Source organism: Streptomyces ruber (assembly GCF_014648075.1).
Classification (GTDB): Bacteria; Actinomycetota; Actinomycetes; order Streptomycetales; family Streptomycetaceae; genus Streptomyces; species Streptomyces ruber.
Map to the genome: position 1 here is coordinate 340,096 of NZ_BMQK01000003.1, position 54,958 is coordinate 395,053.

Sequence of the window (54,958 nt, forward strand, 5' to 3'; positions counted from 1 at the left end):
ACCGTCGTGGCTTCACCGGAACGACCACTCGACCACCGTTACCGGGACGAACACCCGGTGCGCACACTCGCCTATCTGCTGCGTGCCGACCGCCGGCGGCTGGCCGCGGCCGTCGTCGTGTTCACGGTCAAGCACAGCCCCGTGTGGCTGCTGCCGCTGATCACCGCGTCCATCATCGACACCGTCGTGCAGCACGCGCCGATCGGCCAGTTGTGGCTGAGCGCCGGGGTCATCATGTTCATCCTGGTCGTCAACTACCCGCTGCACCTGCTCTACGTCCGCCTGCTGTACGGCAGCGTCCGCCGCATGGGCACCACCCTGCGCTCCGCGCTGGTCACCCGCATGCAGCAGCTGTCCATCGGCTACCACGCGCGCGTGAGCGCGGGCGTCCTCCAGGCGAAGGTCGTCCGGGACGTGGAGACCGTCGAGACGATGGTCCAGCAGACCGCGGAGACGGGCCTCGGCGCGATCACCGTCCTCACCGGCGGCCTGATCATCATCGCGGTGCGCACCCCCGAGTTCGTGCCCGTCTTCCTCGTCGTCGTGCCCGCCGCCGCCTTCGTCGTGGCCCGGCTGCGGGCCCGGCTGCGCACCCACAACGAGCACTTCCGCCTCGAGGTCGAGACCCTGTCGTCCAAGGTCACCGAGATGACACGGCTCATACCGGTCACCCGCGCGCACGGCCTGGAGGGCAAGGCACTGCACCGCATGGACGGCACCCTCCGCCGGGTGCTGCAGTCCGCGCTGCGCCTGGACCTGCTCAACGGGCGCTTCGCCTCCCTGGCCTGGGTGGTCCTCAACATCGTCGGCGTCCTGGTCCTCACGGGCGCGGCGCTGATCTCGTACTACGGCGTCTGGGGCGTCTCCGCGGGTGACGTCGTCATGCTCAGCGCCTTCCTGACCACGCTCACCAACTCGACCACGACCCTGGTGGGCCTCGCCCCGGTCATCACCAAGGGCCTGGAGTCCGTCCGTTCGGTGGGCGAGGTGCTCCAGGCGCCCGAGCTGGAGGACAACGAGGGGAAGACGAAGCTGGACGCCGTCCGCGGCGCCGTCGCCTTCCAGCGGGTCGGCTACGCGTACGACGACACGGAGCGCCCCGCCGTACGCGACTTCACGCTCTCCGTGGCACCGGGGGAGACCATCGCCTTCGTGGGGGCCTCGGGCGCGGGCAAGTCCACGGTGCTCAACCTGGTCATCGGCTTCATCCGCCCGACCTCCGGCCGGCTGCTGCTCGACGGCGCCGACATGAGCACCCTCGACCTGCGCACGTACCGGAAGTTCGTCTCGGTCGTGCCGCAGGAGTCGATCCTGTTCGACGGCACGATCCGGGAGAACGTGGCGTACGGGATGGACGACGCCGACGAGGACACGGTGCGCGCGGCCCTGCGCGACGCCAACGCCCTGGAGTTCGTCGACCGGCTGCCGCAGGGCCTCGACACCATGGTCGGCGAGCGCGGGGCGCGGCTGTCCGGCGGCCAGAAGCAGCGCCTCGCCATCGCCCGCGCGCTGATCCGGGACCCGAAGGTGCTCGTCCTGGACGAGGCGACCTCCGCGCTGGACACCCAGTCGGAGGCCCTGGTCCAGCAGGCGCTCGGCCGGCTGCTGCACGGGCGCACCACGTTCGTGGTCGCGCACCGGCTGTCGACCGTGCGGGGCGCGGACCGGATCGTCGTCATGGGCGACGGCCGCATCCAGGAGATCGGCACCCACGAGGAACTGCTCCGCCGGGGCGGCGCCTACACGGCACTCCACAGCGGCCAGGTCGCCTAGGCGGCGTACGGGGACGAGGGCGCGCCGCACGAAGGCGCCGCGTACGAGGGCGAAGTACCGCGGCGGACTGGTGCGGGCGACCCGCTCCTCCCGGCCGGCGCTCGGTGGCGTCGGGCAGGAGGTGCAGTCGCCCGCGAGGTCATCATGCCGGACGGCCGGCCGCCTCGGCGACGTTCCGCGCCCACAGGACGAGCGGCACCCGGAGCGGCAGCCGGGCGTACGCCACGGTCCGCGGCGCGGCGGGCCGGTCCCGCCAGTCGGCCGTCATCTTCACGTCGGCCGGGAACACCCCGACGAAGAACGCCGCCCCGGACCCGGCGGCCCGCCGGGTCCGGGGCGGCGCCGGCCCGGCGGCCGGCACCAGCTCCGCGACGCCGCTCGCGTACGTCCGGGTCCGCGGCGCCCCCGGCAGGGAGCGCGGGACGACCGTGTCGCACGGCCGTGGCCTGGTGAGGTGCGCGACGCCGGCCGTGGCCCAGCGGTCCGGTGAGCAACAGGGACGAGCGTTCCGGGCGGGGCATGGGTCCCCTCCGGTGGCGGCGGTGGCCCCCGCAGACCTCACTGGACGGTAAGTGCGGGGCGGACACCGACGGCCGGCGACCGCTCCGGGGTCTGCGCCGGTGCGTCGCGCTCCACAGGACCGGTTCCGTTTGTGCCGCCACCCTGCGGATACTCGCCAGACCCTCGCGGGAACCGCGCGAAACCGCGGACCGGAACCATCGATTCCCTGGAGGCATACCGGTGAGTGAGCAGACGCCGTCGCAGGCCGAGGGCGAGCGGGACGACTCCGCCGCCGCGGAAGCGGAACGCGGCGCCGGGGAGACCCGTGAGCACGCCGACACGCCCCGGAGCACGCCCTCCCAGGCGGAGGGCGACCGTGGCGACGAGAAGAACGAGCGGACTGCGGCCGACGGCCGCGAGTGAGCGAGGGAGGGCCGAGGAGAACCCGGGACGCGAGCCGTTCCGGTGCCCGGCCCCGACGAGAACGAGCGAGAACGAGAAGGAGCGAGCGCTGTGGCGGACCGGGAGCACGACCCGACGGAACAGGCCGGGCGCGACGCCTCGGGGGACCAGGGGTCCCGCGAGAGCACGGGCAAGGTGCCGGACCCCGCGGAGGGCGGGGACGAACGGCGGCCCCCCATCGGCAGGGGCGACATCGCTGCGGTGGCCGGCAGCGATGTGCAGCAGCAGGAGGTCGCGGAGGGACCGGTCGAGGGACTGCAGCCCGGGGAACGCGTGGAGCGCGGCCCCTGGCGGCCCCCGCTGGAGGTCGACCCGCCCTCCGCACCGGGGCTGCCGGGCGCGTCGGGCGACCCCGACGCCGTACGTGAGCAGAAGAAGCACGGCGGTCCGTGAGCCGGGTGTCCGGTACGGCACCCGCGGCCGGGGGAACGGCGCGTGAGGCCGTGTACGCGGTGAGTGAACGGGTACCCGCCCGGCGTTCCGGGGCCGCCACGCCGGCCGGCCCCGGCCGAGGCCGGCACCCGAACGCCGCACGAAGCCGAGCGACGGGGCCGACCTTCCGCAACCCGCTGAGCCCCGTCCGGTACGGACGGCACGGCGGCCCGCACACGACATGAGGAGGAACAAGTGAGCCACCAGACGGAGACCGGCGGCACGACCGGTACCGCGGACAAGGACTACAACCTCATCTGGTACGTCGAGGCCTGCCTGAACAACGCGCTGCGCCTGGAGAATTACATCCAGGACGCCGAACGCGAGAAGGACGACGAGGTCGCGGAGCTGTTCCGCAAGGCGCAGGCGGACAGCCGCAAGGGCGCCGAACTCGGCAAGGAACTGCTGCGCTCGCGGCTGGGCGGCGGCTGAGCACAGCGCTCGGGGCAGGGCCGCGCACGGCCCTCACCCTCCCCGTACCTCCACGGGCGGCGGGCCGACGCGTGACCGGACAGCACTCCGGGCGGCGTCGGCCCGCCGCCCGCCTCCCGTGGCGGTTCTCCGCCGGTTCCCCTACCGGCCGGCGCCCAGCCGGTCCTCCGCCGCCGCGAGTACCTCCGTCACGCGCAGCCCGAAGGCGGCGTCGCACGGGTGGGGGCGGCCGGTGCGGGCGGCGGCGAGGAGCGCGTCGGCGGCCCGTACGAGGGCGGGCACCGGACCCTCGTGGGGCATGGGCAGGACGGTCGTCCCCGCCTTGCCGCGCAGTTCGACGACGGCCCCGGTGGCCGCGGGCGGCGCGGTGAGGCTGAGGGTGAGGGTGCTCGACGCCCCGCCGGTGTGCTCCAGAACCAGGTGGACGGTGTCCAGGGGACCGCGTGCGGCGGCCGTCACCCGGGTCACGTCGCCGAGCACCGGCAGCAGCACGGACAGGGCGTGCGGGCCGACGTCCCACAAGGCGCCCTTCTCCTGTCGCCACGGCGACGCGGCGAACGGGCTGTCACCGCTGAACACCGCGCCGAGCCACTCGGCGCGCGCGGTGAACCAGCCGTCCACGGCCGCCTGTTCGGCGATCCACGCCTCCGGTGCGGGCTGGAACCGGGTGGTGAGGAAGACCACCGAGGCCACACCGGCCTCCGTGGCCGCACGCACCACCTCCCGGCCCTCCGTGACGTCCGCCGCGAGGGGCTTGTCGAGCAGCAGGTGGCAGCCCGCCCGCGCGGCGCGCACCGCGAGCGGTGCCTGGACGGAGGGCGGCAGGGCGACCGCCACCGCGTCCACGTCGGCGAGCAGTGCGCCGACGTCCTCGTACGCCCGCGTGCCGTGCCGTTCGGCCAGTGCCCGGGCCGCCTCCGGCCGCCGGCCCCACACGCCGGCGAACTCCAGTTCCGGATGCTCGCTCAACGCCGGGGCGTGGGCCGTCGCGGCCCACGGTCCCGTTCCGAGCAGTCCAGTGCGCATGCCGCAGCCCCTCTCCTAAGCCCTGCCGTACCGGTCCCCCGAGCGGCGGCCGGGGGACGGCCGCCCGTGCGCCGTGAGTCCTCCGCGCGGGCCCGCACGGCGCACAACCCCTCCCGTCCTGCCCTCGATCGGACCCGGCACACCTGCCCGGGGGCATCGACGAAACCTCAGCGGTATCTCGTCGGCACGGGGGTTTGCATCCGCCTTCACGGTGCATCCGGAGGGGGGACACACATTCGAACCACAGTGGAGGAACCGTGGGAATCATCGCTTGGATCCTGATCGGTCTGCTGGCCGGTGCCATCGCCAAGATGATCATGCCGGGCAAGGACCCGGGCGGCATCGTCATCACGATGCTGATCGGTATCGCTGGTGGCCTGCTCGGCGGCTGGCTGGGCAAGGTGATTTTCGGAGTTGACTCCATCGACGGCTTCTTCAGCCTGTCGACCTGGATCGCCGCCATCGTCGGATCGCTGATCCTGCTGGCGCTGTACCGGGTCTTCACGGGCAACAGCCGCTCGCACCGTCACGCCTGACCGGGTGACCGGGGGGCCGGAACACCTTGTGACCGCACGGCGGACCACCGTGCCGACATCAGGGAGCACGGCAGGGTTCGGCCCGGTGAGGGACATCCCTCACCGGGCCGAACCCTGCCGTGCTCCTCCCTCTTCCTCATCTCCCGCATGAGGGAGCGGTGCGACCGGGGCGCCGGGGAGCGGTTCGCTCCCCGGCGCCCCGTGGCCGATCACTTCGCGACGACCCGGAAGGTGTCCAGGGAGGCGTCGGCGGCGTCCGGGATGAGCACACCGGCGGCGAGCCCGCTGCGCAGGTAGTCGACGATCTCCGGGGTGATGACCTCCCCGGGGGCGATGACGGGCACTCCCGGCGGGTACGGGGTCACCATCTCCGCCGCCACCCGGCCCGCGGCCTTGTCCGCCGGTACCCGCTCCGCCGCCGCGAAGAAGGCGTCACGGGGGAGCATGGCCTGCTCCAGCTCCAGGGAGCCGGACTCCGGCAGCCGCGTCCGGGGGCGCTGCTCCAGGGACCCGGCCCGCTCGGTCAGGCTCCGCAGCGCGTCGCACAGCAGCTGCTCGGTGCGGTCGTCGTCGGCGTGGGTGAGGCTCGCGCTGATCCGGCAGGTGTCCGAGGCCCCCATGTCCACGTGCCACTCGGTGCGCAGCCACTCGGTGGCCTGCATCCCGCTGATGCCCAGGTCGCGCACGTCAATGGTGATCTTCAGCGGATCGAACTCCGCGGTGAGCCCCTCGCGCACGATGTCGTCGCCCATCGGCCGCAGCCCGGGCATGTCCGCGACCGCCGCACGCACCCGCCCGGCGCGCCGCAGCGCGCCCTCCAGCAGGTCGTGCCCCTGCTCGACCATCTGCCGGCGCCACCCGTCGAGCGTCGCGTACACCAGTGTGGAGGCGCTGGTGGTGCCCAGCAGGTCCTCCCGCTGCTTGAGCACGTCGGGCGAGATCCGGTCGCCCTTCAGATGGAACACCGAACTCTGCTCGATCGCCCCGCCCATCTTGTGCACGCTGGTGACGACCAGGTCGGCGTCGGCGTCCATGCCCCAGGCCGGCAGGCCGGGGTGGAAGGGCAGATGGGCGCCCCAGGCCTCGTCGACGATCAGCGGTACGTCGCGTTCGTGACACACGGCGGCGACCCCGCGGATGTCCGCGCAGGACCCCCAGTCCGTGGGCGTGATCAGCAGCATGCCCTTGGCGTCCGGGTGGGCCTCGAACGCCCGGCGCACGTCGTCGGGCTCCGGCGGATGGGCCAGGTGCCGCTCCGCGTCGAACTTCGGGTGCACCCAGACCGGCGCCACCCCGTTGACGACGAGCGCGGAGACCACCGCCTTGTGCGCGTTGCGCGAGACGAGCAGCTTCTCGCCCGGTCCGGCCACGGACACCATCGCCGTCTTCACGGACAGTGAGCTGCCGCACGTGGAGAAGAAGGCATGGTCGGCGCCGACCGCGTCCGCCATCAGCTCCTCGGCCTGCGAGACGATGCCCTGTGACTGACGGCGGTCGTCGAGGCCGTTGAGGGACAGCACGTCGGAACGGAACACCCCCTCGCCCAGGACCTCCACGACCCGGGGGTCGGCGCCCCTGCCCTGTTTGTGCCCCGGAGGGCCGTACGCCACGTCCCCGCGTCGCCTGAACTCCACCAGCGCTTCCAGAACCGGGACCCGCGAGTGATCCATGGTCCACCTCCTCGGCACGTCGAACACGGGCGGTCCGCGCCCGTCCGGTCACCGAGTACCCGGAACGCGCCGGGTGCGCCATCTCGGCACGCGCTGCGCCCCGGACGGCACACTCCGCGTGCGGGGCCGGGCGGGGCTCAGGCGGCCAGCGCGGTGGCCAGCTCCTCCGCCGCGCGGACGACTTCGGGGTCCGGGTCGCCGAGGAGGCACGGCAGGAGGTCGCGATGGGCCCGTACGGCGGCCCGGGCCTCCTGCTCCCACCCCACGTAGTCGTCGGTGTAGTGGAGCAGCTTGGGATAGGCGGCGGCCATGTCCTCCCACTGCCGCGCGGCGACGACGCAGGACAGCAACTGGATGATCTGCGGACGGCAGGTGACCTCGGGCCGCCGGGCCAGCTCCCACAGGAAGGGCACGGTGGCGGCCGTCGCCTGTTCCACCACGAAACCGTACTGGCAGATACGTTCCCGCAACCGCCGCAGGGCGTCCCGCGCCGTGGCGAGGTCGTCGGAGGCGATGGCGGTCAGCAGATCCGGGATGGCCGCCGCGGATCCGCTGGAGTCCTTGATCTCGTGCCAGGGCACGTCGTCCAAGGTCGTCAGAGGTGTGGCCATGTCTGCTCCTGCGGCGGTGTCAGGTCGTGCTCCGGTTACGGACGCGTCGCGTGGTACTGCGTGCAGGGACTTCTTCGGAGGTGGGGATGGTCTCCTCCCGTGTTCCCCGGGTGTTCTCTCCGGGCATCAGGCGCGTGGTGCGGCGGGCAGCAGCGCCCAGACGGTCTTGCCGGCGGGGGAGCCCTCCAGCCAGCCCCATCGCTCCGACAGGGCGCCGATCAGGTGCAGCCCGCGCCCGTTCTCCTCGAAGAGGTTGTCCTCGGGGCGCCGGACGACGGGCGGTGCGTCGGCCGGGTCGGCGACGGCGCACAGGACGTGTCCGGGCCCGAGGGCGAGGCCGAGCCAGACCTCGGCGGCGCCGGCGGGGGCGTGCGGCAGGGCGTGCGTGACGGCGTTGGCGGTCAGTTCCGTGACGACGGTGACGGTGTCGTCGCAGCGGTGGTCCAGCGACCATCGGCGCAGGGTGTCGCGGGTGAAGTCCCGCGCCCGGGCGAAGCACTGCGGACCGCCGCTGATGGGGAACGCGACGGAAGTGGCCGTGCGCCCTGGCGCGTTCGGCTGACGGTACGTTTTTTCAGCTCCGGCTCCGGCCGAGGCCATGCCTGCGGCGCCGGCTGTTGCTGCGGCCTCGGTTCCGGCCGGTGCGGTGCGATGCGCTCGGATCACGTGTGAGGACACGGCCGTCTCCCTGATGTGACGTCAGGTTGCGGCGCCGCTGACGCGGTTGACGCCACGGCTATTATTCACGCAGACAGCACCGGCGTGCAATTGCACGCGAAATTGCGCCTGATGGACAGATGGTGTGGCACGGGGACGACGGTGAACAAGGAGGACTCGGTGCCGGCAGTGCCCAACGGAATACGGGCGAGCTCCCTGGGGGCCCGCTGGACGAAGAGCCGGCGCAGCAACGCCGAGGGCAACTGTGTGGAGGTCGCCTCCCTGGCGGACGGAAGCATCGCCGTGCGCAACTCCCGTCACCCCGACGGCCCGGCCCTCGTCTACACGCCGACCGAGATGGCCGCGTTCCTGGCCGGTGCCAAGGACGGGGACTTCGACCACCTGGTGTGACGTCTGGCGCGCCGGGCCAAGAGGGCCGTTTCTGCGGTCCACTGCGGCGTATCCGGCCAAGTGCGATAATCTGGGTCTGATTTCTGCCCGCGAGCTGGGAGTCAGGGATGTCCGCAGAGCCGCACCGTCTCTCCCGCCTCGAACCGTATCTGCACCGTCCCGAGCCCGCTCCCACGCTGTTGAAGATGCTGGTGGGCGTGCAGTTGGCGGGGATGCGCGAGGATGCCGGCCACTCCCAGGACCAGGCGGCGCGGGCGCTCGGCTTCAGCCCGGCGAAACTGTCCCGCATCGAGGCGGGCAAGGGCCGCCGCCCCCCGGCGGAGGCGGACGTCCGGGCGCTGCTCACGCTCTACGGCGCCGACGAGCACGAGGCCTCGGTGCTGCTCAAGCTGCTCCGGCGGGCCGGTGAGCCGGGCTGGTGGCAGCGCTACGACAAGCGGCTGATGCCCGAGTGGTTCGACCGGCTGGTCGGGCTGCAGGAGGCGGCCGCGACCATCCGTACCTTCGAGATCCAGTACGTCCCGGGACTGCTGCAGACACCCGCCTACACCCGCGCCGTGGTCGAGCGCGGCCTGCCGGCCGCGTCGGCCGACGAGGTGCAGCGGCGGGTCGAACTGCGCAGACGCCGGGGCGAGTTGCTGCACCGCGCGGAGGCCCCGCAGTTCTGGGCGGTGCTGGACGAGTCGGTGCTGCTGCGGGTCCTGGGCAGCCGCGCGGTGATGCGGGAGCAGCTCGAGCACCTCGTCAGGATGGCGCAGCTGCCCCATGTGACCGTGCAGATCGTCCCGTTGGACGTGACGGACGCGTCGGCGCCGGCGATCCCCGTCACGTACCTCCGGTTCGGCGGTCTCGACCTGCCCGACATCGTCTACCTCGAGCACATAAGAAGCGCCAACTTCCTGGAGGACCGTGACGAGACGGAGGAGTACCGGCTCGCCCTCGACCGGCTGGCCGACGACGCCCTCGACCCGCGCGCCTCCCTGAGACTGCTGAAGGACACGCTGGAGCGGCGCTACCCGGCATGACACCGGCCGGCGGAGCGCTACCGGATGCGGCCCACCCCGCCGAACTCGATCCACTCGTGCGTGAGCTGACGGGGCGCCACCTCCGTGTCGGGCCGCCAGGTCGACACCTCCACCAGGCCCGGCTCCAGGACGTCCAGCCCGTCGAAGAGCTCCGCCACGTCCTTCTCCTGGCGGACACGGCCCCAGTGCCCCTGGGTCGTACGGTCCATGAAGCCGGTGACGAAGTCGCGGACCCGGGGGTCCTCGCTGACGAGCTGGCACATCACCATGAAGCTGCCCGGGACCAGGCGCTCGGCCACGCGCCGGGCCACGGCCCGCGGGCCGTCGGTGTCGCTGTCGGGGATGCAGTGCAGCACCGACACGAACAGCGCGGCCACCGGCTGCGAGAAGTCGATCAGGCGCGCGGTGTCCGGGTGGGAGAGAATGCCGTCGGTGTCGCGCAGGTCGGCCTGGATGACGGCGGTCTGCTCGTTCTGGTCGAGCAGCGCCCGGCCGTGCACCAGGACCATCGGGTCGTTGTCGACGTACACCACGCGTGCGGCCGGATCGACGCCCTGCGCCACCTGGTGCACGTTGTCCTGGGTGGGCAGCCCGGAACCGTGGTCGAGGAACTGGCGGACGCCGTACTCGGCGGCCAGCGTCCTGACCACCCGCCGCAGGAAGCGCCGGTTGTTCAGCGCCAGGGCGCGGGTGCTGGGCACGACCTTGTCCAGCTCCTCGACCGCCGCCCGGTCCGCGGCGTAGTTGTCCTTCCCGCCCAGGTAGTAGTCGTACATGCGGGCCGCCGTGGGCACGGTGGCGTCGATGGACGTGGACAACTGGCTTCCGGACTGCATCCGCCCCCCAAGTCTGTGTCGCGCCTGTGACGGGCGCACCGATGAAAACTCATCCTAGGGATTCGACTTTTACGGATGCCAGCCCTCGTTCGGGGGACGTGCCGACGGTCGTTCTCACGGTGGCCGGAAACCCCGGACCGGCTCGCGTTGTTCCCGGCCCGTCGACCGTGATCGTTCTTGTGCGCGTGTGCCGCCGACCGTGGACGGCCGACGTATTTTGTCGGTGTACAAAGCGCTGGTTGACGGGGCTTCGGGCAAGTCCCGGCGGGGGATGGCGGATGATGAGGGGGACGCGTCGCCCGACACCCCGTCCGGAGGTCCGGCCGGGCGAGTGGCGTGTCCGGGCGGGCGCCGATGGGGACGCCCGGGGGAGAGGGAGACCATGGACGAGGCGGGAATGGCGATCAAGGAACCGGGCACCGAGCCCGGTGGGCCGGAGCTGCGGCAGCTGCTGGCCGGGCTGACGGCGGTACGGGACGGTGACTTCGGGACCAGGCTGCCGGAAGAGGCGGGCGGACTGCTCGGCGAGATCGCCTCCGTGTTCAACGGCATGGTCGACCAGCTGTCCCTGTTCACCTCCGAGGTGACCCGGGTGGCGCGCGAGGTCGGCACCGAGGGCACCCTCGGCGGTCAGGCCAAGGTACCGGGTGTGTCCGGCAGTTGGGCGGATCTGACCGATTCCGTCAACGCCATGGCGGGCAACCTGACGACCCAGGTCCGGGACATCGCCCAGGTGGCCACGGCGGTCGCCAAGGGTGACCTGTCGCAGAAGATCGACGTGGACGCCCGGGGCGAGATCCTGGAGCTGAAGAACACCATCAACACGATGGTGGACCAGCTGTCGGCGTTCGCGGACGAGGTCACGCGGGTGGCCCGTGAGGTCGGCACGGACGGGCGCCTCGGCGGCCAGGCCGACGTCAAGGGCGTCCGGGGCACCTGGCGCGACCTCACGGACTCCGTGAACTTCATGGCGGGCAACCTCACCGCACAGGTCCGGTCCATCGCCCAGGTGGCCACGGCGGTCGCCAAGGGCGATCTCTCGCAGAAGATCACCGTGGACGCCCGGGGCGAGATCCTGGAGCTGAAGAACACCATCAACACGATGGTCGACCAGCTGTCGGCGTTCGCGGACGAGGTCACGCGGGTGGCCCGTGAGGTCGGCACGGACGGGCGCCTCGGCGGCCAGGCCGACGTCAAGGGCGTCTCGGGCACCTGGAAGGCGCTGACCGAGTCCGTCAACGTCATGGCCGACAACCTGACCGCCCAGGTCCGCGCCATAGCCGAGGTGACCACGGCCGTGGCCCAGGGCGACCTGTCGCAGAAGATCCGCGTGGACGCCCGGGGCGAGATCCTGGAGCTGAAGGAGACCATCAACACGATGGTCGACCAGCTCTCGTCCTTCGCCGACGAGGTCACCCGCGTCTCCCGCGAGGTCGGCACCGAGGGCAACCTCGGCGGCCAGGCCACCGTGCGCGGGGTGTCGGGCACCTGGAAGAACCTCACCGACAACGTCAACCTGATGGCGTCCAACCTGACCGGGCAGGTGCGCTCCATCGCCCAGGTCGCCACCGCCGTGGCCCGTGGCGACCTCTCCCAGAAGATCACTGTGGAGGCCAAGGGCGAGGTCGCTGCCCTGGCCGGGACGATCAACACGATGGTCGACACCCTGTCCGCCTTCGCCGACGAGGTCACCCGCGTGGCCCGTGAGGTGGGCACCGAGGGCAGGCTCGGCGGCCAGGCGCACGTGCCGCACGTCGCCGGCACCTGGAAGGACCTCACCGACAACGTCAACTCGATGGCGAACAACCTGACCGGCCAGGTCCGCAACATCGCCCTCGTCACCACCGCCGTCGCCAACGGCGACCTGTCGAAGAAGATCGACGTGGACGCCCGGGGCGAGATCCTGGAGCTCAAGACCACCATCAACACCATGGTCGACCAGCTGTCCTCGTTCGCCGCCGAGGTCACGCGCGTCGCCCGCGAGGTGGGCAGCGAGGGCCGGCTCGGCGGACAGGCCGAGGTCGAGGGCGTCTCCGGTACCTGGAAGCGGCTCACCGAGAACGTCAACGAACTGGCCGGCAACCTGACCCGCCAGGTCCGCGCGATCGCCGAGGTGACCAGCGCCGTCGCGGAGGGCGACCTCACCCGGTCGATCAACGTGGACGCCTCCGGCGAGGTCGCCGAGCTCAAGGACAACATCAACGCGATGGTGGAGTCCCTGCGCGAGACCACCCGGGCCAACCAGGAGCAGGACTGGCTGAAGTCCAACCTGGCCCGCATCTCCTCGCTGATGCAGGGCCACCGCGACCTCGACGTCGTCGCCGAACTCATCATGGACGAGCTGACCCCGCTGGTCTCCGCCCAGTTCGGCGGCTTCTACCTGGCGGAGGAGTCGGCGGACGGCGTCCACCTGCGGCTCATCGGCTCCTACGGCCGCCCCGCCCACGACCCGGGCCGGGACGGGCGCATCCCGCTCGGCCACACCCTCGTCGGCCAGGCCGCGCGCAGCCGCCGTACCATCACCGTCGACGAACTGCCCGAGGGGTACGTCACCATCTCCTCCGGGCTCGGCCAGGCGGCGCCGACCGCGCTCGTGGTCCTGCCGATCACCGTCGAGGGACACGTCCTCGGCGTGATCGAACTGGCCTCGGTCACCCGCTTCACCCAGATCCACCAGGACTTCCTGGGCCAGCTCACCGAGACCATCGGCGTCAACGTCAACACCATCCTCGCCAACGCCCGTACCGACGAGCTGCTCGGCGAGTCCCAGCGGCTCGCCGGAGAACTCCGGGTCCGTTCCGAGGAGTTGCAGGCCCGTCAGGAGGAGCTGCAGCGGTCCAACGCGGAACTGGAGGAGAAGGCCACCCTGCTGGCCACCCAGAACCGGGACATCGAGGCGAAGAACCTGGAGATCGAGCAGGCCCGGCAGGAGCTGGAGGACCGCGCCCAGCAGCTGTCCCTCGCCTCCAAGTACAAGTCCGAGTTCCTGGCCAACATGAGCCACGAGCTGCGCACCCCGCTCAACAGCCTGCTCATCCTCGCCCAGCTGCTCGCCCAGAACCCCTCGCGCAACCTCACGCCCAAGCAGGTGGAGTACGCGGGCATCATCCACTCCGCCGGCTCGGACCTGCTCCAGCTGATCAACGACATCCTCGACCTGTCCAAGGTCGAGGCGGGGAAGATGGACATCGCCCCCGAACGCGTCCCGATGCGCCGTCTGCTCGACTACGTCGAGGCGACGTTCCGCCCGATGACCACGCAGAAGAGCCTGTCCTTCACCGTCACCACCGCCGCGGGCGCGCCCGTCGACCTGGTCACCGACGACGCACGCCTGCGCCAGGTGCTGCGCAACCTGCTCTCCAACGCCGTGAAGTTCACCGAGCGCGGCGGCGTGGAGCTGCGCATCGAGCCCGCCGCCGACAGCGAGGTGCCGAGCCACGTGCTCCGTGGCGGGCCCGTGGTGGCGTTCCGGGTCAGGGACACCGGCATCGGCATCCCCGAGCAGCAGCTCGAGACGATCTTCGGTGCCTTCCAGCAGGCGGACGGCACCACCAGCCGCAAGTACGGCGGCACGGGCCTCGGGCTGTCCATCACCCGGGAGATCGCCCATCTGCTGGGCGGGGCGGTCGCCGTCGACAGCACCCCGGGCCAGGGCAGCACCTTCACTCTCTACCTGCCGGTGGCCCGCACCGACTTCCAGGAGGTCGCCACCGTCCCGCAGGCGGCGGCCGAGCCGCGCGGGGGCGGCGAGTCGCCCGTCCTGCCCGCGGGCGGACGGCCGGAACCCGCGCCCGCGGCCCCGGAGGCCCATCCGCGACGGCTCCTGGTCGTCGAGGAACGGGTGCGCGGACTGCTCTCCGTCGTCGCCGAGAGCGCCGTCGCCGACCTGGACCGCAGCCGGGCCATGCGGGACCCGCAGGACGCCGTGGAGATCATCACCGCCATGAGCGCCCAGGAGGCGGCCTCCGCGCTCGCCGCCCGCCCGTGCCACTGCGTCGTCCTCAGCCTGGACCTGCCCGACGGCGAGGGCATGCGGCTGCTGGAGGCCGTGGACGGCGACGCCGCGCTGGCCACCGTCCCGGTGCTCGTCCACAACAACCACCGGCTGCCCGCCGCCCAGGAGGACGCGCTGCGGGCCCGCGCCGAGAACCGGCCGCTGGAGATGCTGTCCAGCCTGGACGAGCTGCGCGAACGCATCGCCCTGCACCTGTCCGCCGAACAGCCCGGCGACGTGGTCCCGCTGGTGCGGATCGAGGAGAGCGTCAGCACGGCGCCCGAGCCCGACGGCGCCCTGGCCGGACGGACGGTGCTCGTCGTCGACGACGACGCCCGCAACCTGTTCGCGCTCAGCGGCATCCTCGAGATGCACGGCCTGCGCGTGCTGCACGCGGAGAACGGCCGCAAGAGCATCGAGGTCCTCACCGAGCACCCCGACATCGCCCTGGTGCTGATGGACGTGATGATGCCCGAGATGGACGGGTACGCGGCCACCGCCGAGATCAGAAGAATGCCGCGCTACCGGGACCTGCCGATCATCGCGGTCACGGCCAAGGCGATGCCCGGGGACCGGGAGAAGAGCCTGGCGTCGGGCTCCAGTGACTACGTCACCAAGCCGGTCGACGCCAACGACCTCATCGCCTGCGTACGGCGCTGGCTGGCGCCGTGACACCGGCGGAGCCGGCGACACCGGCGCCCGCAGGCCCTCCCCTCCCGTCCCGCGCACACCGTGCGTGTCAGAAGGAGCGTGCGCATCCGTGAGCATCCGCGACCTGCCCGGTGACGCCACCCGGGACGACGAGCCGTGGCGGCTTCCCGCCACGGCGGACGGACCACCGTCCGCGCCCTCCACGGCGCACGCCGCCGGGCCGTCCGAGGACCCTGCGCCCGCCGCGGCGTCCGGCGCGCGCGGCGGTGCCCCGGCGACCACCCCCGTCGGGCGGCTCGCCGCGACGGTCGAGCGGCTGCGCGCCGAGGTGCAGGCCGCGCACGCCGCGGCCGACGGGCGCGCGCTCATCGAGCTCGCCAAGGGCATGCTGGTGGAGCGCCTGAGCTGCGGACCGACCGAGGCCGCCCGGCAGCTCGCCGCGCTCGCCGACCAGGCGGGCGTCACCCCGCTGGAGCTGGCCGCCGACATCGTCAACCAGGTGGTCCGCGACCGCCTGACCGAAGCCGCGGTCGACTTCGCCACGGCCGTCGGCGCCGACGCCCGGGCCACCGCGCCGGAGGCCGCCTCCGCCGCCGTACGGCTGCGCACGGCGGAGAGCAGCGCGCTCGCCGCCGAGGACCCGCAGGCCGTCGCCGACTCCCTCCTGGAACACGCGCTGAGGCCCCTCGGGGCGAGCGGCGTCGCCGTCTGGGTGGCCGGCGCCGACGGCTCCCTGACGCTGGCGGGCAGCGCCGGCTTCCCGACCGGGGAGGCGGAGCGCTGGCGCTACGTCCCGCCGGGCGTCGCGACCGTCGCCCGCTGCGCCCTCACCGAGCGCGAACCGGAGTGGATCGAGTCGCTGGCCGCCCGCGGGCTGCCCTCCATCGGCCGCACCCACCACCCCGAGGGCGGCCGGGTCGCGGTGCCCGCCGGGGTCGGCGGGCGCATCCACGGCGTCCTGGAGATCTGCTGGCCGACCCCGCTGCCCGCCCAGCCGCCCGCAGTCGTCCGGCAGATCGACGCCCTCGCGGAGCTGTGCGCGCACACCCTGGAGATCCACTCCGACGCCGCCTCCGGCTCGTCCGGGAACTCCCCGACGCGGTCGGGCCTGGCCGAACTGGTCGACCTGGCCGACGGCCTGTACGACCCGGCGCTCGTCCTCGTGCCCCAGGTGGACGCCGACGGGCACCTCGCCGACTTCCGCATCCACCACGTCAACCACCGCTTCCGCGACCCCGCGGGCCGCCCCCGCAGCGCCGTCAACGGCGCGCTGCTGCTGGAGGCGTACCCCATGGCGGTCGACCAGAGCGACCTGTTCCAGCACGTGGAGCGGGTCTACGCGACGGGCGAGCCGTTCCGGGGCAGCCGGATGACGCTCACCGCCCTGGTGGACCAGGTGCCGCTGTCGTCCGTCGCCGAGGTCAGCATCATGCGGCACGGCGACAGCGTGCTGCTGATCTGGCGGATAGAGGACGAGGCCGCGCGGCTCGCGAACCTCCTCCAGCACGCCCAGCGCCTCGGCCGCATCGGCGGCTTCGAGGAGAACTTCGTCACCGCCGAGATCACCTGGAACAGCCAGCTCTTCGCCCTCTACGGCAGGGACGAGGCCGCCGGTCCCGTCCCCGTCGAGCAGTTGCGGGACCACACCCACCCGGACGACGCGGTCGTCATCGGCCGTTTCCTGCGGACCGTCCTGCACCACCGCAAACCGGCGTCGGCCGCGTTCCGGCTGCGCCGCCGCGACGGCGTGACCCGGCACATCCGGGTGGTGGCCGAGCCGGTCGTGGACATCGACGACACCCTGCTCGCCGTGCGCGGCGCGTACCAGGACGTGTCGGCGCAGCACTGGACCGAGGTCGCTCTCGCCGCCACCCGGGACCAGCTCGCCCAGACCGAGCAGGAGTCCGCGGAGCGCAACCGGCTGGCGCTCCAGCTCCAGCAGGCCATCATGCCGGTGACCGCGGCCCCGCCGGACGTGCCGGGGCTGCGCACCGCGGTGCGCTACCGGCCCGCCGAGACCGAGAACCTGGTGGGCGGGGACTGGTACGACGCGGTCGTGCTGCCCTCGAAGCAGGTGCTGCTGAGCGTCGGCGACGTCGCCGGGCACGGCATCGAGGCGGCCACCAGCATGGTCGTCCTGCGCAACGCGCTGCGGGGCCTCGCCGTCACCGGGGCGGGCCCGGCGCAGCTGCTGTCCTGGCTGAACAACGTGGCCCACCACCTGACCAACTCGGTGACCGCCACCGCGATATGCGCCCTGTACGACCCCTCCAGCCGGGTTCTGCGCTGGGCCCGCGCGGGCCATCTGCCGCCCGTCCTGGTGCGCGAGGGACAGGCGGCGACCCTGCCCATGCTGAAGGGACTGCTGCTCGGCGCCGTTCCCGACGTCTCCTACGAGGAGGCCGAGGTGCGGCTGGACATCGCCGACACCCTGCTGATGTACACGGACGGACTGGTGGAGCGCAGGGACCGCTCCATGGAGGAGTCCCTGCACCACCTGGTGATGACGGCGGCCACCTCGAGAACCAGCCTCGAACAGCGGCTCGACCACCTGCTCACGTACAGCAGGTCCGACACGGACGACGACACCTGCATCATCAGCATCGAGGTCATGTGAGCCGCCGGCCGACGCGCGTGTTCCGCCGCCCTGTCAGCGGCGGGGGGTGCGCAGCCTTCCCAGCAGCCGCTGCGCCTGCGCGCGGCGGCGGGGGTCGGCGGCGGCGCGCCGCACCTGGTCCATGGTGCGGCGGCCCTGCGGGCTGCCGGCGAACCTCTTGATCCGGTCGACGATTCCGGCCACGGCGTTCCTCCTGGGCTTCCGGGATGCGGGTCGGGTCACTGCTGTCGTTGCTCGACTACCCCGCGAAGTCCCGGCCCACCGGCTTTCCCGGTCATTTCGTGCGGCGGCGGAAGGCCAAGGGAAATCCGTGTGCGCCGGGCGGCTCCCGGAAGGTACGGTCCCCGGCATGCCTGATGGAGACGGTTACTTCGGAGAGGACGTCGCGGCCCGTTACGACGAGTCGTCGGCGGACATGTTCCGGCCGGAGGCGGTGGACCCCGCGGTCGACCTGCTGGCCGGGCTCGCCGGTGACGGCCGGGCGCTCGAGTTCGCCGTCGGCACCGGCAGGATCGCGCTGCCGCTGGCCGGGCGCGGGGTTCCCGTGCACGGCATCGACATGTCCCGCGCCATGGTCGCCAGGCTGCGGGCCAAGCCGGGCGGTGCCGCGATCGGCGTGACGATCGGCGACTTCGCGACCACGCGGGTGCCGGGCGAGTTCGCCGTCGCCTACCTCGTCTTCAACACGATCAACAACCTGACCACGCAGGACGCCCAGGTGGACTGCTTCCGCAACGCCGCCGCCCACCTGCGGCCCGGCGGCTGCTTCGTCGTCGAGGTGGGGGTGCCCGAGCTGCGGCGCCTGCCGCCCGGGCAGAGCGCCGTCCCGTTCACCATCAGCTCCACCGAGTGGGCGTTCGACACGTACGACGTCGTCACCCAGGCGATGAGCTCGAACTACGTGACGATCGTCGACGGGCGTGCCCGGCACTGGTCCATCCCGTTCCGGTACGTGTGGCCGGCGGAGCTGGACCTGATGGCGCGGCTGGCCGGGCTGCGGCTGCGCGACCGGTGGGAGACCTGGACGCGGGAGCCGTTCACCGCCGAGAGCCGCGGTCACGTCTCCGTCTGGGAGAAGCCCGCCGCCTCGGCATGACCGGGCATGACCGGGCATGACCCAGGCATGGAACGCGTCACGGCTGGTACGCGAGGGGGGAGCGTCGCCGACGAGGCGACCGGACCACGACACGCGACACGAGGAGGCCGACGATGACCACGCCCGAGGAGAGCGCGGGGAAGACGCCGAAGACCGACCAGGTGATCAAGAACCCGGAGCGGTCCACCACCGAGACGCCGCGCACGGTCGACGCGGGCCGGCGGGAGGGCGACGACCGTGACGAGGAGAAGCCGGACCCCTCGGCGTAGCGACCGACCCGGTGGACGGGCCGCGGGGAACCGGTTCCCCGCGGCCCGTCCCGTGCCGACCGCCGACGCCTCATGTCACCGGCATCTCATGCCATCGGCGTGACCGGGCGCGGGACGCGTTCCAGGACGCCGCCCGCGAAGACGTCGTACAGCGGCAGCGTCTCCAGGTGCACGTACCCGATGTGGCAGTCGCAGACGGCCAGCGGGCACGGGCGCGGGGCGAGGGCCGCGCGGTAGGAGCCGTCGTACAGGTTCCCCAGTTCGGCGGGGACGAAGTGGCAGCGCCGGACGGTTCCCTCGCCGTCGACGGAGACGACGGACTCCCCGGTCCGGCACGGCATCCCGGCGGAGCGGTGCGGATGGCGGCTGTAGGGGAAGAGCGGGTCGAGATCCGTCCACGGGGCGGCCTGCTCGTCGGTGTACGTGTGTCCCTCGGCGGCGTTGACCCACAGGTACACGTGCTCCGGCAGCTCCGCGCGCAGCCGCCGCGCGTGCTCCAGGTGCTCGGGCAGGCCCACCATGCCGACGCTGAACCGGACACCGAGCTCCGCCAACCGGCGGGTCCTGCCGAGGAAGCGGTCGTACGGGGTCTGCCCGGGGTGGTACGTGCACCACAGCGCCAGCGTGTCCAGGTCGGCCCCCTCCAGCCAGTCGGTGCGGCAGCTCAGGTTGGTCTGGATGGCCACCCGGTCGATGTGCGCCTCGTGCGAGAGGTCCACCAGCGCCCGCCGGTACCAGGAGCGCACCAGCCCCTCGCCCCAGGGGGTGAAGAGCACCGACAGCCGGTGGTCCGCCTCGTCGCGGGCCCAGGCCGTGAACCGGTCGAGGGCCGCGCGGTCGGCGCGCAGCTGTGCCGTGGAGTCGCGGCGCTTGGCGAAGGGGCAGTAGGGGCAGTCGTAGTCGCAGGAGGCGAGGGGCCCCCGGTACAGGATCGTCAGAGCCGTCGTCCGGTCCGTCGTCCGGTCCGTCATGCGGTCCGCCGTCCGGTGCGTCGTCGCGTCGGTCACGGCAGCCGTCACTTCGCCTCGTACGCGGCCATCGCGGCCCGTACGGCGGGGGAGAAGAAGTCGGGGCCGATGGCGTCGGAGTGGGCCAGTCCCTCGGCGGTCAGCCGCAGCCGCCCGGAGTCCCGGTCGTCCGGCTCCGCCAGCCAGCCGCGCCCGGCCAGGGTCGCGAGCTCCGCCGGGAAGTCGTCGTACGGCCCGGAGCCGAAGCGCCGCCGGTAGTCGGCCACCGGGAGTCCCTCCGCCTGGAGCAGGGACTGCAGCAGGTGCCGGCGCCTGGCCTCGTCCCCGTCGACCGCGCGGCCGTGCACGGCCCGGGAGAAGTCCTCGGTGACCGTGTACGCGTCGATGAGGGAGCGGACCTCGGACATGCCCACCGCGTAGTCGAACGAGTAGTGCAGCGTCGACGTGTACGAGCGGGCGCCGCAGCCCAGGCCGATCATGCCGTCGGTCTGGCAGGCGTAGTCGTCCGGGCCCTGCGGCGGGGCGTCCGCGCGGCGGAACATGCGCATCGAGACCTGCTCGTAGCCGTGCGCGAGCAGATGGTCGCGGCCCTCGCGGTACCGGCGCAGCCGCTGCTCGTCCCACTCGCGGTCGGCGGCCTCCGGAGCGGCCCCGGCGCGGCGGCGGCCCAGGCCCGTCAGCGGCCGGACGTACAGGGGGTAGAGGTAGATCTCCTCCGGCCGCCAGGCGAGGGCCGCGTCCAGCGACAGCCGCCAACTGGCCGCCGTCTGCCCGTCGATGCCGTAGATGAGGTCGATGTTGAGGACCGGGATGCCCGCCTCGCGGACGCGTGCGAGGGCCGCCTCCACGTCGGCGCGCCGCTGGGGCCGTACGGCGGCCCGCGCCTCCGCCTCGACGAAGCTCTGCACGCCGAGGCTGAGCCGCGTGGTGCCCCGCTCGGCCAGGACGGCGAGCCGGTCGGCCGTCGCCGTGGCGGGCGAGGCCTCCACGGAGAGCGGGATCGCCCGCAGGTCCGCGCCCATGTGCCGCTCGGCGATGTCGCACAGCCGCGCCAGCTCGCCGGCCTCCAGGAAGGTCGGCGTGCCGCCACCGAACGCGGCGTTCGCGAAGCGCACCGGCTCGCCGTCGCCGAGCGCCTCGCGGACGGCGACCGCCTGCCGTTCCAGGGCGTCCAGGTAGCGGCGGGTCAGGTCGCCGGGGGCGCCGATCCGCGTGAACAGGTTGCAGAAGCCGCAGCGCACCTCGCAGAACGGTATGTGCGCGTAGAGGGACAGGGCCTGTCTGCCCTCTCCGGTCCACAGGTCCGCGAGCCGGGGCGCGGGCTCCAGGGGCCGGTACGCCGTCTTGTGCGGGTAGGCGTAGACGTAGTGCTGGTACGGGCGGGGCGGCCGCGTCCCGGCGGACGGGTCGGTGAGGGCGGGGGCGGTCATGCGGACGGCTCCAGGAAGAAGTGGGCGTAGGGGACGGTCCACACGGCCTCGTGGCCGAGGCGGTGCCCCGTGTATCCGTCGTCTCCGTACGTGGTCCCGTGGTCGGAGCAGACGACGGCGAAGCAGCGGCGGCGCGAGCTCATCGCGGCGAACAGCCGCCCGACGTGCCGGTCGACGTACGTGAGCGCCGCCGCGTGGGTCTCGATGCTGTCGCCCGCCTCGCGGGTCGCGCCCGGCAGGTGGAACCAGTTGGGCTGGTGCAGCGCGGAGGCGTTGAGGAACAGGAACAGCCGCTGTCCGGCGGGCAGTCCGGCGACGACCCGCTCGGCGCACGCCACCTGCTCCTCGAAGGAGGTCGGGGACGCGACGGAGAACTCCGGGGCCCAGTGGCTCTCCTGGAACAGTCCCGGCAGCACGCTGCCGAGCGCACCCTGCTTGTTGAAGAAGCCGACGCCCCCGACGCACACCGTGCGGTAGCCGCGCCCGGCGAGCGCCGACACCAGGTCGGGCGTGTCGAAGACGAAGGTGCGGCCCGCGGTGGTCTCGCTGCCGGCGAACCGGCCCGCGAACAGCCGGGGGTGCGGTCCGGGCGCGGCGGGCGTCGGCAGGAAACCCGCGAAGATCGCCTGGTGGGAGGCGTAGGTGAAGTTCCCGGGGGCGTGCCGCTTCTCCCAGGTGCCGCCCGGCAGGTGCGCGGCCAGGTTCGGCAGCCGGCCGGCCGCGGCCAGCTCCGCCGCGACGTCGTACCGGAGGGTGTCGAGGGTGAGCAGGAGCAGGTCGTCGCGGCCCACCACCTCGTTCATGTCGGGGTCCGGCGGTTCAGGGGCGCGCATGGTCGTTCCTCGGTTCGGTGGGGTGCGGGGCCGGTGACGGGAGGGGCACGGCCGTCCGCGCGGCGGCTATCTGCGCCGCGTAGGTGTCCAGGCCCTCGGCGGGGCCGCCCGGGAGGCCGGTCAGGCGGGGCAGCAGGTCGCCGAAGGCGTTGACCTCGCCGACGGCGAACCGCCGCCAGCCGGTCGCCGGGAGCAGGTCCACGCCCACGCACAGCGTGCGCGGGAAGCAGGCCGCGGCCGCCTCGCAGACGGCCAGCGCCCGCGTCCAGCTCGCGCCCGCCAGCGCGACGACCGCCGCCAGGTCGCCCCGTGCCCCGCCCAGGTGGAGGTTGGTCAGCGGGGTGCGGCTGGTACGGACGACGGCGTGGGTGGCCCGGCCCGCCACGACCACGACCCGCAGGTCCGCGGTCCTGCCCCCGACGGACGCCTTGGGCAGCCAGCGCTCGACGTGCAGGCCGTCGGGCGCGAGCGCGTCCACGATGCCGGCGATCTCGCGCTCGTCGGTGTAACGGCGCACCCGCAGCGAGTTGTGCAGCCCGTCCGGTGTCACCTCCACCGATGTCGTCGCCCTGATCCGTCCGCCGGCTCCCGTCTCCACGGCCAGCACGCCGGACGCGGAGGAGCCGTGCGCCGGCTTCACGAAGACGCGCGGCATGCCGTGCTCCCGCATCGCCGCCCGTACGTCGTCCCAGCCGCGCACCGGCAGCGCCCCGCCGGAGGTGGGCGACGCCGGCACCGGCACCCCGGCCGCCGTCAGCCGGGCGTGGCAGAGCCGCTTGTCGAACAGCACGGCCAGCTCGTCCGGGTCGTCCAGCCGTATCCCGCCCCGCAACGAGCGGACGGCGTCCAGGAAGCGGGCGTACCAGCGGGCGGACCCCTCCACGCGCGTGGGCTCGACGGCCCCGCGCAGGTGCCGGTCCACCTCCACGTTCTCGCCCGGTGAGTCCAGCCGCACGATCTCGTCGTCCGCGAAGGTGTGACCGCCGTCGCGCAGGACGTCGCGCCACTCGACGAGGCGGGGCGTGCCGATCCCGGCGGCCCGCGCAGCCTCGGCGAACAGCGTCACCCGCCGGTTCTCCCCGTTGCCGACGACCGCCCAGCCGAGCGACCGGCCCGTCACTCACCCACCGCCACGTAACGCCAGACGTCGCCGTCCCCGTCGTCGTCGGACTCCGCGTCGTCGGGGTCGGTGTCGACCCGGACGCCCGCCGGTTCCAGCGTGTCCCGCAGCCGGGCGCGCATCTCCTCGCCGAGGAAGTTGTAGTGCATGTCCAGCGTCTTGAGGTGGGTGAGCGGCTGGCCGGTGAGCAGTGCGGCGGCGCCGTCGTCGGTCAGTACGCCCATCGAGACGTCGAGGACGTCGAGCCGGGCCACCACCGGCGCGGCGGCGAGGGCCGCGCAGATGTCGTCCTGCATCTCGCTGTTGCGCAGGGCGAGGTGCTTCAGGGCGGGCAGCCGGGTGCCCGCCAGGATCGGCTCCAGGTCGGTGACCTCGGCGTCACCGCCGTACTCCGAGGTGCCCAGCCACAGGTCGAGGTGCTCCAGCGCGGGCAGCTCGCTGGCCGCCACCCCGCGGACGGCCTCGGCGGGCATGCCGCCGGTCTCCACCCGCAGCGTGCGCAGCCGGTCGTGGCGCACCGCGTTGAGCCGCAGGTCGTGGCCGCCGCGCACACCGAGTTCGGCCAGGTCCCCGAAGGTCTCCAGCAGCGGGGTGACGTCGCCCTGCGCGATCCAGGAGATCTCGCTCTCCTCGACGGTGATGTCGCCGAGGAACAGTGCCCGCAGAGCGGGCAGTTGTCCGTGCGCCTTCACCAGCGCCTCGATCACGCCCTCCGGGCCTCCCTCGTACGCCTCGCCCCAGACGCCCACGATCAGCGCGCGCACCCGGGTGATGTCGACGGCGGCCCGGAACCGCTCGAAGGCCTTCTCCCAGCTCTCGCCGCTGCCGTAGATGTCCCCGGTCACGCGCCAGGCCACCGACTCCGGAGCGGGCAGACCGGCCGGGTCCACCGGGCCGTCCTCCTCGCCCGGGAAGTGGAAGGCGGGCAGGCCGTGGAGTTCCTGCAGGTGGTCACCGATCATGTGCGCCCGTTCCTCGTTCCGTGTCGGTGGAGAGTTCAGCTCGTCGTGCCCGGGGCGAACCTGCCGACCGGGTGAAGGAGTTCTACCAAGCCCCACTGACAAAGCGATCATCGGGCCCCGGGCATGGGCGATTGTCAGTGGCTGCCCCTACGGTCCTCGGCATGGCACACCGCGTGCCCCGACCGGAGGGAGACCCATGTACCGGCAAGGCGACGTCCTGATCGTTCCGCTGGCGGCGGACGCCGTTCCCGAGCACGTACGGGACGCGCCGTCACAGCCGCGCGACACCCGCGGCCGGCTCGTCCTCGCCCTCGGCGAGGTCACCGGGCACGCGCACGCCGTGGTGGGCCCGGGCCGGCTGGTCCGCGAGGCGGGCGCCACCGGACCGATGCTGCTGCACGTCCCGGAGGGCGCGCGGGTGGTGCACGAGGAACACGCGGCGATCTCCCTGCCGAAGGGCTGGTACCGCGTCGTGCGGCAGCGCGAGTACGTGCCGGGCTCGGTACGGATCGTCGCGGACTGACGCACCGTCGGGCCGGACGGGAACAGAACATGCACATCGAGGAGGAAAACGGCGTGACGGAGCAGTCGGACTGGCGGGCGGTGGCGGCGGCCACGGGACCGGGTGACCGGGCGGCGGCAGAGGCCGGTGTCGGGCTCGCCTACCGGTCGGCGGGGCTCGACGCACCCGCGCGGATCGTCTGGGCCCGCTCACCGCTGGAGGCGGTGCGGCTGCTGTCGGGGGAGCGGACGGAGGCCGGTGAGCCGCTCCCGCACAAGGGGGCGAGCGTCCGGGACGCGCTGCGCGACGTACCGATCGCCGCCGAACGGGACCGTCTGCACGCGGAGCTCGGGCCGACGGGCTGGAGCGAGCACTGGCGCGCCACGGGCGAGAGCCTGTGGGAAGCCGCCCGCCCGCTTGTCGACCGGGTCCGCCGGGGCGTCGTCGAGGCGCTGGTCCCGGAGCCGGACCGGGCGGAGGAGTCCCGGATCCGGCTGCTCCTGCTGGACGCGGTCCTCGGCCAGCACGACGCGGCCTGGCTGTCCGCCCTCGGCACCGGCCCTAAGTCCGGGCTGCGCGGACTGGCCGAGGTGGCCCGCACGGCCGGCTGGTGGTGGCCGTACGAGAACGTGGCGGTGATCGGCGAGCGGCCCACCGCGCTCCACCGCGACGAGGCGGGCCGCCTGGACCGCGGCGACGGCCCCGCCCTCGCCTACGCCGACGGGTTCGCCCTGTACGCCTGGCGCGGGATGCCCGTGCCCGGTGCGTTCCTCGACGAGCTCACCTCACTGACGCCGGAGAGCATCCGGACCGAGGGGAACGCGGAACTGCGCCGCGTGATGCTCGAGCACTACGGCTACGACCGCTACCTGGCGGAGTCCGGGGCGGAGCCGGTGCACCGGGACGGGACGGGCGTGCTCTGGCGCATACCCCTGCCCGGCGACGAGGACGTGGTCATGGTCGAGGTCGTCAACGCGACGCCCGAGCCGGACGGCACGTACCGCACCTACTGGCTGCGGGTGCCGCCCAGGACGCGTACCGCCCGGGAGGGGGTGGCCTGGACGTTCGGCCTGGACGCCGACGCGTACGCGCCGCTGCGGCAGACCTGAGCCGCGGCGGCCCGTCGCGTCACTCGAACCGGGAGGTGTCGCCCGCCCCGCGGCGGACGATCTCGGGCTCGCCGCCGGAGAAGTCGATGACCGTCGTGGGCTCGGTGCCGCAGTCACCGGAGTCGACCACCGCGTCCACCACGTGGTCGAGGCGCTCCTTGATCTCCCAGCCCTGGGTCAGCGGTTCCTTCTCGTCGGGCAGCAGCAGCGTGCTGGAGAGCAGGGGTTCGCCGAGCTCGGCGAGCAGGGACTGGGTCACGACGTGGCCGGGGATGCGTACGCCGACGGTCTTCTTCCTCGGGTGGAGCAGCCGGCGCGGCACCTCCTTCGTCGCGGGCAGGATGAAGGTGTAACTGCCGGGCGTGGCCGCCTTGACGGCCCGGTACACGTCCTTGTCGACGCGGACGAACTGCCCCAGCTGCGCGAAGTCCTCGCACACGAGGGTGAAGTGGTGCCGGTCGTCGAGCTGCCGGATCGCCCGGATGCGCTCGATGCCGTCACGGCTGCCGAGCCGGCACCCCAAGGCGTAGCAGGAGTCCGTGGGGTAGGCGACGAGCGCCCCCTCGCGGATGCTGTCGGCCAGCTGGCGGATGGTGCGCGGCTGGGGGTTGTCCGGGTGCACGTCGAAGTACTTGGCCATCCTTCGAGCCTATGCCGTGACCCGGCGCGCACGCGAAAGGCGGGACCCTCGTGGAGGATCCCGCCCGTCGTCGGCCACGGTCGCCCGTGTCCGGAAGGACCTATGCGCCGCTCTCCCGGAGCATGTCCTCGCGCTCGACGTACTTCACGCGCTCGCGGCCGTGCGGCTCGCCCTGCGCCTTCTCCGCGGCGTCCAGCTTGTACCAGCCCTCCCAGGTGGTGAAGCGGACGTTCCGCTCGGCGAGGAAGGCGTCCACGGCCTCCTCGGCGGGCGCGGTCGGCGTGTGCAGCCGGCCGTTCGCGAAGTCGTCCAGGAGGTTGGCGACCGTCTCGTTGGCGTCGCCCTTGGTGTGCCCGATCAGGCCCACCGGACCGCGCCGGATCCAGCCGGTGACGTACGTGGACTGCAGGTGGGTGCCGCCCTCCTCGATGACCCGGCCGCCCTCGTCGGGCACCGTGCCGGTCTCGACGTCCCAGGGCAGCTTGGGCAGCTTGTCGGAGAGGTAGCCGACGGCCCGGTAGACCGCGGTGACGTCCCAGTCCTTGAAGGTGCCGGTGCCCTTCACGTTGCCGGTGCCGTCGAGCTCGGTGCGCTCGGTGCGCAGGCCGACGACCCGGCCGTCCTCGCCGAGGATCTCGGCGGGCGACTCGAAGAAGTGCAGGAACAGTTTGTGCGGACGGTCGCCGACGTCGCGGATCGCCCAGTTCTCCAGGGTCTTGGCGACCATGTCGGCCTGCTTGTTGCCGCGCCGGGTGGCTATCGAGCCCTCGTCGTAGTCGATGTCCTCGGGGTCGACGATGACCTCGATGCTGGGGGAGTGGTCCAGCTCCCGCAGCTCCATGGGGCTGAACTTCGCCTGCGCCGGTCCGCGGCGGCCGAAGACGTGGATCTCCACCGCCTTGTTGGCCTTCAGACCGTCGTACACGTTCGGCGGGATCTCGGTCGGCAGCAGCTCGTCCGCCGTCTTGGCGAGGATGCGGGCCACGTCGAGCGCGACGTTGCCGACGCCGAGGACGGCGACCTTCTCGGCCTCCAGCGGCCAGGTCCGCGGCACGTCGGGGTGGCCGTCGTACCAGGAGACGAAGTCGGCGGCGCCGTAGGAGCCGGCCAGCTCGATGCCGGGGATGTCGAGCGCGCGGTCGGCCGTCGCACCGGTGGAGAAGATCACCGCGTCGTAGAAGGCCCGCAGGTCGTCCAGGTTGATGTCGCGCGGGTAGTCGACGTTGCCGAAGAGACGGATCTGCGGCTTGTCGAGCACCTGGTGCAGGGCGGTGATGATGCCCTTGATGCGCGGGTGGTCGGGGGCCACGCCGTAGCGGATCAGCCCGAACGGCGCGGGCATCCGCTCGAAGAGGTCGATGGACACACCGGGGTCGGCGGCCACGTCGGACTTCAGCAGCGCGTCGGCGGCGTAGATCCCGGCGGGGCCGGCTCCGACAATGGCTACCCGCAGGGGGCGGGGCATGATCAGTTCCCTTCGAGCGGTGAATACGACTCGCAGGCAACCCTAAACTAAGGTGACCCTAAGCTGGTATGCAGGTCAGATCTATGACCTCATCAACCGCTTTTATGGCCCCAGGGCACTGTCGCACCATGTTACGTGCTCTCCTTGACGCCCTCGCCGCCGGGCCCGGGGCCGGGCGTACCGGAGGACGGCGTGTGGCCCGCTCGCGCACGTTCGAGTGATTTCGTCAGCGTGCGCAGGGAGAAACGTTCACGTGGGCGGGGCTCCTCGCGCGGCGCCGGAACCGGGCCGTGCCCCTCCTCCCGGTACACGGCCAGCGCCTCGTGGGCACGGTCGGCGGCCTCCCGGTACAGGTCCCGCGACTTCGTCATGGCCTCCAGGGCCTCCGCGTACGCGGCCACGAGGCGGCGGGCGTGATCCAGCTCCTCCTCGACGGTCAGCAGGTGCCACTGCTCGCGCAGCTCGGTGACCGCCTCCTCGGCCCACGCGGAAAGGGGCTCGGGCAGCGCGGCGTACCGCACCACCGTGTCGATCAGCTCGGTGGGTTCCGAGCCGTCGAGGAACACGGTCCGGACCGCGAACTCCTCCGCGTCGTGACCGGGCCGCGCGGGCGTGCCCGGCAGCACGACGGCCCCGCCGCGCGGCAGCCGCACGCCCAGGTCGCCGAGCGCCCAGTTGACCACCTGGAACTGGTCCGGGGCGGCCCGGTGCTCGACGACGCGGTGCCGCAGCCCGGGCGGCAGCATCGGGGTCAGCGGCCGCAGCCCGCGCTCGTCGGGCGTCATGGCCTCGTGCACGACGACGTGGATGTTCCCGCTGTGCCGCGCGCAGTCCCTGAGCAGGCGCCGCAGCTGCTTCTCGTCCGCGGGCAGCCGGTTCGCCGCACGCAGGCGGAGCCCCGGCACCACGTCCTGGTCCCAGGCGGCGTCGTCGGCCGTGTCCCCGGCGGTCCCGGGCCAGAAGACGGTGGCGGGGGACGGCCAGTCGAGCTTCCAGGACCACTCGGCCTCCGCCGCGAGCACCCACTCCCGTGCGCCGTCCGCGCCGTCCGGCGGGCCCACCGTGAGGCGGGCCCGTACCACGATGTCGCCGTCGACCAGCCAGCGGGCCTCGAAGACGTGCCGCCCGGGCGTCTCGTCCGGGCCGTCGAACTCCAGATGGTCCTGGATCACTCCGGCGCTCTTCAGCTCCGCCAGACGGCGGCGGACCAGTTCCTCGGCGGGGGAGCCCGTATGGCGCCCGCGCGCCAGCCAGACGCTGTCGGGAGCCGTGGCACGGACAGCGGGGGATTTCGCCATGGTTCTCTCTGAGCAGATGGAACAGATGGAAGTCGGATGCGCCTCCCAGTATGGTCCGCCCACGTCAATGGAGTGACGGGAGGGCATCCGGCACATGGATCATGTCATCGCCGCGTGCGGAGCGTGACGCCGTTCCCGGAGGGCGGTGAGGATCCGGTCCGGCGTGAGCGGCAGCTCGCGGAAGCGGACACCGGTGGCGTGGTGGACGGCGTTGCCGATGGCCGCCGCCGTGCCGACGATGCCGATCTCGCCGATCCCCTTGCTGCCCATGGGGTTGAGGTGGGGGTCGTGCTCGTCGATCCAGTGCGCCTCGATCGCGGGCACGTCGGCGTGGACGGGCACGTGGTAGGAGGCCAGGTCGCGCTCGGCGAAGTCGCCGAAGGACGCGTCCACCGTGCTGCTCTCGGTCAGCGCCATGCCCAGCCCCATGGTCATGCCGCCGATGAACTGGGAGCGGGCGGTGCGCTCGTTGAGGATGCGGCCGGCGGCGAACACGCTGAGCAGCCGGCGGACGCGCACCTCCCCGGTGACCGTGTCGACGGCGACCTCCGCGAAGTGGGCGCCGAAGGAGTGCCGGGCGTAGGGGCTGTCCGCGTCGGCCGTGCCGGTGGTGTCGGCGCGGGCGTCCAGCCCGTCCGCGGGCAGGGGGCCGCTGTGGGCGGCCAGCCGCTCCGTCAGCCGTGTGCACGCCTCGTGCACGGCCCAGCCCCAGGACGCCGTGCCGGACGAGCCGCCGGCCAGCGGTGCCGTGGGCAGGTCGCTGTTGCCGACCTCGATGCGCACCCGGTCCAGCGGTGTGCCCAGGGCGTCCGCGGCGACCTGGGCGAGGACCGTGCGGGCGCCCGTCCCTATGTCGGTGGCGTTGATCCGCACCGCGAAGGAGCCGTCGGGCAGCGCGTGCGCGGACGCGGTCGACGGCGACACCATCACCGGGTAGGTGGCGGATGCGACGCCCGAGCCCACCAGCAGGTTCCCGGTGGAGGCCCGCGCCCGCACCGCACGGCCGGCCCAGTCGAAGCGGCGGGCGCCCTCCCGCAGGCACTCGGCCAGGTGCCGGCTGCTGAAGGGCTTGCCGCTGTCGGGCTCGTGCGCCGTGTCGTTGACGATCCGCAGCTCGACCGGGTCCGTCCCGAGCGCGTCGGCCAGCTCGTCCATGGCAGACTCCAGGGCGTACATCCCCGGGGCCTCGCCGGGCGCGCGCATCCAGGACGGGCTCGGCACGTCCAGCGGTGTCACCCGGTGGAGGGTGCGGCTGTGCGGTGAGCCGTACATGACGCGGGACGGCACGGCGGCCTGCTCCACGAACTCCTTGAGGCGCGAGGTGTGGGTGTCCACCTCGTGGATGAGGGAGGTCAGCCGGCCGTCCCGGTCCGCGCCCAGCCGCAGGCGCTGCACGGTGGGGGCGCGGTGCCCCACGACGGTGGCCAGCTGGCGGCGGGGCAGGGAGACGGTGACCGGCCGGCCCGCCCGCCGGGCGGCCATCGTGGCCAGCACCACGTCGGGGCGCGGCGTCCCCTTCGACCCGAAGCCGCCGCCGACGTGCTCGGCGGTGACGGTGATCCGCTCCTCGTCCAGCCCGAACAGCGCCGCGAGGGTCCGGCGCACGGCCGTGGTGCCCTGGCTGGAGGTGTGCACGGTGAGACGGTCGCCGTCCCAGTGGGCGGTGGACGTGTGCGGCTCCATCGGGTGGTTGTGCAGGGGCGGCACCCGGTAGACGGCGTCGATGCGGACGGGCGCGGCGGCGAAGTCCGCGTCGGGCGTGCCCCGCTCCCGGGTGGCGGGGTTCCCGCCGTTGGCCTCCTCGGGGACGTACGCCGCCGGGTGGTCCGCCGTGAGGAGCACGTCGTGGTCCTCCGCCGCGTAGTCGACGTGGACCTCGGCGGCGGCGTCGCGCGCCTGCTCCAACGTCTCGGCGACCACCAGGGCGACGAACCAGCCGCGGTGGGGCACCCGGTCGTCCTGCAGGACGGCGAGCGTGGCGTCGTCCTGTTCGCCCAGCCGGGGCGCGTTCTCGTGGGTGAGCACGGCCAGGACGCCCGGCATGGACAGGGCGTCCGAGGTGTCGACGGCGCGCACCCGGCCGCGGGCGACCGCGGCCTGCACGGGCCAGGCGTGGGCCCGCCCGGGCAGCGGGTGCTCCGCGGCGTACCGGGCGGTGCCGGTCACTTTCTGCCGTCCTTCCCGGCGCTCGGCGGGGGCGCCGGTGGCGGTGTGGTGCGCGGCCAGGGGGTCGGCCATGGAATTCTCCTTGCGAAGCTCGCGAAGACTCGGCAGTCCGGGGAGGAACGGTCAGGCCACGGTGGGCGGGACCAGGCGGGTGAGGACGTCCACGCCGACGTTGCGGGCCAGCGGCACCTTGAAGGCGTTGTCCCGGAGCGGCCGGGCGGCCGCCAGCTCCAGGTCGAGGGCGTGTCCGAACGCGGCCTCGGTGGGCGCCGCGCCCAGCAGCGCGGCCTCGGCCCGCTCGGCCCGCCACGGCCGGTGCGCCAGCCCGCCGAACGCGATGCCCGCGTGCCGGACGACCCCGTCCTCCACGCGCAGGACGGCGGCGACGGAGGCGAGGGCGAAGGCGTACGAGGCGCGGTCGCGGGCCTTGCGGTACAGGGACGGCAGACCGGCGGTGGCCGCCGGCAGCACCACACCCGTGACCAGCTCCCCGGGCCGGATCTCCGTGTCCCGCTCCGGGCGGTCGCCGGGCAGCCGGTGGAACCGGGCCGCGGGCACGCTCCGGGTGCCGTCCGCGCCGTACAGCTCGACGCGGGCGTCCAGGGCCGCGAGCGCCACCGCCATGTCGGACGGGTGGGTGGCGACGCAGGTCTCGGAGTGCCCCAGCACCGCGTGGTCGCGGTGGACGCCCTCCAGGGCGGCGCAGCCACTGCCGGGCTGCCGCTTGTTGCAGGGCTTGGTGACGTCCTGGAAGTACGGGCAGCGGGTGCGCTGGAGCAGGTTGCCGCCCGTCGTCGCCGCGTTGCGCAACTGCCCGGAGGCGCCCGCGAGCAGCGCCTGGGACAGCGCCGGCCAGCGGTCGCGGACGGCGGGGTGGGCGGCCACATCGCTGTTGCGGACCGTGGCCCCGATGCGCAGCGAGCCGTCGGGCAGCTCCTCCACGGCGTCCAGCGGCAGCCGGCCGACGTCGATGAGGGCACCGGGCTGCTCCACGCCGAGTTTCATCAGGTCGACGAGGTTGGTGCCGCCGCCGAGGTACTTGGCGCCGGGATGGGCCGCGTACGCCTCGGTGGCCTCCTCGACGCTGCCGGCCCGTACGTAGGCGAAGGCCTTCACCGGATCACGTCCTCGACCGCGTCGACGATGTGCGGATAGGCGCCGCAGCGGCAGAGGTTGCCGCTGAGCCGCTCGCGGATCTCCTCCCGGCCGAGCGGCATCGGCCGCCCCGACGGCGTGCCGGGGTCCGTGACGTGCGACGGGTGGCCCGCCCGGGCCTCGTCGATCGCGCCGAGGGCGGAGCAGATCTGCCCTGGGGTGCAGTAGCCGCACTGGAAGGCGTCGCGGTCAAGGAACGCCTGCTGGAGCGGGTGCATCCCGCCGTCGCCCAGCCCCTCCACGGTGACGACCTCGCTCCCGTCCAGCGCGACGGCGAGCTGCAGACAGCTGTTGACCCGGCGCCCGTCGACCAGGACGGTGCAGGCACCGCACTGGCCGTGGTCGCAGCCCTTCTTGGCGCCCGTGAGGTCCAGGTCCTCGCGCAGGACGTCCAGCAGCGCCCGCCGGTGGTCGAGGGTCAGGGTGCGTGGTGTGCCGTTGACATGAAGCGTCACCTGCGAGTGGTGGCGGTCCGCCGCGGCCGTGGCGGCGTCGTCGCGTGTGTGGTGCCGGCTGCCCATGAGGTCGTTGGCCTTCCGCGGGGGGACAGGATGCTCCCGGTTCGCGTATCCAGGCTGCGGCAACCGACACGGACCGGCACGCGGGAGAGGCCGGACGGGAGGACGGCGCCCGAGCGGGACGTGTGTTACCGCCGTGCCGGGGCGTGTTTGGCGCCCCGGCTCGGGGCAAAGCGGTTGTCCATGAGTGGAGCGAACGAGAACACGAGCCGGAAGACCGACACCGCCGCGCGGACGACCGCGTCCAAGGCCCGGCGGGCCGCGGACAAGGCGACGGCTCCCGCCTCCCCGACCGCGGAGGCCGCCGCCGCGAAGGCGGACGGCGCGGCGAAGGCGGCGAAGTCCGCCACCGTGTCCGCCGCCGACCGGACGGCCGCCGCGACGACCGGGGTCGCGCAGACCGCCGCCAAGGGCGTCGAGACGGGCCGTCAGGCGCTCGTCACGGCCTCGGGCCAGGTCGCGGCCGGCGCGAAGACGGCCTGGACGGTGATCCAGCACCGCAAGCTGGTCGCCGCGGGCGTGGGCGTGGGCATCACCGCGCTGACCGCCGCGTCCTACGCGGCGGGCCGTCGCGTGGAGCGTCACTCGTACGGTCCCGTCGCGCGGTGGATCGGCGGCCGCGCCTGACCGCCGGCCGCGGGGCCGTACCCGGTCACGGAGGGGGAGCGGCGCACCCGGCGCCGCTCCCCCTCCGTGCGGGCGGGCCTACCAGCGCCCCTCGACCTGGTCCTTGATCCGCCGGTCGTACAGGTCGCGGATCGCGGTCAGCGTGTCCTCGGAGAGCGGCGGCAGCTTGGCGGCGGCCGCGTTGGCCCGGGCCTGCTCGGGCGAGCGCGCTCCGGGGATGACGGTGGTGACGCCCGGCTGCTGGATGATCCAGCGCAGTGCCAGCTGGGCCGGGGTGTACCCCTCCGGAGCGAGCGCGGCGAACTCCGCCGCGGCCTCCACGCCCGTCGCGTAGTCGACACCCGAGAAGGTCTCGCCCCGGTCGAACGACTCGCCGTGCAGGTTGAACGTGCGGTGGTCGTTCTCCGGGAACACCGTGTCCTTGGTGTACCGGCCCGACAGCAGACCGGAGGCCAGCGGCACCCGCGCGATGATGCCCACGCCCGCCTCCCGGGCCGCCGGGAGGACCTCCAGCAGCGGCTTCATACGGAACGGGTTGAGGATAATCTGAACGCTCGCCACGTTCGGCCGCCGGATCGCGGTGAGCGCCTCCGCGCAGGTCTCCACGCTCACGCCGTACGCGCCGACGCGCCCGTCCTCGACCAGGGTGTCCAGGGCGTCGAACACCGCGTCCGAGGAGTAGACGGACGTCGGCGGGCAGTGCAGCTGCACCAGGTCGATGCAGTCGACGCCCAGGTTGCGCCGCGAACGGTCGTTCCACTCGCGGAAGTTGTCCAGCACGTAGTTCTCGGGGACCTGCTCGACGCGGCGGCCCATCTTCGTGGCGACCAGCACGTGCAGGTCCTGCCGGCTCCGCAGGAAACCGGCGATGGTCTGCTCGCTGCGCCCGTCCCCGTACACGTCGGCCGTGTCGAAGAAGGTCACTCCGGACTCGGCCGCCGCCTCCAGCACCGACTGGGCCTCCCGGTCGTCCACGTCGCCCCAGTCGGCGCCCAGTTGCCAGGTGCCGAGGCCCACGGCCGACACCCACTGACCCGATCTCTCGATTACGCGTTCTTCCATCCCGACAGTGTGTCATCCGCCCCGCGCGCCGCACGGGACGAGGCGCCCCGGGCCCGTCGCCGCGGCGGGGACGGGCCCGGGACGCCTCGTCCCGGCATCCGGAGTCCGTCAGGTCATGAACCCGGGCGCCGGGTCGTCGGCCGACTGCCACGCGTGCCCGGCCGGGGCACCCGCCCCGGTGCCCGCCGCGGCCGGTTCCGGGGTCTGCAGGTGGTACACGTTGAAGGCGCGCCGGATGACGGGCTGCGCCACGTTGCGCACGCGGACGCCGCCGCTCGTCATGCCGTGCTCCGAACCGGCGTGGGCGTGCCCGTGGACGGCGAGGTCCGCGCCCGCGGTGTCGATGGCCTCCGCCAGCAGGTAGCTGCCGAGGAACGGGTAGATCTCCAGCGGCTCCCCGGCCAGCGTCTCGGGCACGGGGGAGAAGTGGGTGAGGGCGACGCGCACCTCGCACCCCTGCTCACCGAGCTCCTCCAGCGACCGGCGCAGCCCGTCGGCGCAGCGGCGGCTGTACCGGACGAACTCCTTCATGATCGGCTCGCCGAACTCCCCGGCGTTGCGGCCCACGAAACCGCCGCCGAAGCCCTTGGTGCCGGCCACGCCGATCCGGCCGTGGGCGGTGCTCACGACGGTCGCCCGCCCCTCCAGCACGTGGACGCCCGCGTCCTGGAGGATCTCGGTGACCTCCTCGGGCCGGTCGTCGTGGTGGTCGTGGTTGCCGAGGACGGCGACGACCGGCACGGCCAGGTCCCTGACCTCCTCGGCCACGACCCGGGCCTCCTCCGGCGTGCCGTGCCGCGTGAGGTCGCCGGCCAGCAGCAGGATGTCGGCGCACTCGGGCAGGGTGTCGAACGCGGGCCGGAGGGCTCCCCGGCTGTCCGGGCCCATGTGGATGTCCCCTACGGCGGCGACCCTGATCATGAGAGCTCCTCCGCGTGGTCGGGCGAGTCCGTCTGAGCGACCAGGATGTCGCTGTGGATCTGGACCCCCGCCAGTTCCTCCTCGGCGGCCGCGAGGACCCGGTCCCGGCACTGCGCCGAGGGGACCGTGCCCGTGAGCAGGACGCCCGGGCCGCGGGCCTCCACCCGCACGCCGAGCTCGGCGGAGTCCCCCCGGGCGAGGCGGTCCCGCAGGTGCGCGACGCGGTACTCGAGGTTCGCGGCCGTCGGGGCGTCGTCCGTGGGATGTGTGCTGCGCTCGTTCATCGGTGTCCTCAAGTCTCTTCGTCCTCAGTGCTCCTCGTACGGCCCGATGACGTCCAGCCGTTCCAGGAGGAACAGGAAGGCGGCGGGCATCGGCGCCGCCCCGCAGTCGCGCCGGACCTCGGCCCAGTCGATCTTCTCCCGCAGCGCCCGCGCGATCGGCAGGACCGAGCCGAAGTCGCAGTAGTGCTCGGAGAAGGCGCCGAGCAGGCTCCTCATCAGGTCGGTGGGCGCGAGTACCGGCATGCGGACCGAGTCGACGGGCAGTTCCTCCGCCCGCTTGAGCATCTCCATGGTGACCGGCTGGTGCGCCAGTTCGAAGATGATGTCGATGTCCTGGCCGAGGCACTTGGCCTTGATCAGCCAGTCCTCGGGCGGCGTGTACACGAGCAGGCCGGCCTCCCGCAGCGTGGCGGCCACCGCTTCGGCGTCCTCGGGAAGGACGCAGAAGTCCGCGTCGTGCTGGAGGTTGCCGCTGCCGCCGTGCGCGTAGACGGCGACGCTGCCCGCCAGCGCGAACGGGTGCTCCCTGCGTTTCAGCAGCGCGCCGACCTGCTTGGCCGCTTCGAGGATCGCCTGGTTGCGGTCGCGGGGCAGCTCGTGCTCGTGTTCGTGCACGCCATGCCCGTCGAGCTGTGCGGCGCGCACGCCGAGCGGGGGCAGATCAGGCTGATCCGCGCCCGTGCTCAGAACTGCGTCGTCCGCGTTCTGCGTCATTACGAGACTCCGTTCGCCGAGACGGATGGTGGACGGATGGTGATGCGGGTGTGGTGACGGGGAGCGACCACGGCCCCGTACGGCGCCGGGTACCCACGCCGCGCGTTCCGAGACGGGAGAGCGCGGTGAGGGACACGGTCCGCTCACTTCTCGGCGTGCTGCTCCGTCCAGGTGTACGCGTACTGCAGGAAGTCGGCCATCGTGATCGCGCCGAGGCCCGCGCAGACCAGGCGGGTGGCCCGGGGCGCGGCGGTGTATCCGGCGACCAGGGTGCCGGCCGCCCACGCGGAGGCGCAGAAGGGGCAGGTGAGCAGGTCGCCGATGGCCAGCTGGAGACCGGTCCCGCGGGGCTGGTCCGTCACCTGGCCGGCCTTGTCGTCGCGCTCACGGCGGGTGAAGGGGGCCCGTACGAAGCTGGTGATCTTGTCCTTGGTGAGCAGCCGCGACACCTTGAACGTCGCGGCGCCCAGCAGCGCCAGGTCCAGCGGCGGGACACGGTCGGGCAGCCGCACGCCACGCCTGCGCGCGGCCAGGGCGAACAGGGTGACGCCGCTCACGAAGGTCCCCGCGAGCAGGGCGTATCCCCCGAGGGGCACCCTGCCGTGCTCGTCGTAGGGCCGGTCGCCGTCCGTGGGCCGGTCGCCGCCCGTCAACCGGTCGCTGTCCGTCATGAAGAACCTCCGTCGGGGAATCGCCGTCCAGGTCGGGCCGAGTGCCCCGGCCCGGGCGCCGCCACACGCGTGACCAGCCGCCGTCCGTGACCGGTGACGGTGGAACCGCTCCGGGAGGGAACCCGTGCCGGACCGGGGGAGTGCCGTACCGGTGGCGTCCACACGCCGCCGGCCGCCGACAGGAGGAGCAGCGCGTGAAACAGGGGCCGTTGCGGGACCGCACCGCCGTCGTGACCGGCGCCGCACGAGGACTGGGCGCCGCCCTGGCGCACGAGCTCGCCCGCCGTGGCGTCAGGGTCGCCCTCCTGGGCCACGAGGAGGACCGGCTGCGGGCCCTGGCGGCCGCGCTGCCCACCCGGGCGGCGGCCTGGGCGGTGGACGTCACCGACGAGGCGGCCATGGCGGACGCCGGCCGGCAGGTACGCGCGACGCTGGGCCCGCCGTCGGTCGTGGTCGCCAACGCCGGGGTCGCCGAGGGCGGCCTCTTCGCCGACGTGGACATGGCGTCGTGGCGGCGGGCGGTCGACGTCGACCTGTCGGGCAGCGCGATCACCGCCCGCACCTTCCTGCCCGACCTGGTGGCCACGGCCGGCTACTACCTCCAGGTCGCCTCCCTGGCGTCCCTCGGCGCGGCGCCCATGATGAGCGCGTACTGCGCGGCCAAGGCGGGCGTGGAGGCCTTCGCGTTCGCGCTGCGCGCCGAGGTGGCCCACCAGGGCGTCGCGGTGGGCATCGCCTACCCCGGCTGGACCGACACCGACATGATCCGCGACGCGGACCGCTACCCGGTCATGCGCGGACTGCGCGGCCTGATGCCGCCCCCGTCCGACCGCACGCTCCCGACGGAGAAGGTCGCCGTCCGGCTGGCCCGCGCGGTGGAACGCCGGCGGGCCTCCGTGTACGTACCGCGATGGCTGGTGGCCGTCCAGGCGTTCCGTCCCGCGGTGCCGCCCGTCGTGTCCCGCGTGGCGCGCCGGCAGATCCCGCGGCTGGCGGCCGGAGACCCGTTGCGCCCGACCGGACTGCTGGGCCCGGGCGGCGAGGCGGACCGCCAGGCGTGCGCGGCACGCGACCGGCGGTCGGGCGGGGAGGCGGCGCCGCCGGGGTGAGTTCGCGTGCCGTGTGCCTCGGCCGTGGACGGGTGGGAAGGCCGGTCCGTCCGGTTGAAGCGCGGCGGGCGGGGAACCCGGGGCCGGTCCCTCTTCCCGAGCAGGCGCGCCACAGGAGGCTCCGTTGGCCGTTCGCCACCGACTGATCAGGACCAGTCCCGACAATGTCTGGGCCGTACTGGCCGACGGCACCCGGTACGCCGAATGGGTCGTCGGGACCTCCGACTCGTACCCGGTCCACGGAGAGTGGCCCCGGCTGGGGGCCGCGATCCGCTACGAGATCCGCCTCGGGCCCCTCGCCGTGCACAACGAGACGGTCGTCCGGTTCTGCGACGAGGGGCGGGAACTGGGCCTCGAGGCCCAGGCGGGCCCGTTCGGCTCCGCGCGGATCGCCATCGAGGTGCGCCCCTGGGGCGAGGACTCCCTCGTCTTCATCGACGAGCACCCCCTGAGCGGCATCGGCGGCAGGCTGCACAACATGGCGCTGGAGGCCGCCCTCCAGATCCGGCACCGCGCCATGCTCAAGCGCCTGGCCGACATCTGCGAGTGCATGCCCCGCCTCGGCCGTGCGGCCACGCCACAGCCGGTTCCCTGACCCGCCGGCACACCGGCGCCGGGAGACGTCCGCGGACCTCCCCCGGCGCTTCTCGTACCCACACACATGCCGTCCGGAAGAAAGAAGCAGGAGGCGAACATGCCGGATGCCGTGGTGATCGGGGCCGGCCCCAACGGTCTCGTCGCGGCCAATCTCCTCGCCGACGAGGGGTGGAGCGTCGAGGTGCTGGAGGAACAGGACGAACCCGGGGGAGCGGTCCGCCACGACAACGGCGTGCACCCCGACTTCACCAACGACCTCTTCAGCTCGTTCTACCCGCTCGCCGCCGCGTCCCCGGTGCTCTCCGAGCTCCGGCTGGAGCGCCACGGCCTGCACTGGAGACACGCGCCGCGGGTCCTGGCCCACCCCTTGTCCGACGGCCGCTGCGCCGTGCTCGGACGGGACCTGGACGACACGGCCGCCTCCCTGGAAACGTTCGCCGACGGGGACGGCGCCGCCTGGCGCGAGCTGCACGACGTCTGGGAGCGGCTGCGCCCCGACCTGGTGGACGCGCTGTTCACCCCGTTCCCGCCGGTGCGCGCGACGGTGAAGCTCGCCGCCCGGCTGCACGCCGCGGGCGGGCTGCGGCTGGCCCGGTCGCTGGTGCTGCCGGTCCGGCGCCTCGGCGACGAGGAGTTCCGCGGCGAGGGCGGGAGACTTCTGCTGGCCGGCAACGCCCTGCACGCCGACCTCGCGCCCGAGGCCGCGGGCAGCGGCGGGTTCGGCTGGCTGATGTCCATGCTGGGCCAGACGTACGGCTTCCCCGTGCCCGAGGGCGGCTCCGGCGCCCTCACCGCCGCACTGGTCTCGCGGCTGGAGGAACGCGGCGGTGTGCTGCGGTGCGGGACGCGGGTCTCCCGCGTCGAGGTCCGCCGGGGCCGGGCCGTCGGGGTGTGGACCGCCGACGGCGAGCCGGTGGTCGCCCGCCGCGCCGTCCTCGCGGACGTGTCCGCGCCCGCCCTCTACGGCGACCTGATCGACCGCGCCCACGTACCGGCGCAGGTCCTGGCCGACCTGCGGCGCTTCGAGTGGGACTTCGCCACCTTCAAGGTGGACTGGGCGCTCGACGGCCCCGTCCCCTGGCAGGCCCCCGACGCCTCGCTGGCGGGCACCGTGCACCTCGCGGACGGGGTCGACGAACTGACCCGGTTCGCCGCCCAGATCGCCATGCGCCAGGTACCGGACCGGCCGTTCACGCTGTTCGGCCAGATGACGACCTCCGACGCCACCCGTTCGCCCGCGGGCACCGAGTCAGCCTGGGCGTACACCCACGTACCCCACGAGATCAGGGGCGACGCCGGCGACGAAGGTCTGTCGGGAGCCTGGAACGCCAAGGAGCAGGAGGTCTTCGCCGACCGGGTCGAGCGGCAGGTCGAGCGGTTCGCGCCGGGCTTCCGGTCCCGCATCCGCGCCCGCCGGATCCTCGCCCCGCCGACGCTCCAGGCCATGAACGCCAACCTGTACGGCGGCGCCATCAACGGCGGCACCACCGCCATGCACCAGCAGCTCGTCTTCCGCCCCCTGCCGGGCACCGGCCGTCCCGAGACCCCGGTGAAGAACCTCTTCCTGGCGTCCGCGAGCGCCCACCCGGGCGGCGGCGTGCACGGGGCGCCCGGAGCCAACGCCGCCCGTGCCGCGCTGCGGGGACACCTCGCGCGGCCCTCGCTGACCCGGGTCCAGTACGCGCTGACCCGCCGCAACCGGGCGGGGGACCGCAGCGCCTGACCCGGCGTCGTCCCGGTACGGAACCGGGACGACGCGGTACGGACAAGAGCATGCAGACATTCCTGACCCACGCCGACTTCACGGAGTCGGCCCTCGCCCTGGACATGCGCCGCCTCGGCAAGCAGCGGGTGGAGACCCTCCAGGTGCTCCGCGGCCTGACGGTCCCGGGCTACGGCTGGCGCCGCCATCCGGCCGTACGGATGTGGAGGGGGTACGAGGAGGCGCTGGTCCGCTACGGGCTGCAGATGTGCCGGGTCTGGCGGGACCAGGGGCACCAGGACAGCTGCGCGGCCAAGCTGGTGGCCGACCTCACCGCCCACCGCCCGGGCATCCACGTACGCACGCAGGCGGAACTCGCCGAGGCGGGGGAACTGCCGCCCTGGCTCGGCGAGCCCGCGCTGCACATCAGCCACCGGTCGGCGCTCGTGCGCAAGGACCCGGAGTACTACAAGCCCCTGTTCTCCGAGGTGCCGGAGGACCTGCCGTACTTCTGGCCCGCCTCGGACCGCGACCCGGAGGCCGCGCAGCCCGAGGCGTGACCTCACACGCGGTGCCCCTGCGCGGCGAGCCAGCGGTGGACGGCGTCCTTGTCGGCCGGGGTGATACGGAGAGGCCCGTCGACGTGGGGTCCCTCGTCCTCGTTGAACCCGGTGTCCGTGACCCGGGCGGTGACCCAGGTGGCGAGGTCCTGCGCGGCGTCCGCGGACAGCCGGCCGCGCTCCCAGCCGCCGCGGGCCTCCCGCGCGGCCCCGGGGTCGTGCCGTTCGGTCTCCCGCAGCCAGGAGGGGACGAGGCGTTCGACGGCCCGGTGGTCCGCGGAGGTGTCGGGCCGGTGGTTCCCGTGTGCGTTCATGTACCGGCGGGTTCCCCGTGGTACGGGTTCAGGCCCGGCCGCCCGACTCCTGTTCGGCGAGTTCGCCCAGCCGGTCCAGGCTGCGCCGCAGGGCGTCCTCCACCTCCTGGCGCGGCGGCTCCCCGGCGAAGAACGAGAGATGGAGGATCACCTCGCTGGGCGCCTCGCCCGTCCCCTCCACCTGGAGCCACCCGGCGTAGTCGCCGGACTCCCGGGTGCCCCACTCGACGCGCATCTGATTCTGGGAGACCCGGACCAGGGCCGGTTCCCCGCGGTGCTCCGGCGGCTCGACCACCGTCACGGCGGGCGGGTCCTCGGCGTGGAAGCGGAACGACGGCGACATCCAGCGGCTGATCTCGCCCAGGTCGCTCACCTCGGCGAACACCGTCCGCGCCGGCGCCGCCACCGTCTTCGTCATCTCGAACTCGGACATCACGGCCTCCTCTGCCTCTGCCTCGGCGTGCGGGCCGGACGGGTTCCCGGCCGGCCGGTGCCGACACGCCGGGAACTTCCCGGGTTTGGGTGCGGCGGCAGCGGTCACCCGACTCACCGGCAACGCATAGTCGACCACTTCTGGAGTGAAGAACTGTGGCTGGTGACCAGAAGGCCAAGAGCAAGATGGAGCAGGCCAAGGGCAAGGCCAAGGAGACGGTCGGCCGCGCCGTGGGCAACGAGCGGATGACCGCCGAGGGCCGTGCGGAGCAGTCGAAGGGCGACGCGCGTCAGGCCAAGGAGAAGACGAAGGACGCCTTCCGGCGCTGAGTTCCCCGTACCGGCTTCTCCCCGCGGCTCTTCCCCGCGTCGTACGGAACCGCCGGCAGTCGTGCTCGTGGCCCCCGTCCCAGGGACGGGGGCCACGGCATGTCCGGAAGCCCGGTCGCCTCGTCGGCGGGTGCGGTTCAGGAGAACCAGCCGCCGCCGGAGTTCGAGCCGGAAGGCGGCAGCGCCGGGGCCGAGGGGGCGCCGGGTCTCGGAGGAAGGCCCGTGTCCGTGTTGAGGACCCGTTCGAGCTCGCGCTGGATGCGGCGGGCTTCCTCGCGGGTCTGCAGCGGTATGTCGCCACGTTCCCGTATCAGTTGGGCGTAGATCGGTGCATCGTGCACGAGTCGGGGTGCTCCTCGGGTCTGGTGCCTCGCCTCACCGGCGGGGCAGCGGCCTCACCACGGCAGTCATCCTCTCACTTCGAACGCGGTCCGCCAGTACGGGCCCCGTCCGGTGGCAGGTTTCCGACCTGCGCACATGGGTGTCGTGGGACGTGGTCGGCGCAGCCAACACCGGGACGGCGGACGGTTGTTGCGCGCACGCCCCCTTTCCGGCCCGTACGTCGGACAGGCGGCCGCGAAGGCTGATATGCGTACGCACACTTGCGGCGCTTGCATTTACCCGCGCATGCAACTAAAGTCTCGTTCGTCGCGAACCGGAAACACGGACGCGGACACACGCAGGTACGCGGAAAGGCTGTGCACCGTCATGAACATCGATCTGAAGGGCCGTACCGCGCTGGTCACCGGCTCCACCCAGGGCATCGGCGCCGCGATCGCCGCCGCGCTCGCCCGGTCGGGCGCGCGGGTGGCCGTCAACGGCCGCACCCCCGAGCGGGTGGAGCAGGCGGTCGCCGACCTGGCGCGGGAGGTGCCCGGCGGCACGTTCGTACCGGTTCCCGCGGACGTGAGCACCGAGGAGGGCGCGAACCGGGTGGCGGAGACGCTGCCCGAGGTGGACGTCCTCGTCAACAACCTCGGCATCTTCGGGGCCAGGAACCCCCTGGAGATCACCGACGAGGAGTGGCGGCGCTACTTCGAGGTCAACGTCCTCGCGGCCGTGCGCCTCACCCGCCTCTTCCTGCCCGGGATGACGGAGCGGGGCTGGGGCCGCGTCCAGTACATCGCCAGCGACTCGGCGGTGGTCGTCCCCGCCGAGATGATCCACTACGGCATGTCCAAGACGGCGCTGCTCGCGGTGAGCCGGGGCTTCGCCAAGCAGGCCGCCGGCACCGGGGTCACGGTCAACTCCGTCATCGCGGGTCCCACGCACACCGGCGGGGTCGAGGACTTCGTGTACGAGCTCGTCGACCGTGAGCTGCCCTGGGACGAGGCCCAGCGCGTGTTCATGCGCGAGCACCGGCCGCAGTCCCTGCTGCAGCGCCTCATCGAGCCCGAGGAGATCGCCAACATGGTCGTCTACCTCGCCTCCGACCAGGCCTCGGCCACGACCGGCGGCGCGCTGCGCGTGGACGGCGGGTACGTCGACTCCATCCTGCCCTGACCGGCCGGACGGCCCCGGGCGGCGGTGAGCGGCGGGGCCGCGTGAACCCGTGAACCGGGGATACTCGCCCGCACATGTCTCGGCTGACGAAACTCATGCACAGGCGGCACCAGGACGGAGACGGGGCGGAGCCCGCGCCTCCCGGTGCCTCCGAGGACGGCACCGCCGATCGCGTCGGACCCGACCCCGAGGTGGAGGAGCGGGCCCCCGACTCGCCCGTGCAGCTGCCGAAGCGCTCGTGGCTGGCGGTGCTGAAGGGGACACTGAAGGAGTTCCAGGACGACGAGCTGACCGACCGCGCCGCGGCCCTGACGTACTACGGCGTGCTGGCGCTGTTCCCCGCCCTGCTCGTGCTGGTGTCCCTGCTGGGGGTCGCGGGTAAGTCCGCCACCGACGAGGTGATGGACAACCTCCAGCAGCTCGCCCCGGGGTCCGCCCGCGACATCATCACGGACGCCGTCGAGCAGCTGCGGGGCAACGGCGGCATCGGTTCGGTCATGGCCGTCGTCGGTCTGGTGCTGGCCGTCTGGTCGGCCTCCGGGTACGTCGCCGCCTTCATCCGCAGCGCCAACGCCGTGTACGACATGCCCGAGGGCCGCCCGGTGTGGAAGGTCCTCCCGGTGCGCGTCGGCGTGACCGTCCTGCTGATGGTGATGGCCGTGCTCAGCGCCCTGATCGTCGTCTTCACCGGCGGGATCGCCCGGCAGGCCGGTGCCGCGCTGGGCATCGGGGACACCGCGCTGACGGTGTGGTCGATCGCCAAGTGGCCCGTGCTGGTGCTCCTGGTCACCTTCATGATCGCGATCCTGTACTGGGCCGCCCCGAACGCCAAGGTGAAGGGCTTCCGGTGGATCTCGCCGGGCAGCTTCCTGGCCCTGGTGATCTGGTTGATCGCCTCCGCCGGGTTCGCGTTCTACGTGGCCAACTTCGGCTCGTACAACAAGACGTACGGCACGATGGCGGGTGTCATCGTCTTCCTGATCTGGCTCTGGATCAGCAACCTGGCGATCCTGCTGGGCCTGGAGTTCGACGCGGAGACCGTCCGGCAGCGGGCGATCGCGGGCGGTCACCCGGCGGACGAGGAGCCGTACGCCGAGCCGCGCGACACCAAGGCGTGGGACGAGGAGGACCGGCGCCGGGTGGAAGGGCCGTAACGCCGGACGGCGCCGGAAGCCGCTGCTCCCTGGCGGACCCGCTCACGGGTCCGCCAGGGAGCAGCGGCTTCCCGGGAGGCGGACACCCGGGGAGCGGGTGGCGGCGACGCGGCTCAGGCGGCGTCGCGCTGCCGCACCGGAACGCCCACCGGGTTCTCCCGCGTGTCGCGTCCGCCGCGTATCAGCCGCAGATGGTGCCGTACGCGGGCGTGCCGCGGCGTCCCGGCCGCGGCTTCGTCGAACAGGCGGTCTTCCCACCAGGTCATGCCGAGCAGCAGTCCCCACATGGCGGGCAGCAGCAGAACGGCAACGATGATGATCACGTCATCCCACCCCTCAGTGTGTGCCGCATCAGCGGGTGCCCCGCGCGCGCGGCGCGAAAGGTGGCGTGATGTGAACGTGATGTGCACCGGACCGGACGGCGCGTTGCTCCGTATGCCGTCCAGAGCTTTACAAGCAGGACAAATTGTGCGCAAGGGATATTTTGCGCCTTCTGCCCACATGCGTTCAAACTGGAGCGAGAGGGTACTCGGCAAAGCCCCCAAAGGAGGCGATGGTATGTCTTTCACCACCGAGAACGTGATCACCGAAGTCACCGGCGTCCAGGATGCCGACATCGAAGCAGCGCTCGACCCCGTGGAAACGGAGGGCGTCTTCCGTGACAGCCGTGAGTGCGCCGCCCTCGCTCTCGTCGAGGGGACCGGCAAGCTCCTGCTGTCGCCCCCGACCCCGCGTCCGAAGAAGTAGTGCGGCCGGCGGGATCGACGTCGACGGGAGCAGCTGAATGAAGCAGTCAGGCACTACGACCCTGTTGCAGGGCGCGGTGCAGGATCTCGCTTCCGGTGTGGTCTCCGTCCTCCGGGACGGGGACCACACCCGCGAGTCCGGCACCTGGTGCTCGTACGCGACGGACGCGACGGACGGCGCCGAGGCGGACCTCACCCTGGCGGCGGTGCGGGTGCTGGGCGCCGACGCGCTGCTGCCGCACGTCCTGCTGCGCACGCCGCCCGACGCCGGTGAACTCGCCCTGTTCAAGAAGGCCATGGCGGCCTACCCGCCCGGTTCCGGCGCCGCGCCCACCCTGCTGTGGAGTCACTGGGGCATGTCCCGCGCGCTGCGCGGGATCGACGCGGCCGCTGCCCGCTCCGCCGCGGGACCGTCCGCGGGGGCCGGGGACGCCCAGCCCGACGCCGGCTGGCTCGACGGCGTCACCTGGCAGGTGCTGACCCATCAGCTGGCGGTGCTGGCGCCGCTCGCGGTGCCCGGCAGCGAGGACAGCGCGGTGGCCCGCGCCGCCCGGCGCCGTCCCGTGGACGTCGCCCGGGGATTCGTCCGCGCGGTGCGCCGCAGGGACTGGCTCCAGGCGGCGGGCGCGGGCCGCTGGCTCACCCTGCTGGAGGGGGTCCCGGACACGCTCGGCCTGGAGTCCGGACTCGACTTCGTCGCGCTCATGGGCGGCGACGACCAGCGTGTGGCCCTCCAGGTACGGGCGGCCCAGCTGATGCGGGCCGGAGCGCCGGTGTGACGGGGGCGGGCGCCCGGCAGGCCAGGGAGGTGGAGGAGGCCGCGCTGGCCTGGGTGACCGAGCACCGGGACGACTTCGGCCTGGGAGAGGACGCGCTGGCCGCCGAGGGCCGCGTGAACAGCACGTGGAAACCTTTGGGAGAACTGGCCCAGGTGTGCGTGAGCGTACGCCGGCACACCGCGCCCACGGACCCCGTGCACCGTTGCGTGTCCGACCTGCTGGCGTTCGCGTGGCGGCAGACCCGCCACGGCGCGCTCTTCCTCCAGCTCCAGCGGCTGGAACCGTTCGCGACCTATCCGCTGGAGGTGTACGCCCCCTTCGCCTCGGCGGGGCTGCGGCACCCGGGGTACGAGTCGGCCGCCGCCGCGGTGGCCCGTACCCGCGGCTGGCGGCTGGTCGAGCAGCAGCCGACCCGCCGGCTCGGGGTGCGGATGGCCGAGCGGCGCAGCGGCATCCACCGGCCCGAGCCGGGACCCGAGGCCGTGGCGCGGACCTGGCTCGGCGGCCTGTCCGAACCGTGGACCTTCGAACGCTCCTCCGGTTACCAGCTGACCCATGTGGTCTTCCACCTCACCGACTGGGGCCGCGCCGCGCACGGCATGCCCTCCGCCCTCGCGGCGTACCTGGCGGACTGGCTGCCGCCCTGGCTCGACTCCTGTCTGGAGGCCCGGGACTGGGACCTGAGCTGCGAGCTGCTCGCCGTGGCCGCGACCCTGCCGCGGCCGCTCGACGCGGTGACGCTCCAGGACGCCTGGGCCCGGATAGCGGCGGCGCAGCACACGACCGGCGCCCTGCCCGAGCGGGACAAAGGCCCCGGGGGCGGTGACGGCCCCGCGACGGACGGGCCCGCCGGGGACGACCGGGGCCGGGACTTCTCCGCCGCCTACCACTCCACCCTGATGGCGGCCTTCGCCGCCGCACTCACCCTCGGCCGCCCGGACACCCGCACCGGCGACGCGCCACGGCGGCACCCACAAGCGCAAGGAGCACGGGGATGACCGCAACCGGCCTGATCCACGACGTCGGCGTCGGCGCCATCGAGTGGCTGTGGAACCACCGCGACGGGTTCCGGCTGGAGCCCGAGGCGGACCCGGAGACCGGCTTCCTGGAACGCTTCAAGCCGGTCGGCGAACTGGCACTGGTCTGCAAGGTGCTGTTCCGCGAGGGGGTGGCCGGCTCCCAGCAGGCCCAGCTGGCGCGCCAGCTGCTCGACCACGCCTGGCGGCACACCCTGGACGGCGGCCGCATGCTGGTGCGCGGCCAGCGGACGGAACCGCTCTCGCCCGTCCCGTTCGAGGTCTACCTGCCGTTCAAGGAACTCGGGTACAGCCAGCCCGAGCTGGAGCGGGCCACCGTGCTGAACCACCGCCTCGGCAGCTGGGCCGCCTACGAGCTGACGCCGACCCGGCGCCTCGGGATGTCCGCGTTCCAGCGCCGCTTCGGCCTGGAGCCCCGGCCGCCCGAGGCCGACGTCGTGCACACGACCTGGCTGGCCCGCCGGCCCGAACCCTGGACGGTCGAGGGGCACATCGGCTACGACATCACCCACTGCGTCTTCCACCTCACCGACTGGGGCGAGAACCAGGACGGCCTGCCGCCCGCCCTCGCCGACTACCTCGGCACCTGGCTGCCGGTGTGGCTCGACGACTGGCTGGACCTGCGGCGCTGGGACCTGCTCGGCGAACTGCTCGTGGTGGACGCCTGTCTGCCCGACCCCACCCTGGACGAGCGGGCCTGGGAGGGCTTCGCCGCCGCCCAGCAGCCCGACGGCGCCATGCCGGCCGTCCGGACGATGCCCGAGGGCAGCGCCGAAGACGTGTTCGACATGGTCTACCACCCCACCCTGGTCGCCGCCTTCGCCTCCGTCCTCGCCACCTCCCGCGCGCTGTCCCGGCTGACGCCCGTCGCCTCCGCCTCATGACCGGCACGACCGCTCCCTGGCCGGGCGACCGGCTCGACCCCGACGACGCACGCCCTCCGGCCCGCGCGCCGGGTACGGGCGCGGACCCCGGCGGCGCCCGGCTGCGGCAGCGGCTCGCCGCCACCGTGGCCGCGGCCGACGCCCCCGACGTCGTCGTCGCCGTCTCCCGGCACGGCCGGCGCACCGTCCACAGCGGCGGCACGGCCCCGCCCCCGCCGGCCGCCCGCGAGGAGCTGCGGTACGAGATCGGATCGGCGTCCAAGACGTTCACCGGGCTGCTGCTCGCACGGCTGATCCACGACGGCCCGCTGACCGGGAGCGAACCGGCCGCCGTCTGCCTCGACCCGGCCCACCGCCCCGGCCCGGCCCCCATCACGCTCGCGCACCTCGTCACCCACACGTCGGGGCTGCCCGCCCTGCCGGCCGGCTTCTTCCTCCGGGCCCTGCCCGTCTGGCGCACCAACCCCTACGCGCGCTATCCCGACGACCGGGTGATCGGCGCCTTCCTGCGGCACCGGCCGCGGCGCCGGCCCGGTACCCGCTGGTGCTACTCCAACTACGGCGTCGCCGTGCTCGGCCACGCGCTCGCCGCGGTGACCGGCACCCCGTGGGAGGACCTGCTCACCGGCCGCGTCCTGCGCCCGCTCGGACTGGACGGCACCGCCCTGCGGCCCGGCGGCGCGGGCACCGACGCCACCGGGCACCGCAGGGACGGGCGCACCCCCGTGCCCGCGCTGGTCACGGGTGGCTTCCAGGCGGCCGGCGCCGTGCGGGCCACGCCGGCCGACCTGCTCACCTTCCTCGAGGCCCACCTCGACCCGGCCGGGTCACCGCTGGGCGGCGCGCTGCAGGCGGTGCGGCGCCCCGTCCTGCGGCGCGGCCGGGGGCGCCGGGAGACGCACACGATGACGTGGTTCCGGCACCCGTCCGACGGCGGGCCGATGTACTTCCACGCCGGGGCGACCCTCGGCCAGCAGGCCTTCCTCGGCTTCCGGCCGGACACGGCGACGGCCGTGGCCGCGCTGTGCACCCGCCGCTTCCGCGCCCACGACCCGTTCGTCACCGCCGCGTACGCGCTGCTCGCCGAGGACTAGCGCCCGGTCCGGCTCACAGGCGCTGCCACAGCGCGGGGGTGCCGGCGGGCGCCCACGCGCCCTGCGCCTGGTGGGCCTGCAGGCACTGGTACCGCACACCGCCGTACGTCACCGTCGCCCCGACCGGGTAGACGCGGCTCGTGGCCCAGCTGTCGGCCGCCCCGCCCTCCTGCGGTGCCGGCGTCTCGACGGAGCCGGTGCTCGTCATCAGGGTCAGGCCGAAGTCCTGGAGGATGGGATTGACCGGCTGGTAGTACGTGGTCCCGCCGGACGTGCAGTCGCCGGAACCGCCGGAGGTCACCCCCTGGGCCTGGGACCCCGCGATGAAGGACCCGCCGGAGTCGCCCGGTTCGGCGCACACCGTGGTCTGGCTCAGGCCGTCCACGGTGCCCTGGCCGTAGCTGACGCTGACGTCGTGCTGCTCGATCAGCCCGCAGTGCCATCCCGTGGTGGAGCCGGACCGGCAGACCGCCGACCCGACGAGCGACTCCGTCGAGCCGGTCACCTGCACCATCGAGCCCCCCAGCCCCTTGACCTCGGGTTTCGGGGTCCAGGTGCTGTTGGCGCCCACCCACGACATGTCCTTGCCGGGGAAGGTGGAGGCCTGGAACGTGCCCAGGTCGGTCTTGTTGTACCCGGTGGTCTTCTGGCCCGTCTTGCCGCAGTGCCCCGCGGTGACGAAGCCCTGCGTCCCGTCCGCCGCCACGGCACCCGACTGCGCGCTCGACATGACGGAGAACCCGACGGAGCAGCGCGTGGCGTTCTCGATGTAGTAGCCGTCGCCGCCGCGGAGGTCCTCCAGGGCGCGCGGCCGGGTCGCCGACACCCGGACGCCCACGTCCCGGTCCGGCACGCCCGCGGCCCGGAGGAAGGCGTCCGCGGCCGGACGGCTCGTCGCCTGCACCATCACCCGGTTCGCCGGCACGTCGACGTACCAGACGGGGGTGTCCTGGGTGCTGACACGGGCGGCCGCCGCGTCCAGCTTCGCCTTGACGGACCGCAGCTCGCCCAGCGACGACCGGACGACCGCGGCCTTCGCGCCCTGGGCCTCGATGGCGGGGGCGTCGGCGGCGTCGGTCGTCGCGACGGTCAGCTCCGCGGACGTCGTCCCGCCGACCCAGGCGCCCGCGAAGCGGGTGCCCAGCGTGTTGTGCAGACGGCCCGCCCGGGTGCCCGCCTCCGCCTCGTTGACCAGCCGCGCCGCCGCCTGGTCCGGCGTCAGGCCGAGGTCGTGCTGGAGCGCGCGCAGGGTCTCCGCCGACGGTCTGTCGGCGCCGAGCGTCCGGGCGGCGGAGGGCACCTGTGCGGGGGTCGGCGGCGGGTCCGCCGCCATGGCCGGGGGCAGCCCGGTGAGGACCAGCGTGCCGAGTACGGTGAGGGCGGCACGACGCCCCGCCACCGCGTGTCTGTGGACCATGCGTGTTGTCTCCTTCGATAGCGGTGGGAAGTGCCCTGGATCCGTCGATGTCTCCGGACGGTTGCACTGTTGCCGTAACTGTCATGAAAAATGTCGATCGGACCGCGCTTTCACGAGTTGGGAGACGCGAGAGGTCGCCAAGTGCAGTACGTCAGGCGGGGTTGAGCCCGGGGGCGCCCGCCTCGGTCACGAAGGAGGCGGCCGTCGTGATGGACGCGCCGGGCTTCGTCACGGCGGGCACCACCTTGAAGTCGGCCCGCGCCTCCTTCGCCCCCAGCTCGACGCGCACATAGCCGCGACGCCCGTCGTACCACTTCAGGTGGGGGTTGGCCGCCATGTACGTCGCCCAGTCGGACGGCCGTTCCGTGCCGTCCCGCCCGCTCGTGACGGAGGTGGTGGTGATCTCCGTGCCCACCGTCCGGGACGCCGGGTCGTCGAAGTTCTCCTTGATGTCGAAGGCGTACCCCACATGGACGTCGCCCGTGAGGACCAGCCAGTTCTCGACCCCGGCGGCCGTGGCCGCGGCCGTCACCCGCTTGCGCGAGGCGCGGTAGCCGTCCCAGGCGTCCATGGAGACGTTCGCGTCCGCCGCCGTGCCGAACCTGCGCTGCGAGAAGCACACCTGCTGCGGCATCACGTTCCACACGGCGGTCGAGGCCTTCCAGCCGTCCGCCAGCCAGCGCTCCTGCGCGACGCCGGTGATGGTGCGGGCCGCGTCGTCGGACTCCGGCCCCGGGGCGTGCGGGCCGCCGCCGTAGGCCTGGTCGGAACGGTACTGACGGGTGTCGAGCACGTCGAGCTGGGCGAGCGTGCCCCAGTGGAGCCGGCGGTACAGCCGGGCGTCGGGTCCGTCGGGCCGCTGGGCCTCGCGCAGCGGCTGGTTCTCCCAGTAGGCCCGGTACGCGGCGGCCCGCCGGATCAGGAAGGCCTCCGCCGGGCCGCCCTTCTCGTCGGCGGCGCCCGCGTAGTTGTTCTCGGTCTCGTGGTCGTCCCAGGTGAGGACGAAGGGGTGGGCCGCGTGCACCGCCTGGAGGTCGGGGTCCGCCTTGTAGAGCGCGTACCGCAGCCGGTAGTCGGCGAGGGTCTCGGTCTCGCGGTTGAAGACGTCGGGCAGCTCGACGTCGGTGTAGCCGCGGGCGCCGCCCGCCGGGTCCACGGCGTACTCGTACAGGTAGTCACCGACGTGCACGACGACGTCCACGTCGTCCTCGGCGAGGTGCCGGTGCGCCGTGAAGTACCCGTCGTGGTACGCCTGGCAGGAGACGGCGGCGAGCCGCAGGCCCTTCGGGGCGGTGCCCGCCGCGGGCGCGGTGCGGGTGCGTCCGGCCGGGCTGAACCAGGTGCCGACCCGGAACCGGTAGTGGTACTCGGTCCCCGGGTCGAGCCCCTGCACGTCGACGTGCACGCTGTGGCCGTACTCCGGGTGGGCCTGGGCGACCCCGCGCTGCGCGGTGAAGAGGAAGAACTCGTCGAGGGCCACCTCCCAGGAGACGGCGACGCGCTCCTGCCCCAGGCCGCCGTCCGGCTCGAACGGCTGCGGGGCGAGCCGTGTCCACAGCACCACAGAGTCGGGCAGGGGGTCGCCGGAGGCGACACCGAGGGTGAAGGGGTTGTCGGTGATGCGGGCGGCGGGGCGCTCGCGGGCGGCGGAGGCGCCCCGGGCCGGTGCCCCGGCGCCGAAGGCGAGCGCGGCGGCCGCGGCGGAGACGGTCAGGAACCGGCGGCGCCCGAGACGCCGGGACGCGTCGCGCAGCACGGCGTCCTGCGGGGAGAAGGCGTGCTCGAACAGGGGTCCGCGACGGCCCTTGGGCGCCATCTGATGTCCTCTCGTACGGGACGGACGCGGTCCGTGCCCCGGGACGCGTCGCACGGCCACGCCGTCCTGGGTGTCGGCCCCTGCATGCTAAGCGGACAAAATGCGCAAACACGGCATACGGAAAAGCGTGTTCGGGGAACGGTCCGTGTGGCGCCCCGCGCGGGGGGCCGGACGGGCGCCGGCGCCGGGGGAGGGGCGCCGGCCGGCCGCCCCGGTCGCCCGCGCGGAAGCGGGAACACGCCGGGGCCGGGCCGTCGAACCGCACGGCCCGGCCCCGGCGGGAGGGTCAGCCGGTCGCCTGGTCGCTGTCCCGGTGGGCGCCCCAGCCGTGCCAGCGCTCGATCTCGATCCAGGCGTTGACCCGGCCGCGGTCGCGCTGCGGGTACGGCTTGCCGGTGTAGTGCTCGGACAGCCGGTCGATGCCGGACAGGTCCTCGTCCTCGCGCATCTCGGCGACCCGGCCGATGAGGGTCACATGGGTGTACCAGTCGTCCTCGGCGAGGACGGTCAGCGTGATCCGCGGGTCGGCGCGCAGATGGTCCAGCCGCTTGCGGCCCTCGTCCATGTTGATGAGCACCCGGCCGTCCTCCCAGAGGTACCAGGTGGCCGTGGACACCGGGTGCCCGTCGGACCGTACGGTGGCGACGACCGCCGGGTTGGGCTTCTGCAGCAGGGCTACCGCGGCCTCGGGGAGCGGCGGCTTCGACATGAGGTCTCCTCTTCGGGTCTTTCGGTACTTTCCTCGGGGTCCTGCCCCGGCGGTGGTCCCGTCCGGGCGGCGCGCCGGGCGGTGGACCGGGTGATCGTCCGGAGCGGGTCCACGCTGCCACATTCCGCCTGCCGGGTCCCGCACCGCCCCGTCCGACATGGCGCACGGCCTGCGTCGATGCGGTCGGGGCCGGCGTGCGGGACAGCGGCCGTGACCGGCCGTCGGACCGCTGTGGGCGGGCCGGCCCGCGGCCCCGGCCGGCGCGTCCCGAGGGCCCGTCGCCGCCCGCGGGCACCACGCCGCCCGGCCAGGGTCCGACGACCGCACCGGTGCGGCCCACGCCGGTCACCCGGCCGGGACCCGTGGCGCGCTCGCCGGGCGCGTACACCCCGGCCGTGGCGGCGTACCCCGTCGCCTGGGCGCCGAACGGCCCAGCCGGTCGGTGAGGGTGCCGGCGGAGGAGCCGGGACCGGGACCGTCGAGCGGGTGCGGCAGCACGGCGCCGTGGCTGTCGACGTCCATGCCGCCGGAGAAGACGGCCGGCCGGCACAGCGCGACGACGGGGGCGACGGCTCGGGACGAACGGTCCGCCGGGGAGGCGGGGCGGTCACCGGGCGACTCACTTCCTCTCACGACGTCGTGCGGAGCGAGGGGAGTGGTGAGGCGGCGCGCCCTGGACCCGGAGCGCGTACCCCCGCACAACGCCTTAAGCGATCCCTAAGCGCGGGTTAAGCATCCCTGTGGTGGCCGGGCATTCTCAAGTAAGCGCAGGTCAGAAGGTTTTTGGGGGTCCGTCGGCCGGTTGGCCGATCCAACTGCCGTGCGTAGCATCAAGATCGGTCGGCACCGCCGGCGCGTACCGGAGAGCGCTCTCACCCCTCCGCCGCGCGCCCGTCCGTCCCCTCCGTCCCCCCACACCGATGCACGCGAGCACCAAGGAGACACCCCCTCATGACAGCTCGTCACCAGCGCACCCTCGGCCGCCGCAAGATGCTTTTCGCCCTGGGCGGCGCGGCCGTGGCCGTCCCCGCCGTCGCCGCGGTGGCCCCCCACGCCCTCGCGGGCCAGACCGGGAACGGGAACGCGCGCACGAAGGCCGCGGCGGGTGCCCTTCCGCTGACGATCGTCAACGACAGCGGCTCGTTCGACAACGCGTCCGTGCACGTCTACGTCGTGGGCAACCAGGACGGCAAGCAGGTGCGGCTGACGCCCGAGGGGACGCTCGCGCCGATCTCCGCCTCCGACAACGGCGCGGACGGCTTCACCGACTACGCGATCAGCCTGGCGGGCAGCGGCGAGACGAACATCTCGCTGCCCTACATGTCGGGCCG

Annotated in this window: 56 protein-coding genes and 1 pseudogene (1 of these 57 cut by a window edge); 27 read left to right on the forward strand and 30 right to left on the reverse strand. The window is 73.4% G+C overall.

Translation table 11 applies throughout. The features are described from left to right. The first annotated feature begins 6 nt into the window (after positions 1-6). Entirely contained in the window at positions 7-1,773 is a 1,767-nt protein-coding gene (locus IEZ04_RS09730) for an ABC transporter ATP-binding protein (protein WP_189216326.1), read from the forward strand. A 142-nt stretch (positions 1,774-1,915) separates the two neighbouring features. On the opposite strand, the pseudogene IEZ04_RS09735 reads toward IEZ04_RS09730, so the two are convergent. Further along, positions 1,916-2,294 (reverse strand): annotated as a pseudogene (locus tag IEZ04_RS09735) (DoxX family protein). A gap of 220 nt (positions 2,295-2,514) precedes the next feature. Between IEZ04_RS09735 and IEZ04_RS09740 the strand changes: the two are divergent. From IEZ04_RS09740 to IEZ04_RS09750, 3 genes are all read left to right on the forward strand, one after another. Next, positions 2,515-2,697, forward strand: coding sequence for a hypothetical protein (locus IEZ04_RS09740; protein ID WP_189216327.1), 183 nt, complete (start codon positions 2,515-2,517; stop codon positions 2,695-2,697). Between the two features lie 90 nt (positions 2,698-2,787). After that, positions 2,788-3,129, forward strand: coding sequence for a hypothetical protein (locus tag IEZ04_RS09745; protein WP_189216328.1), 342 nt, complete (start codon positions 2,788-2,790; stop codon positions 3,127-3,129). A gap of 234 nt (positions 3,130-3,363) precedes the next feature. Next, the gene (locus tag IEZ04_RS09750) at positions 3,364-3,600 is read left to right on the forward strand and encodes a hypothetical protein (RefSeq protein WP_189216329.1); all 237 of its coding nucleotides are present in this window, start codon (positions 3,364-3,366) and stop codon (positions 3,598-3,600) included. 141 nt (positions 3,601-3,741) lie between these two features. Here IEZ04_RS09750 and IEZ04_RS09755 read toward each other — a convergent pair whose 3' ends face one another. Beyond that, positions 3,742-4,626: a Gfo/Idh/MocA family protein gene (locus IEZ04_RS09755; protein WP_189216330.1), complete on the reverse strand. Its 885-nt coding sequence runs from the start codon at positions 4,624-4,626 to the stop codon at positions 3,742-3,744. 257 nt (positions 4,627-4,883) lie between these two features. On the opposite strand from IEZ04_RS09755, the gene IEZ04_RS09760 reads away from it, so the two are divergent. Further along, positions 4,884-5,162, forward strand: coding sequence for a GlsB/YeaQ/YmgE family stress response membrane protein (locus IEZ04_RS09760; RefSeq protein ID WP_189216331.1), 279 nt, complete (start codon positions 4,884-4,886; stop codon positions 5,160-5,162). A 209-nt stretch (positions 5,163-5,371) separates the two neighbouring features. Here IEZ04_RS09760 and IEZ04_RS09765 read toward each other — a convergent pair whose 3' ends face one another. The 3 genes from IEZ04_RS09765 to IEZ04_RS09775 form a co-directional block, all read right to left on the reverse strand. Continuing rightward, positions 5,372-6,832 (reverse strand): aminotransferase class I/II-fold pyridoxal phosphate-dependent enzyme, encoded by a 1,461-nt coding sequence (locus IEZ04_RS09765; RefSeq protein ID WP_189216332.1) that lies wholly within the window; start codon positions 6,830-6,832, stop codon positions 5,372-5,374. A 137-nt stretch (positions 6,833-6,969) separates the two neighbouring features. Beyond that, on the reverse strand, positions 6,970-7,443 hold the full coding sequence (locus IEZ04_RS09770) for a hypothetical protein (RefSeq protein WP_229820919.1): 474 nt from the start codon (positions 7,441-7,443) through the stop codon (positions 6,970-6,972). A gap of 126 nt (positions 7,444-7,569) precedes the next feature. Continuing rightward, on the reverse strand, positions 7,570-8,121 hold the full coding sequence (locus IEZ04_RS09775) for an ATP-binding protein (protein WP_229820920.1): 552 nt from the start codon (positions 8,119-8,121) through the stop codon (positions 7,570-7,572). A gap of 159 nt (positions 8,122-8,280) precedes the next feature. On the opposite strand from IEZ04_RS09775, the gene IEZ04_RS09780 reads away from it, so the two are divergent. Then, on the forward strand, positions 8,281-8,511 hold the full coding sequence (locus IEZ04_RS09780; RefSeq protein ID WP_189216333.1) for a DUF397 domain-containing protein: 231 nt from the start codon (positions 8,281-8,283) through the stop codon (positions 8,509-8,511). A gap of 107 nt (positions 8,512-8,618) precedes the next feature. Beyond that, complete coding sequence (locus tag IEZ04_RS09785) at positions 8,619-9,536, forward strand: helix-turn-helix domain-containing protein (protein ID WP_189216334.1); 918 nt, start codon at positions 8,619-8,621, stop codon at positions 9,534-9,536. Positions 9,537-9,553: 17 nt separating this feature from the next. Here IEZ04_RS09785 and IEZ04_RS09790 read toward each other — a convergent pair whose 3' ends face one another. Next, positions 9,554-10,372, reverse strand: coding sequence for an SAM-dependent methyltransferase (locus IEZ04_RS09790; protein WP_189216335.1), 819 nt, complete (start codon positions 10,370-10,372; stop codon positions 9,554-9,556). 382 nt (positions 10,373-10,754) lie between these two features. Here IEZ04_RS09790 and IEZ04_RS09795 point away from each other — a divergent pair, with 382 nt between their 5' ends. Next, positions 10,755-15,038 carry a HAMP domain-containing hybrid sensor histidine kinase/response regulator gene (locus IEZ04_RS09795; protein ID WP_229820921.1) on the forward strand — a complete coding sequence of 1,428 codons (4,284 nt, stop codon included), beginning with the start codon at positions 10,755-10,757 and terminating at the stop codon, positions 15,036-15,038. An 88-nt stretch (positions 15,039-15,126) separates the two neighbouring features. Beyond that, on the forward strand, positions 15,127-17,634 hold the full coding sequence (locus IEZ04_RS09800) for a SpoIIE family protein phosphatase (protein WP_189216336.1): 2,508 nt from the start codon (positions 15,127-15,129) through the stop codon (positions 17,632-17,634). 33 nt (positions 17,635-17,667) lie between these two features. Here IEZ04_RS09800 and IEZ04_RS09805 read toward each other — a convergent pair whose 3' ends face one another. Beyond that, on the reverse strand, positions 17,668-17,817 hold the full coding sequence (locus IEZ04_RS09805; protein ID WP_189216337.1) for a hypothetical protein: 150 nt from the start codon (positions 17,815-17,817) through the stop codon (positions 17,668-17,670). 166 nt (positions 17,818-17,983) lie between these two features. On the opposite strand from IEZ04_RS09805, the gene IEZ04_RS09810 reads away from it, so the two are divergent. Both IEZ04_RS09810 and IEZ04_RS09815 read left to right on the forward strand, forming a co-directional pair. Beyond that, positions 17,984-18,730 carry a class I SAM-dependent DNA methyltransferase gene (locus IEZ04_RS09810; protein WP_189216338.1) on the forward strand — a complete coding sequence of 249 codons (747 nt, stop codon included), beginning with the start codon at positions 17,984-17,986 and terminating at the stop codon, positions 18,728-18,730. A gap of 113 nt (positions 18,731-18,843) precedes the next feature. Then, positions 18,844-18,999, forward strand: coding sequence for a hypothetical protein (locus tag IEZ04_RS09815; RefSeq protein ID WP_189216339.1), 156 nt, complete (start codon positions 18,844-18,846; stop codon positions 18,997-18,999). An 86-nt stretch (positions 19,000-19,085) separates the two neighbouring features. On the opposite strand, the gene IEZ04_RS09820 is transcribed toward IEZ04_RS09815, so the two are convergent. From IEZ04_RS09820 to IEZ04_RS09840, 5 genes are read right to left on the reverse strand one after another with little or no spacing between them, the layout of a single operon-like run. Continuing rightward, positions 19,086-19,970: an STM4011 family radical SAM protein gene (locus IEZ04_RS09820; protein ID WP_189216642.1), complete on the reverse strand. Its 885-nt coding sequence runs from the start codon at positions 19,968-19,970 to the stop codon at positions 19,086-19,088. A gap of 44 nt (positions 19,971-20,014) precedes the next feature. Continuing rightward, the gene (locus IEZ04_RS09825) at positions 20,015-21,397 is read right to left on the reverse strand and encodes an STM4012 family radical SAM protein (protein ID WP_189216340.1); all 1,383 of its coding nucleotides are present in this window, start codon (positions 21,395-21,397) and stop codon (positions 20,015-20,017) included. Next, positions 21,394-22,200 (reverse strand): STM4013/SEN3800 family hydrolase, encoded by an 807-nt coding sequence (locus IEZ04_RS09830; RefSeq protein ID WP_189216643.1) that lies wholly within the window; start codon positions 22,198-22,200, stop codon positions 21,394-21,396. Before IEZ04_RS09830 ends, IEZ04_RS09825 begins: the two co-directional genes overlap by 4 nt. Positions 22,201-22,216: 16 nt before the next feature. Further along, positions 22,217-23,350, reverse strand: a complete 1,134-nt coding sequence (locus IEZ04_RS09835) for an STM4014 family protein (RefSeq protein ID WP_189216341.1) — start codon at positions 23,348-23,350, stop codon at positions 22,217-22,219. Next, positions 23,347-24,312 (reverse strand): STM4015 family protein, encoded by a 966-nt coding sequence (locus IEZ04_RS09840; protein WP_189216342.1) that lies wholly within the window; start codon positions 24,310-24,312, stop codon positions 23,347-23,349. The genes IEZ04_RS09835 and IEZ04_RS09840 overlap by 4 nt, the downstream gene beginning before the upstream one ends. Before the next feature lie 196 nt (positions 24,313-24,508). Between IEZ04_RS09840 and IEZ04_RS09845 the strand changes: the two genes are divergently transcribed. Further along, a complete protein-coding gene (locus IEZ04_RS09845; RefSeq protein ID WP_189216343.1) occupies positions 24,509-24,835 on the forward strand; it encodes a DUF8820 family protein in 327 nt (108 codons plus the stop codon). A gap of 53 nt (positions 24,836-24,888) precedes the next feature. Continuing rightward, positions 24,889-25,923 (forward strand): DUF6745 domain-containing protein, encoded by a 1,035-nt coding sequence (locus IEZ04_RS09850; protein WP_189216344.1) that lies wholly within the window; start codon positions 24,889-24,891, stop codon positions 25,921-25,923. 19 nt (positions 25,924-25,942) lie between these two features. Here IEZ04_RS09850 and IEZ04_RS09855 read toward each other — a convergent pair whose 3' ends face one another. The 6 genes from IEZ04_RS09855 to IEZ04_RS09880 form a co-directional block, all read right to left on the reverse strand. Beyond that, on the reverse strand, positions 25,943-26,563 hold the full coding sequence (locus tag IEZ04_RS09855; protein ID WP_189216345.1) for an L-threonylcarbamoyladenylate synthase: 621 nt from the start codon (positions 26,561-26,563) through the stop codon (positions 25,943-25,945). A gap of 100 nt (positions 26,564-26,663) precedes the next feature. Next, positions 26,664-28,028 (reverse strand): FAD-dependent oxidoreductase, encoded by a 1,365-nt coding sequence (locus tag IEZ04_RS09860; RefSeq protein ID WP_189216346.1) that lies wholly within the window; start codon positions 28,026-28,028, stop codon positions 26,664-26,666. Between the two features lie 131 nt (positions 28,029-28,159). Further along, entirely contained in the window at positions 28,160-29,326 is a 1,167-nt protein-coding gene (locus tag IEZ04_RS09865; RefSeq protein WP_189216347.1) for a hypothetical protein, read from the reverse strand. Positions 29,327-29,425: 99 nt separating this feature from the next. Continuing rightward, positions 29,426-31,564 carry a xanthine dehydrogenase family protein molybdopterin-binding subunit gene (locus IEZ04_RS09870; RefSeq protein WP_189216348.1) on the reverse strand — a complete coding sequence of 713 codons (2,139 nt, stop codon included), beginning with the start codon at positions 31,562-31,564 and terminating at the stop codon, positions 29,426-29,428. 51 nt (positions 31,565-31,615) lie between these two features. Further along, entirely contained in the window at positions 31,616-32,608 is a 993-nt protein-coding gene (locus tag IEZ04_RS09875) for an FAD binding domain-containing protein (RefSeq protein WP_189216349.1), read from the reverse strand. After that, on the reverse strand, positions 32,605-33,168 hold the full coding sequence (locus tag IEZ04_RS09880) for a 2Fe-2S iron-sulfur cluster-binding protein (protein ID WP_189216350.1): 564 nt from the start codon (positions 33,166-33,168) through the stop codon (positions 32,605-32,607). The genes IEZ04_RS09875 and IEZ04_RS09880 overlap by 4 nt, the downstream gene beginning before the upstream one ends. Before the next feature lie 180 nt (positions 33,169-33,348). Here IEZ04_RS09880 and IEZ04_RS09885 point away from each other — a divergent pair, with 180 nt between their 5' ends. Next, on the forward strand, positions 33,349-33,792 hold the full coding sequence (locus IEZ04_RS09885; protein WP_189216351.1) for a hypothetical protein: 444 nt from the start codon (positions 33,349-33,351) through the stop codon (positions 33,790-33,792). Positions 33,793-33,870: 78 nt separating this feature from the next. Here the strand turns inward: IEZ04_RS09885 and IEZ04_RS09890 are convergent, their stop codons facing one another. The 5 genes from IEZ04_RS09890 to IEZ04_RS09910 all read right to left on the reverse strand — a co-directional run bounded on the left by IEZ04_RS09890 (position 33,871) and on the right by IEZ04_RS09910 (position 37,444). Continuing rightward, positions 33,871-34,854 (reverse strand): aldo/keto reductase, encoded by a 984-nt coding sequence (locus IEZ04_RS09890; RefSeq protein ID WP_189216352.1) that lies wholly within the window; start codon positions 34,852-34,854, stop codon positions 33,871-33,873. 108 nt (positions 34,855-34,962) lie between these two features. Next, positions 34,963-35,775, reverse strand: a complete 813-nt coding sequence (locus tag IEZ04_RS09895; protein ID WP_189216353.1) for a metallophosphoesterase family protein — start codon at positions 35,773-35,775, stop codon at positions 34,963-34,965. Next, entirely contained in the window at positions 35,772-36,059 is a 288-nt protein-coding gene (locus IEZ04_RS09900; protein WP_189216354.1) for a BON domain-containing protein, read from the reverse strand. The genes IEZ04_RS09895 and IEZ04_RS09900 overlap by 4 nt, the downstream gene beginning before the upstream one ends. Positions 36,060-36,083: 24 nt before the next feature. Then, positions 36,084-36,773 carry a hypothetical protein gene (locus IEZ04_RS09905; RefSeq protein WP_189216355.1) on the reverse strand — a complete coding sequence of 230 codons (690 nt, stop codon included), beginning with the start codon at positions 36,771-36,773 and terminating at the stop codon, positions 36,084-36,086. Between the two features lie 143 nt (positions 36,774-36,916). Then, entirely contained in the window at positions 36,917-37,444 is a 528-nt protein-coding gene (locus tag IEZ04_RS09910) for a DUF1360 domain-containing protein (protein ID WP_189216356.1), read from the reverse strand. A gap of 194 nt (positions 37,445-37,638) precedes the next feature. Between IEZ04_RS09910 and IEZ04_RS09915 the strand changes: the two genes are divergently transcribed. The 4 genes from IEZ04_RS09915 (at position 37,639) to IEZ04_RS09930 (ending at position 41,412) form a co-directional block, all read left to right on the forward strand. After that, the gene (locus IEZ04_RS09915; RefSeq protein ID WP_189216357.1) at positions 37,639-38,553 is read left to right on the forward strand and encodes an SDR family oxidoreductase; all 915 of its coding nucleotides are present in this window, start codon (positions 37,639-37,641) and stop codon (positions 38,551-38,553) included. 124 nt (positions 38,554-38,677) lie between these two features. Beyond that, the gene (locus IEZ04_RS09920; RefSeq protein ID WP_189216358.1) at positions 38,678-39,148 is read left to right on the forward strand and encodes an SRPBCC family protein; all 471 of its coding nucleotides are present in this window, start codon (positions 38,678-38,680) and stop codon (positions 39,146-39,148) included. Between the two features lie 99 nt (positions 39,149-39,247). Further along, positions 39,248-40,873, forward strand: a complete 1,626-nt coding sequence (locus tag IEZ04_RS09925; protein ID WP_189216359.1) for a phytoene desaturase family protein — start codon at positions 39,248-39,250, stop codon at positions 40,871-40,873. A gap of 50 nt (positions 40,874-40,923) precedes the next feature. Then, positions 40,924-41,412, forward strand: coding sequence for an MSMEG_6728 family protein (locus IEZ04_RS09930; RefSeq protein ID WP_189216360.1), 489 nt, complete (start codon positions 40,924-40,926; stop codon positions 41,410-41,412). 2 nt (positions 41,413-41,414) lie between these two features. Here the strand turns inward: IEZ04_RS09930 and IEZ04_RS09935 are convergent, their stop codons facing one another. Further along, complete coding sequence (locus IEZ04_RS09935; protein WP_189216361.1) at positions 41,415-41,726, reverse strand: hypothetical protein; 312 nt, start codon at positions 41,724-41,726, stop codon at positions 41,415-41,417. Positions 41,727-41,754: 28 nt separating this feature from the next. Further along, positions 41,755-42,159: an SRPBCC family protein gene (locus IEZ04_RS09940; protein WP_189216362.1), complete on the reverse strand. Its 405-nt coding sequence runs from the start codon at positions 42,157-42,159 to the stop codon at positions 41,755-41,757. A 155-nt stretch (positions 42,160-42,314) separates the two neighbouring features. On the opposite strand from IEZ04_RS09940, the gene IEZ04_RS09945 reads away from it, so the two are divergent. Further along, positions 42,315-42,488, forward strand: coding sequence for a CsbD family protein (locus IEZ04_RS09945; protein ID WP_189216363.1), 174 nt, complete (start codon positions 42,315-42,317; stop codon positions 42,486-42,488). A gap of 137 nt (positions 42,489-42,625) precedes the next feature. Here the strand turns inward: IEZ04_RS09945 and IEZ04_RS09950 are convergent, their stop codons facing one another. Next, positions 42,626-42,829, reverse strand: coding sequence for a hypothetical protein (locus tag IEZ04_RS09950; RefSeq protein WP_189216364.1), 204 nt, complete (start codon positions 42,827-42,829; stop codon positions 42,626-42,628). 367 nt (positions 42,830-43,196) lie between these two features. On the opposite strand from IEZ04_RS09950, the gene IEZ04_RS09955 reads away from it, so the two are divergent. Then, the gene (locus IEZ04_RS09955) at positions 43,197-43,991 is read left to right on the forward strand and encodes an SDR family NAD(P)-dependent oxidoreductase (protein ID WP_189216365.1); all 795 of its coding nucleotides are present in this window, start codon (positions 43,197-43,199) and stop codon (positions 43,989-43,991) included. Between the two features lie 74 nt (positions 43,992-44,065). Beyond that, complete coding sequence (locus IEZ04_RS09960; protein ID WP_189216366.1) at positions 44,066-45,145, forward strand: YihY/virulence factor BrkB family protein; 1,080 nt, start codon at positions 44,066-44,068, stop codon at positions 45,143-45,145. Positions 45,146-45,258: 113 nt separating this feature from the next. On the opposite strand, the gene IEZ04_RS09965 is transcribed toward IEZ04_RS09960, so the two are convergent. Continuing rightward, positions 45,259-45,468, reverse strand: a complete 210-nt coding sequence (locus IEZ04_RS09965) for a hypothetical protein (RefSeq protein ID WP_189216367.1) — start codon at positions 45,466-45,468, stop codon at positions 45,259-45,261. Between the two features lie 235 nt (positions 45,469-45,703). Between IEZ04_RS09965 and IEZ04_RS09970 the strand changes: the two genes are divergently transcribed. The 5 genes from IEZ04_RS09970 to IEZ04_RS09990 are packed head-to-tail and all read left to right on the forward strand — an operon-like array spanning position 45,704 to position 49,685. Further along, a complete protein-coding gene (locus IEZ04_RS09970) occupies positions 45,704-45,892 on the forward strand; it encodes a hypothetical protein (RefSeq protein ID WP_189216368.1) in 189 nt (62 codons plus the stop codon). A gap of 37 nt (positions 45,893-45,929) precedes the next feature. Next, entirely contained in the window at positions 45,930-46,670 is a 741-nt protein-coding gene (locus tag IEZ04_RS09975) for a hypothetical protein (protein WP_189216369.1), read from the forward strand. Beyond that, a complete protein-coding gene (locus IEZ04_RS09980; protein WP_189216370.1) occupies positions 46,667-47,668 on the forward strand; it encodes a DUF6895 family protein in 1,002 nt (333 codons plus the stop codon). Before IEZ04_RS09975 ends, IEZ04_RS09980 begins: the two co-directional genes overlap by 4 nt. Beyond that, positions 47,665-48,591, forward strand: coding sequence for a DUF6895 family protein (locus IEZ04_RS09985; protein ID WP_189216371.1), 927 nt, complete (start codon positions 47,665-47,667; stop codon positions 48,589-48,591). The genes IEZ04_RS09980 and IEZ04_RS09985 overlap by 4 nt, the downstream gene beginning before the upstream one ends. Beyond that, positions 48,588-49,685 carry a serine hydrolase domain-containing protein gene (locus tag IEZ04_RS09990; protein WP_189216372.1) on the forward strand — a complete coding sequence of 366 codons (1,098 nt, stop codon included), beginning with the start codon at positions 48,588-48,590 and terminating at the stop codon, positions 49,683-49,685. Before IEZ04_RS09985 ends, IEZ04_RS09990 begins: the two co-directional genes overlap by 4 nt. A 13-nt stretch (positions 49,686-49,698) precedes the next feature. Here the strand turns inward: IEZ04_RS09990 and IEZ04_RS09995 are convergent, their stop codons facing one another. The 3 genes from IEZ04_RS09995 to IEZ04_RS10005 all read right to left on the reverse strand — a co-directional run bounded on the left by IEZ04_RS09995 (position 49,699) and on the right by IEZ04_RS10005 (position 53,627). Next, entirely contained in the window at positions 49,699-51,102 is a 1,404-nt protein-coding gene (locus IEZ04_RS09995) for an alpha-lytic protease prodomain-containing protein (protein ID WP_189216373.1), read from the reverse strand. A gap of 151 nt (positions 51,103-51,253) precedes the next feature. Then, entirely contained in the window at positions 51,254-52,918 is a 1,665-nt protein-coding gene (locus IEZ04_RS10000) for an alkaline phosphatase D family protein (protein ID WP_189216374.1), read from the reverse strand. A 286-nt stretch (positions 52,919-53,204) separates the two neighbouring features. Then, positions 53,205-53,627, reverse strand: a complete 423-nt coding sequence (locus tag IEZ04_RS10005) for a PPOX class F420-dependent oxidoreductase (RefSeq protein ID WP_189216375.1) — start codon at positions 53,625-53,627, stop codon at positions 53,205-53,207. A gap of 951 nt (positions 53,628-54,578) precedes the next feature. Here IEZ04_RS10005 and IEZ04_RS10010 point away from each other — a divergent pair. Continuing rightward, positions 54,579-54,958 carry the start of a glycoside hydrolase family 64 protein gene (locus IEZ04_RS10010; protein WP_189216376.1) on the forward strand. 829 nt of this gene lie beyond the right edge of the window, so only the first 380 of its 1,209 coding nucleotides appear in the window; it begins with the start codon at positions 54,579-54,581; its stop codon lies off the right edge, out of view.

Excerpts from the sequence above, each read along its gene's own strand:
- IEZ04_RS09855 (WP_189216345.1), bottom strand. The coding sequence starts at position 26,563 with ATGGCCAAGTACTTCGACGTGCACCCGGACAACCCCCAGCCGCGCACC.
- IEZ04_RS09975 (WP_189216369.1), top strand. The coding sequence starts at position 45,930 with ATGAAGCAGTCAGGCACTACGACCCTGTTGCAGGGCGCGGTGCAGGAT.
- IEZ04_RS09880 (WP_189216350.1), bottom strand. The coding sequence starts at position 33,168 with ATGGGCAGCCGGCACCACACACGCGACGACGCCGCCACGGCCGCGGCG.
- IEZ04_RS09940 (WP_189216362.1), bottom strand. The coding sequence starts at position 42,159 with ATGTCCGAGTTCGAGATGACGAAGACGGTGGCGGCGCCGGCGCGGACG.
- IEZ04_RS09935 (WP_189216361.1), bottom strand. The coding sequence starts at position 41,726 with ATGAACGCACACGGGAACCACCGGCCCGACACCTCCGCGGACCACCGG.
- IEZ04_RS10005 (WP_189216375.1), bottom strand. The coding sequence starts at position 53,627 with ATGTCGAAGCCGCCGCTCCCCGAGGCCGCGGTAGCCCTGCTGCAGAAG.
- IEZ04_RS09925 (WP_189216359.1), top strand. The coding sequence starts at position 39,248 with ATGCCGGATGCCGTGGTGATCGGGGCCGGCCCCAACGGTCTCGTCGCG.
- IEZ04_RS09885 (WP_189216351.1), top strand. The coding sequence starts at position 33,349 with ATGAGTGGAGCGAACGAGAACACGAGCCGGAAGACCGACACCGCCGCG.
- IEZ04_RS09985 (WP_189216371.1), top strand. The coding sequence starts at position 47,665 with ATGACCGCAACCGGCCTGATCCACGACGTCGGCGTCGGCGCCATCGAG.
- IEZ04_RS09785 (WP_189216334.1), top strand. The coding sequence starts at position 8,619 with ATGTCCGCAGAGCCGCACCGTCTCTCCCGCCTCGAACCGTATCTGCAC.
- IEZ04_RS09825 (WP_189216340.1), bottom strand. The coding sequence starts at position 21,397 with ATGACCGCCCCCGCCCTCACCGACCCGTCCGCCGGGACGCGGCCGCCC.
- IEZ04_RS09810 (WP_189216338.1), top strand. The coding sequence starts at position 17,984 with ATGCCTGATGGAGACGGTTACTTCGGAGAGGACGTCGCGGCCCGTTAC.
- IEZ04_RS09795 (WP_229820921.1), top strand. The coding sequence starts at position 10,755 with ATGGACGAGGCGGGAATGGCGATCAAGGAACCGGGCACCGAGCCCGGT.
- IEZ04_RS09840 (WP_189216342.1), bottom strand. The coding sequence starts at position 24,312 with ATGATCGGTGACCACCTGCAGGAACTCCACGGCCTGCCCGCCTTCCAC.
- IEZ04_RS09830 (WP_189216643.1), bottom strand. The coding sequence starts at position 22,200 with ATGAACGAGGTGGTGGGCCGCGACGACCTGCTCCTGCTCACCCTCGAC.
- IEZ04_RS09895 (WP_189216353.1), bottom strand. The coding sequence starts at position 35,775 with ATGATCAGGGTCGCCGCCGTAGGGGACATCCACATGGGCCCGGACAGC.
- IEZ04_RS10000 (WP_189216374.1), bottom strand. The coding sequence starts at position 52,918 with ATGGCGCCCAAGGGCCGTCGCGGACCCCTGTTCGAGCACGCCTTCTCC.
- IEZ04_RS09755 (WP_189216330.1), bottom strand. The coding sequence starts at position 4,626 with ATGCGCACTGGACTGCTCGGAACGGGACCGTGGGCCGCGACGGCCCAC.
- IEZ04_RS09890 (WP_189216352.1), bottom strand. The coding sequence starts at position 34,854 with ATGGAAGAACGCGTAATCGAGAGATCGGGTCAGTGGGTGTCGGCCGTG.
- IEZ04_RS09860 (WP_189216346.1), bottom strand. The coding sequence starts at position 28,028 with ATGCCCCGCCCCCTGCGGGTAGCCATTGTCGGAGCCGGCCCCGCCGGG.
- IEZ04_RS09930 (WP_189216360.1), top strand. The coding sequence starts at position 40,924 with ATGCAGACATTCCTGACCCACGCCGACTTCACGGAGTCGGCCCTCGCC.
- IEZ04_RS09815 (WP_189216339.1), top strand. The coding sequence starts at position 18,844 with ATGACCACGCCCGAGGAGAGCGCGGGGAAGACGCCGAAGACCGACCAG.
- IEZ04_RS09865 (WP_189216347.1), bottom strand. The coding sequence starts at position 29,326 with ATGGCGAAATCCCCCGCTGTCCGTGCCACGGCTCCCGACAGCGTCTGG.
- IEZ04_RS09905 (WP_189216355.1), bottom strand. The coding sequence starts at position 36,773 with ATGACGCAGAACGCGGACGACGCAGTTCTGAGCACGGGCGCGGATCAG.
- IEZ04_RS09870 (WP_189216348.1), bottom strand. The coding sequence starts at position 31,564 with ATGGCCGACCCCCTGGCCGCGCACCACACCGCCACCGGCGCCCCCGCC.
- IEZ04_RS09955 (WP_189216365.1), top strand. The coding sequence starts at position 43,197 with ATGAACATCGATCTGAAGGGCCGTACCGCGCTGGTCACCGGCTCCACC.
- IEZ04_RS09990 (WP_189216372.1), top strand. The coding sequence starts at position 48,588 with ATGACCGGCACGACCGCTCCCTGGCCGGGCGACCGGCTCGACCCCGAC.
- IEZ04_RS09790 (WP_189216335.1), bottom strand. The coding sequence starts at position 10,372 with ATGCAGTCCGGAAGCCAGTTGTCCACGTCCATCGACGCCACCGTGCCC.
- IEZ04_RS09900 (WP_189216354.1), bottom strand. The coding sequence starts at position 36,059 with ATGAACGAGCGCAGCACACATCCCACGGACGACGCCCCGACGGCCGCG.
- IEZ04_RS09995 (WP_189216373.1), bottom strand. The coding sequence starts at position 51,102 with ATGGTCCACAGACACGCGGTGGCGGGGCGTCGTGCCGCCCTCACCGTA.
- IEZ04_RS09910 (WP_189216356.1), bottom strand. The coding sequence starts at position 37,444 with ATGACGGACAGCGACCGGTTGACGGGCGGCGACCGGCCCACGGACGGC.
- IEZ04_RS09770 (WP_229820919.1), bottom strand. The coding sequence starts at position 7,443 with ATGGCCACACCTCTGACGACCTTGGACGACGTGCCCTGGCACGAGATC.
- IEZ04_RS09820 (WP_189216642.1), bottom strand. The coding sequence starts at position 19,970 with ATGACGGACCGGACGACGGACCGGACGACGGCTCTGACGATCCTGTAC.
- IEZ04_RS09765 (WP_189216332.1), bottom strand. The coding sequence starts at position 6,832 with ATGGATCACTCGCGGGTCCCGGTTCTGGAAGCGCTGGTGGAGTTCAGG.
- IEZ04_RS09970 (WP_189216368.1), top strand. The coding sequence starts at position 45,704 with ATGTCTTTCACCACCGAGAACGTGATCACCGAAGTCACCGGCGTCCAG.
- IEZ04_RS09845 (WP_189216343.1), top strand. The coding sequence starts at position 24,509 with ATGTACCGGCAAGGCGACGTCCTGATCGTTCCGCTGGCGGCGGACGCC.
- IEZ04_RS09960 (WP_189216366.1), top strand. The coding sequence starts at position 44,066 with ATGTCTCGGCTGACGAAACTCATGCACAGGCGGCACCAGGACGGAGAC.